This window comes from Flavobacterium sandaracinum, assembly GCF_004349135.1.
GTDB lineage: Bacteria > Bacteroidota > Bacteroidia > Flavobacteriales > Flavobacteriaceae > Flavobacterium > Flavobacterium sandaracinum.
The window spans coordinates 1-57,671 of sequence record NZ_SMFN01000003.1 but is presented as its reverse complement, the minus strand read 5'-3'; the positions used below and the strand labels follow the sequence as shown (position 1 = coordinate 57,671).

Below are 57,671 nucleotides of genomic sequence, written 5' to 3'. Positions count from 1 at the left end.
AACCACCATTTCTAATATCATTAACTGAGATTACAGGGGATGTTTCTGTTAATCCGTACCCTTCCATTACGGGAATTTCTGCTGCTGCAAAAATTCGTGCTAGCCTTGGTTGCAAAGCAGCACTTCCAGAAACCATTAAATCAAGATTTCCACCCAAACCTTCTTTCCATTTACTGAAAATAAGTTTACGGGCAATTTTGAGTTGGAATTCATACCAAAATCCATTTTTACCATAGGGCTCATAGATTAATCCTAAATCAATAGCCCAAAAGAATAGCTTCTTTTTGATGCCGGTTAACTCGGTTCCTTTGGCATAGATTTTATCGTATACTTTTTCTAAAAGTCTTGGAACAGCAGTAATTACTGTTGGTTTTACTTCTTTTATGTTGTCACTAATTTTGTCTATTGATTCTCCAAAATATACCGATACACCATAGTATTGGTATAAATACAAAATCATTCTTTCAAAAATATGGCAAATAGGGAGAAAGCTCAAGGCTCGACTTTTACCTGCTTCAAAAGGAATTCTTGAGGCACTATCCAATACATTTGAAACAATATTTTTGTGCGAAAGCATAACGCCTTTCGGCTTTCCTGTTGTTCCCGAAGTATAAATTATAGTTGCTAAATCTTCTGTTGTTACGTTGTTTTTACGGTTTTCAACTTCACTTTGATTGCCAGTGTCTACACCAAGAATCAATAAATCATTCCAGTTTTTACATCCTTCAATTTCGTTAAATGAATAAACTTCTTTTACGTTTGGAATTTTATTTCGAATTAGATTTACTTTTCGAAGCACTTCGACATCCGATACAAAACAATAGATTGCACCGGAGTGGTTCAGAATATATTCATAATCATCTTCAGAAATTGTAGGGTAAATTGGAACGGTTTGCGCACCAGTTTGCAACACACCAATATCCATAATATTCCATTCTGTTCTATTATTAGTAGAAATAATGGCAATTTTATCGTCTTTTTGAACGTTCATTTTCAAGAGCGCCCTCGATACCGCATTGGCTTTGGCAATATATTCTTGTGTAGAAGTTTTTATCCAAACTCCATTTTGCTTTGTTGTTAAAGCATCTGGAATTGAAGTGTATTTTTCTTGTTGATAATAAGGAAAATCAAAAAGGCGGGTGATATTTATCATTATAAAACTATTGGATTTGATTGCAAATTAAAAAAAAAATGGGGATAAAAATTAAAAATTGGAAATTATATCGTAAAATTTTCGGTGATTATTGAAAAACAACGAAATCGTTTTCTGAGATTAAGGTGTAAAGAGTTGATTTTAAATATAAAATCGTCCCACGAAAAATGATTAGAAGCGCAATGAAAATTTAAATAGGGACTTTTCATAAAATTTTTAAAAATTTTGGACTATGAGAAAATACAGCGGTAATCCTATCGTAATATTTATTGGAAAAGTTACTGCCAGCGCCATAGGTAAAAATAGTCCAGGATTTGCTTTGGGAACGGTTATTTTCATTGCGGCAGGGACAGCAATATAAGATGCACTTGCGGCTAGTACGGCAAAAATAAAACGATTGGTTATGTCCGTTGTCACTATCGAGCTTAGTATTGCAAACAGGCATCCATTGAATAAAGGAATCACAATTGCAAAAAGGAAAGGAAACCACCCAAATGAGAAGAATGATTTGAGTTTTCGACCACTTGTTATTCCCATATCTAATAAAAATATGGCCAGAAAGCCTTTAAATAGATCATTAGTAAAGGGCTCAATACCTTGCGCTTGTTTTTCGCTGGCCAAGAAACCAATTACTAAACTTCCAAGAATAAGCAACACACTTCCGTTTGTTAAAGAATGTTTAAGGACAGTACTTTTTTCAATAGTGGTTGTTTTATCTTTATTAAAAAAAGATATTAAAACGAGGCCTATGATAATGGCAGGGGATTCCATTAAGGCCATTATAGCAACCATGTGACCATGTAGCGCTAATTGTTGCGACTCCAAAAAAGAAACTGCTGTGACAAAAGTTACCGCACTAACGGAACCATAAGCTGCAGCAATAGCTCCAGAATCAAAGACACTTAATTTTCGTTTAAGAATAAAAAAAGTGTAGAGCGGGATTGTGGAGGAGATGAAAATTCCAAACAGCATGGACCAAACAATTTCGCTCGTAAATACTTCATGTGATAATTCTTGCCCTCCTTTAAATCCTATGGAGAAAAGTAGGTATAGAGAGATAAATTTAGAGGAATTGGGTGGTATTTCTAAATCGCTTTTTAAATATACTGCTATGATTCCTAGTACAAAAAAGAGTAATGCCGGATTCGTTAGATTTTCAATTAATAAATTAAGGTTCATTTTTTTTTGATTCGTTGATTTTGTTACTAATTTAATTTGTAGGGTTTAGATGTATTCAATGTTTAAAATGCTATCTGATTTTTGAAAACTTCAATCTCATTCCGGTTTTCGATTCATTAAATACTCCCTTGTTAAATACAATTGTTCCGTTGACTATTGTTTTTATAATTTTACTTTTAAATACTTGATTTTCAAAAGGCGACCACTTGCATTTGTAAAGAATATTATTTGGAGTTACTGTCCAAGGTTTATTGATGTCTACTAGCACTAAATCAGCAAAATAGCCCTCGCGAATGTATCCTCTTTCTTTAATTTTATAAATAAGAGCAACATTGTGGCACATTTTTTCTACAATTTTTTCTAAGCTAATCTTTCCTTGATGAAACAATTCAAGCATTACAGGCAAAGCATGTTGCACTAATGGTCCTCCAGACATAGCCTCAAAATAGGTGCCTGATTTTTCTTTTAGGGTATGAGGTGCATGATCGGTGGCAATGATGTCTAACCTATTTTCTAATAGCGATTGTAAGAGACCATTTTTATCTTGTTCCGTTTTTATAGCGGGATTCCATTTTATTTTAGAACCTAATTTTTGATAATCATGGTCTGAAAACCAAAGATGATGAATGCAGGCCTCCGCTGTGATTCGCTTTTCACTTATTGGGGTTGTATTGTCAAATAAATTGGCTTCTGCCAAAGTAGAAATATGAAATAAATGCAGCCTGTTGTTGTGTTCTCGAGCTATTTTCAATACTCGTTCTGTTGCGGTCACACACGCGTCCTCGTTTCTTATTTTAGGATGACAATCAAAGGGAATTTCAGCACCATATTGTTTGCGGTACCATTCTGTATTTCTTTTGATGATCGCGTCATCTTCACTATGCAGGGCAATAAGTGTCTCTGATCTCGAAAAGAGTTTTTCTAAAAAATCAGGATAATTTGCCAAAATACCTTCGTCATTATTAAAATAAAGTCCATCATCAGTAATACCGCAAACATTTTCGGTATCTGTTTTCAAAGCTTCTTCTAAATTGTCTTTGTTAATTCCCATAAAAAAGGAATAATTGACTAAAGAAGTCTGAGAAGCAATGGTGTATTTATCTTCCAGTAATTGTTGGGTCAAGGTATTTGGTATCGTGTTTGGCATTTCCATGTATGAGGTAATGCCGCCCGCAGCTGCTGCTTTAGATTCTGAATAAATTGTTGCTTTACTGGTAAGCCCTGGTTCTCTAAAATGGACTTGATCATCAATAATACCGGGCAAAAGGTACAATCCTTCTGCTTCTATGATGTATGCTTCCTTATCAGTAATGTCTTTAGAAATGGTTTCGATACGTTCTCCAACAATTAAAACATCAGTAATTTTTATTTGACCTTCATTGACTACAGTAGCATTTTTAATTAAAATCCTCATTAGTTATGTGTTTTGGACGCTCTTTCTAATCGATCGTTAATTGTTCTTCCTAGGTCATTATCAGGGAAACGTTCTGCAATGATAACATCAATTTGCATTGTATCAAGTTCATGCAGAGCTGCGTATAAATTTGAAGCCGCTTCTTGTAAATTGCCGGAAGGAGAAAGACTAATTTGGCAAACAACGGCTGGATTCTTTTCGGTTTTTTTAAATAATAATAAACCAATTTTTTTACCTGAAAACAGCTTGATTTTTTCTAAAACGTTAGTTGTTAAAAATAAAGTCGATTTTGGAGCATAATGTCTTGATAGCATGCCAGGCGCTTCAGGCGCGTTTTCATTTTTGTTTAAAAGAGATACGGGTCCTACACTATTTTCAATTTCTTCTTTTGAGATGGCTCCCAGACGATAAATAATTATTTCATCGTCATCAAAGCCAACAATTGTTGATTCTATTCCTGCTTTGCATACACCGCCATCTAAAACCATCTTGAGTTTGTCTCCAAAATAGTTCTGAACATGTTCCGCTGAAGTTGGACTAATGGAACTAAATGGGTTTGCACTGGGAGCTGCTAAAGGAAAATCGAGTTGGTGCAAAAGGGAAAGTGCAACAGGATGATTTGGAATCCTAACGGCCACTGTTGGCTTCCCAGCAGTAATGCGATCTGGGACCGATGCATGTTTTTTTAGCAAAAGAGTTAGTGGTCCTGGCCAAAATTTTTTTGCTAAAATTTTTGCAGATTCAGGTATTTCTATGGCTACTTTATTTAAATCCTCTATTTTTTTAATGTGTACGATTAAAGGATTGAATGAGGGTCTTTGCTTTGTGCGGTAAATGGTATCAATTGCTTTTTCACTGTAGATATTTCCTGCTAAACCGTAAACAGTTTCTGTAGGAAAACCAATTATGTCTTCCATTTTTAAGAGGTCAACAGCGAGTTCAATATCATTGCTAATCATAATTTATTTAGGGATTGCAAAAATCACAATACATTGGATCTTCGGTTAATTTTTTATTTGGATATTTTTCTTCTTTTGTAAAAAAACATTTCTGACAAGTATAACTATAGCTTAAAGTTGATCGAGTGGGACAGTTGCATAAACTGCAGGGTAAACCTACTTTAGCATTAGTAATTCCAAATCCTGGTGTGTGGCACTCTGGACAACAGGATTGTATTTTTTCGATGAGTTTTTTTGTAGCCTTTTCAATTACTTTCATCCGGGTAGGGTTATACATTGCTCGCATGTCCGTTTCAATATAGGCCATGCCAAATTGCTGTATAAATTTTTGAAAAATACTATTTAGGGATTCCCAATCTGTGATTCCTTTTTCAACTTCAGTACAATCGTCTTTTGTTTTTCTTACAATTAAACCATGGGAAGGGAAATTTACTTTGTCAGCAAATTCCTTTAATTGTATCACAGTTTCAATCTGAGCGCCATTAAAGTTCGTTTCGAGACTCAATTCTCGGGCGATAATTTCTAAATTATTTTTTTTATCAAGGAATAGCACTATTTCATCATTGGCGTGAGCAAAAAAAAGGGAGGGATGAGATCCAAAGGAACCTTCGGTAGCAATTACCATGTCGCAATCTGTCAGAGCTAAGGCCATTAGACATTTATTTCTAACAGTTGTAATGGGGTCGTCCTTACGTTCTATTTCGCCTGTAAATGTTCCCAGTAAATCCGAATCAAAGTCTGAAATAACAAAACAGTGGAGACCGAGTTCTTTTTCAAAAAGGGGAGCTATTACTTTTTCTTTCTCATGCATAGTGGCAATGAGTAACTTTCTTTGTGCGAACATGTGTTATTCAATTGTAATCAAGATATCGGTATCTATTTTTATTTTTAGATTCTCTTTTTTAGCGTAACTTATAATTTGGTCAATAGTTGCTTTCGCTCCTGTGAGTTCTACTACTCTTTTTAAACCAGCTTCATCAGCCGTACCTGATCGAATATCATTGCTAAAGTTTTTGAGGTTGTGGAAATTAATTTTTGTATTTATCAGATTAAATAAAACTTCTTTGGCTTCTTCATTCGTGAATAACCCTTTAGTCAATTGAATTTTTTGAATTTTTTCCATTTGTGAAAATTGGTTTAATAGTATTAAAGGATGGCAGACGAATAAGGTTTAATAGCGCAATAAAAATTACGGCATAAGATAACTCGGTCAATATTAAATCGTCAAGCTGAATTATGCATATTATGGCTGTAATCAAGACAGCAGTCCAGAGCATTAGTGTCAAAAAGATTTTTGTTGGTTTCATGTTTTATCGTGGAATTTATATATTTCGGATTAATAAGAACACTACAGTACAATACTAATTTTTGATTGTGAAAGCTCTACAGATAATAAGTCGTCAATTAGTATGGTGACCACTAAAGCTGAAATTAAAACAGCAGTCCAAAGCATTATTCTAATAGCAGATTTTGTTAGTCTCATTTTTATGTTGAATTAGCAGTACGCAAGACAATTATAGCGCAGTATAAAAGATATGATTTGCAGTACTAATTTTTTATGTTTTATTGTTCGTGAAGCTAAAGGTAGTTTTGCTTTACATTTGGAATTACTTCGCTTAACTTATAGTTTATCAAAAGTTAAGCGAATGTCATAAGCACCTACATACGTCATTAATATCCTATTATTTGGTTACTAATTCAAAATATTAGAAAAGTAAATGATATAGAGCAAATTCCAGCGCACGCTTGCGTACGGCAATTCCTTTTTTATAATTTTCTTGTTTTTTCATTTCAAAAATAATCGTAAATAAAAATTTGTTGTTTCTTAAAATACTGGTAATTAAATATCAACAAATTTGAGTATTTTTATCTATAAATTTTTATTTATATTTGCAATACTAATCATTAAATAAATTTATGAACTATACTTTGCATCAACTTCAGATATTTTTAAAGGTAGTCAGAACTAAGAGCGTCACAAAAGCATCCGAAGAGCTACACTTAACACAGCCTGCGGTATCTATTCAACTCAAAAATTTTCAAGATCAATTTGATATTCCCTTAACCGAAGTGGTTGGTAGGAGATTGTATGTAACCGATTTTGGGAATGAAATCGCTGAAGTCGCAGAAAAAATAATAAATCAAGTCGAGGCCATCAATTTCAAAACGATGGCGTACAAGGGACAATTGACAGGCCGATTAAGAATTTCTATTGTTTCGACAGGTAAATATATCATGCCATTCTTCTTAGCAGATTTTATAAAAAAACATTCCGGTATCGAATTGCAAATGGATGTAACTAATAAAAGTGGAGTAATTACTAGTTTGGAAAAAAACGAAGTAGATTTTGCCTTGGTGTCTGTTTTACCCGCGACCTTGAATATAGAAAAATTAGATTTGCTTCAAAATAAATTATATTTGATCGGTGACTCTAAAACAGAATTTAAAGAGGCAATAAATTTAAATGAGATATTCAAAAATATGCCATTAATTTATAGGGAAAAAGGTTCTGGCACGCGCCAAACAATGGAGCGCTTTATCGAACGAAATGCTGTTGTAATTCCAAAAAAAATGGAACTTACATCGAATGAAGCAGTCAAACAGGCCGTGATAGCGGGATTAGGATGTTCTATTGTGCCCTTGATTGGAATCAAAAATGAGTTATCGAATCAGGAACTGCAAATTATTCCTTTTAAAGGTTTGCCAATTAAAACAACTTGGAGTTTGATATGGCTCAAAGGCAAAAAACATGGTCCAGTAGCTGCCGCACTCTTAGAATATATGATAAAAGAAAAGGATAATATTGTTAAAGAAAAATTCAATTGGTACGAGCACTATTAGCGTATTTGCTATTTTTAAATTGTAAATAAATTATTTACAGGTTTCATATTAATAGTTTCAAAGTGTTTCTATAAGCATTAATTAGCTATACAGACTTTTGTAAAATAACACCTGTTTCAATTTTATGAAGTATCAAGTCAGTCATTGCAACTATAAAACTGTAAATAGTAGGCGTGCATAGTATGTTTACTTATATTTGTTTCAACTAAAACTTAAAGCAATGATAAAGCCCACATTAACCGCTCTTTTAAACATTCACAGACCGCTAATAATGGCCCCAATGTTTTTGGTTTCGAATACAAAAATGGTAATTGAAGGAATGAAAGCAGGTGTGGCAGGTTGTATACCGGCCTTAAATTACAGAACTTTAGAGGAATTACGGGCTTCAATTCTGGAGCTGAAAGCTGCCAAAGTGCCAGGAGGAAGTTTTGGATATAATTTGATTGTCAATAAATCAAATATAAAATACAAAGATCAATTAGCTGTTTTATGTGCTGAGAAAGTAGATTTTATAATTACTTCTTTAGGTTCACCCGAAGAAACCATAAATGCCGCCCATAAAGTAGGAATAAAAGTTTTTTGTGACGTTACCGATTTGGCTTTCGCCAAAAAAGTTGAAAGTTTGGGTGCTGATGCTCTAATCGCAGTCAATAATTTGGCTGGAGGACATAGAGGGAATCATTCGCCGGAAGATTTAATAAAAGAGTTGGATTTGAACACTACATTGCCCGTTATTTCCGCAGGTGGTGTAAGTACTAAAGCGGATTTAGATACAATGTTACGTTATGGTGCAGTTGGCGTATCTGTGGGTAGTCCCTTTATAGCCTCAATCGAATCAGGCGTTTCTGAGGAGTATAAACAAGCTTGCGTCGATTATGGTGCTAAAGATATTGTTCTAACGGAAAAAATATCGGGTACGCCTTGCACAGTAATCAATACACCTTACGTTCAAAAAGTTGGAACGAAGCAATCATGGATTGAAAGGACTTTGAGCAAGAATAAAAGTTTGAAAAAGTGGGTAAAAATGATTCGCTATCTTTTGGGATCTAATGCCGTTACCAAAGCAGCTACCGAAGTGACTTACAAAACAGTTTGGGTGGCTGGTCCTACCATTGAAAACACGATTGCAATCCGACCCGTTTCCGCGATTGTTGATACATTGACGGTCTGATTTTATACAGTTTTATGGTTCTCCATTTTAAATTGTAGGGCAACTTCCGACTTTTTCCGAAACACAATTTTTATCCTTGTCCTCTTTTGTGTTTCCTTTTATTAATATGCTAGTTTTTATTTTCAATACAGCTATAAATAATATTCTACAAAAAAAAGCGCTCTCCATAGAGAACGCTTTAGGTGTTTAGTAGTAAAAATTATTTAGTATCAATCCATTTCTTAGCATTTACAAAAGCTTCATGCCAAGGAGAAACTTCATCGTTTCTATCCTTTGGATAATATGCCCAATTCCATTGAAAAGTAGAACGCTCAATGTGTGGCATCATCACCAAGTGGCGACCCGTTTTATCACACAACATTGCTGTGTTATAATCCGACCCATTTGGATTTGCAGGATAGCTTTCGTATCCATATTTTCCAACAATATTATAATTTTCTTCACCCATTGGTAAGTTAAATTTTCCTTCTCCATGCGAAACCCAAACGCCAAGTGTACTTCCTGCTAATGAAGAAAGCATCACTGAATTGTTTTCTTGAACCGTAACCGATGTAAAAATACTTTCGTGTTTGTTACTTTCGTTGTGCAGCATTTTTCCGTGTACTTCATGTTCCGGATTAATGACTTCCAATTCCATGAACAATTGGCAACCGTTACAAATTCCAACAGACAATGTGTCTTCTCTTTTGAAGAAATTGTCTAAAGCGGTTTTTGCTTTTTCATTGTATAAAAATGCTCCGGCCCAACCTTTGGCAGAACCTAAAACATCTGAATTAGAAAAACCTCCAACAGCTCCAATAAACTGAATGTCTTCCAAAGTTTCACGACCTGAAATCAAATCGGTCATGTGAACATCTTTGACATCAAAACCGGCTAAATACATTGCATTTGCCATTTCACGCTCCGAATTACTTCCTTTTTCACGGATAATAGCAGCTTTTGGTCTCTCTACTGCGCTCGAGATGACAGGTAATTTTCCTGTAAAATGTGTTGGGAAAGTATAGTGTAACGCTTGGTTTTTGTAATTATCGAAACGTGCCTGAGCCGTTCCGTTCTTAGATTGTTTTCGGTCTAATAAAAATGAAGTCTTGAACCAAATATCTCTATATTCTTTTATGTCAAAGGTCAAATTCCCAAGGTCTAAAATCCCACTGTCAACCACTGTTCCTAATTTATAGAAAGAAACGTTAGTTGCGTTTAATTTAGATTCCACTTCCGCATCTGATTTTGCTTGAAAAACAATTCCGATATTTTCAGAGAACAGGATTTTTACCAAATCTTTTTCTTCGAAAACAGAGAAATCTATTTTAGCTCCCAAATTCACATCAGCAAAACACATTTCCAATAAAGTGGTAATCAATCCACCACTTCCAATATCGTGTCCTGCAAGGATATTGTTTTCTAAAATTAATTCTTGAATCGTATTGAACGCTCTTTTGAAAAATGCAGCGTCTTTTATCGTTGGCACTTCTTTTCCAATAGTATTCAACGTTTGCGCAAACGAAGAACCACCTAATTTGAAATCATCTTGCGATAAATTAATATAATAAATAGAACCGCCGTCTCTTTGTAAAACAGGTTCTACTACTTTTCTAATGTCGGTACAATTTCCACCTGCTGAAATAATTACCGTTCCCGGTGCGATTACTTCTTCATTTGGATATTTTTGTTTCATTGAAAGTGAATCTTTCCCGGTTGGAATATTGATTCCCAATTCGATTGCAAAATCCGAACAACCTTGCACAGCGGCGTACAAACGAGCATCTTCTCCTTCGTTTTTACACGCCCACATCCAGTTAGCAGACAATGAAAGTCCGTCTAAACCATCTTTTATTGGAGCCCAAACAATGTTAGACAATGCTTCAGCAATAGCCGTTCTGCTTCCCGCAACAGGATCAATTAATGCGGCAACAGGAGAGTGACCAATCGAAGTAGCAATTCCTTCTATTCCTTGATAATCCAAGGCCATTACACCACAATTATTCAATGGTAATTGTAAAGGTCCAGCAGTTTGTTGTTTGGCCACTTTACCACCCACACAACGGTCTACTTTATTGGTCAACCAGTCTTTGCAAGCAACTGCTTCCAGTTGAAGTACTTGTTCTAAATAGGTAGAGATATTTTTTACTGAATAGTCTAAATCAGCATAGTTTCTAACGATGGTTTTATCCGTCATTACTACTTTTGGAGAACTTCCAAAAAAGTCTTCCAAAGCAAAATCCATTGGTTTAGCACCAGTTGATTTGGACTCGAAAGTAAAACGGTGATCTCCCGTTACGTCTCCTACTTGGTACATTGGAGAACGTTCACGGTCAGCAATTTTTTGCAATAAATCGATGTTTTCTTTGGCGATAACCAATCCCATTCTTTCCTGAGATTCGTTACCAATTATTTCTTTTGCCGAAAGGGTAGGATCTCCCACAGGCAATTTATCTAAATCGATTAATCCACCAGTATCTTCCACTAATTCCGACAGACAGTTTAAATGTCCACCAGCTCCGTGATCGTGAATAGAAACAATTGGATTGATATCACTTTCTACCAAACCACGAATGGCATTGGCAGCACGTTTTTGCATTTCTGGATTCGAACGTTGTATCGCATTCAATTCTATTCCTGAACTAAAAGCACCTGTGTCAGCTGAAGAAACTGCAGCTCCACCCATTCCAATTCTATAATTTTCTCCACCCAGGATAACAATTTTATCACCTGTTTGTGGTTTTTTCTTAATCGCTTGATCTAATTTTCCGTACCCAATTCCACCTGCTTGCATGATCACTTTGTCGAAACCTAGTTTGCGAGCATCTTCTTCATGTTCGAAAGTCAGGATAGAACCTGTAATTAACGGTTGTCCAAATTTATTTCCAAAATCAGAAGCTCCGTTTGACGCTTTGATTAAAATATCCATTGGTGTTTGATACAACCATTTTCTTTCGGTCATACCGTTTTCCCACGGTCTTCCCTGAGCGGAGTCGGACGGGGCTTCCAAACGAGAGTATGAAGTCATATAAACTGCCGTTCCTGCCATTGGCAAAGAACCTTGTCCACCTGCTAAACGATCCCGAATTTCTCCACCAGAACCCGTTGCAGCTCCGTTGAAAGGCTCTACCGTTGTTGGGAAATTATGTGTTTCTGCTTTTAATGAAATAACCGAATCAAATTCTTTTACTTCATAATAATCAGGCTTGTCAGCACTTTTTGGAGCAAATTGTTGTACTCGTGGCCCTTTTACAAAAGCAACGTTATCTTTATATGCCGAAACAATATCGTTAGGGTTTTCCTGAGATGTTTTCTTGATTAATTTGAATAAAGAAGATTCTTTTTCTTCCCCGTCAATGATAAATTTTCCGTTGAAAATCTTGTGACGACAGTGCTCTGAATTGGCTTGTGAGAAACCAAAAATTTCAGAATCGGTTAGTTTACGACTTAATTTAATCGCTAAATTGTCTAAATACTCTACTTCTTCCGGACTCAAAGATAATCCTTCTTGTTTGTTGTAAGCAGCAATATCATCAATGTCCAAAATGGCTTCCGGAAGTACATTGATAGTAAAAATATCTTGATTTAGCTCGGCGTACTTTTGCGAAAGCATCGGGTCAAAATCAGAAAAATCAGCGGTTACTTTGTGAAATTCTTCGATTCTAATGATACCGGATATTCCCATGTTTTGGGTGATTTCCACAGCATTAGTGCTCCAAGGCGTTATCATTGTGGCGCGAGGACCAACAAAAAAATCCGTCAACACGGATTTTTCTATTTTATTGGAGTTGGCAAAAAGCCAGTTTAATTTTGAAATGTCTTGAGCCGATATCTCGTCTGCGCTCGATATGTTTTGCGTGTGTACGGCAAAAACAGTTTTGCTTTGGTTTTCAAAGAAATGGATCATTGTTCTGTAGTTTGTTGTATTGCGGTGCAAATTTAGACAATTAAGATTAAATTTTGGCTATAAAAAAAGCGGCAAATTTGCCGCTTTTTGAATTAGTTGATTATTAATTTTTTTATGACTGAATCCGAATCGATAGTAATTCGAACTAAGTAGGTTCCGCTTGCAATGTTCGGCACCGTAATTTCTGATTTGGTGCTGTTTTCTTCACTGTAAATTTTCTGGCCAATGATAGAATAAATTTCAATAGAATACATTTTATTCGAATGATTGACAGAGAAAGTTCCATGCGATGGATTTGGGTAAATAACAATTGCATCCCTATCTGAAATAGTTTCTGTTTTAGACTCTTTTGCAACGATGCGACTTCCTAAATTGTTACACGTATCAGATGTGTAAGAATCCCATTGGGTTGTCTTATTGAAAGTAGTTGTAGGAGAAGTAACAGTAGCTTTTCTTCGAAGGGTTTGATCCGCTGCAAAATTTGCCGTTCCGCCATTAAAAGTTCCAATGATGTCAATCAAGATACCATTTTTGAATAAACCTACAGCATCATTTCCATTAAAAGCCATCTCAGTTGCCGATGTAGAAATGTTTGCAGCGCTTGTTGGATAACAACTGGACGCCATTAAACTGTTTACGATAGTAAATTTACTTCCGTTATTTAACGTTCCTGTCAGCGGTAAACCTGCACTCCAAGCACCTGCTCCATTTGTTTGTTTTTTGATTCTGTATATGGATAAGTTGACCGCAGCACCCGTTGCATTTGAAATTTCCAACGCCTTATTATTCGAAGAACCTTCAATATATTCTGAGAATAACAAATCAGTTGCAGTGGAACCGCTTGCAGTTGTTGTAACGTTTAGGGTGTTACTTGAAGCAGAAATATTTCCTGCGGCATCTTTAGCCTTTACAGTAAAAGCGTAAGTTGTTGCAGCAGTTAATCCTGTAATAGTAGTGGAAAGTCCAGTTATCGTTGCTTTTAAAGCGCTGTTCATATAAACATTATAGCCGGTTACAGCAGTGTTGTCCATTGAGCCTGTCCAGCTTAGTGAGATAGAAGTGGTTGTTTTTGTAGATGATACTAAATTCGTTGGTGTAGTTGGAGCTTGTGTATCAGCTGTTGGGTTCCAAATCGCTTGTACATATTCAGGATGATCAATATATGGATTCCTATTGTTTTGAGCTGTGTAAATAGCATTGTTACGCGCAATTTCTCTTGAACTCACTGGGTCTTGATTGTGCCAAGTGATCAATAAGTTTAAAAAAGCAGTTGTGAAAACCTGATTACTAGTCCCATTAAACATTGCATAGGAATAGCCGGCAACAGTATTCTCGTAACGAGTGGCAAAATAAAAATACATACGTGCGATATCCCCTTTGAATTCGCTAATTGGCTCAAATATAGGTCCGGAATAACCAGCTGTTGTGCTTGCTCCAAGTTTACTTCCATTCAAAGAAGTCCAAGTTGCAGATGTTACCGGTCCGTGTGGATAATTAGAACGTTGCCCGTTTACTTTTCCATCTGTTGGAGTGATAAAATGTGCATCGGAAACCATTGGTGCAGCAGAATTAAAAGTCGATTGTGGAATAATGTGTTCTCTGTTGTAGCAATCGCCTTCTACGCTATAGGTGCCACATCTTTGAGTTGTTCCAGCAGAGTAATTGTAAGGATCTGTGGCGGTTGGTTTTTCAGAATACATGTCTAAAATAGTGCCGTCATTTTCGTAGTAATAATCCCTGTCTGATGTTTGGTAAATTGTGTATAAACCTGAGTAACCGTTATCAGTGTGGCCTTTTATAATGTTGTATAGCTGTGTTTTTAAGGTGTAGCCAGTTCCCGTGGCGGTAGTGTAATAGCCAGTTGGTACTTGCGCGATACCAGTTGTGACGATTAACAACAATAAGGCAGAGTAGATTTTTTTCATAATTTAAATTTGTTTTGGTTTTTGGGGTTAATCTCAGATTTTTAAAACAGGTTTGTATATTTTAAGTACTTAAGACGCACAAATTTATAACTTTAAAGATGTTTCGTGTTAAGAAATTGTGAATATAATTATGTTTTTCTTAACATAATTATTAACATTTTGAGAAAATTAGTTATCGTTTTGGAAAAAAAATAGATACAAAAGTGAGGTAGGTCTTTTGTATTGGATTGAAATGTTTTTTCGAAAAAATAAGAACAAAAAAAGCGGCAATAATTGCCGCTTTAAATGAGTATTTCAATTTTTAAACTAGTTTACAATAAGTTTTTTAGTAACTGATTTTGTGTCGGTTGTTATTTTAACTAGGTAAACTCCTTTCTGAAGATTGTTGATAGTAGCAGAAGAACTGTTTGTATATTCTTTTTCAAATACTTTTTGTCCTAATACTGAAAACACTTGAACAGAATATTTTTCATTTGAATTTTCTAAATTTAATTTTACATTTCCATTTGATGGATTTGGATAGATATTAAAACTGTTTGTTTCTAATTCATTAACGTTAAGTGAGGCAGAGCATGTCCAAGAAAGGTCGTCAAATTTTACACGATTTGATGTGCTACTGTTACCTGTGATGCTAATGATTACATCACCGGTGACATTTATTCCTGAAATAGTTGTAGTAGTCGCCGTTGCACTATAAGGTATGGTCCCAACTTCAATTCCATTAACATTAAGCTTAAATGATCCTGCGGTTCCAGAAAAAACAAGTTGGGTAGTAACTGTTAAATCCTTGATGCCATTAGCAACAGACGAAGAGGTAAGAGAGCCATTTCGTATTGTTATTGCTCTTGAATTCAATGTTTGGTCGGTACGGGAATCCACAGCGGTCCATGTTATTCCAGCATTAGTCCAAGTTTGTGTTGCATAAGAACTGGCATTAGGTGGCATAGTTTGAAAATCTTCAGATGCACAAGAAGTTGTGCCGGCAGCAGGAGCTTTAGTAGTTCCCTCAGCAATGTTACTGGCTAATGAAGAATTTCTTTCGGCATCTCTGGCAATGATAGAAAAGGAATAAGTAGTTGAAGCTGCTAAACCATTTACAATGGCTGTTAATCCAGTTTCTGTTGATTTTAAAGTGCCGTTTACATACACATCATAACCGGTAACGGCTACATTGTCTGTAGCAGCAGTCCAAGTTAAGGTTGCAGTGTTAGCGGTAGTCTCAGTTACAGTTAAGTTTGTCACAGCAGTTGGAGCTTCCGTATCAACTACTTCTGTTTTCCAAATAGCTGTTACATAATCAGGATTGTCAATAAATGGATTCCTATTATTTTGACGTGCATAAATGGCGTTGTTGCGCGTAATTTCTCTAGCACTTACTGGATCTTGATTGTGCCAAGCCAACAATTGATTTAGAAATGCTGTGGTAAATACTTTATTAGTTGAATTATTGAACATTGGGTAATTGTATCCGGCAACTGTATTTTCATAACGAGTTGCAAAATAGAAATACATTCTGGCAATATCCCCTTTGAATTCATCAATTGGTTCAAAAACAAGACCTGAATATCCAGCAGTTGTACTAGTTCCAAGTTTACTTCCGTTTAAAGTAGTTTGAGTAGCGATCGCTACTACTGAATGCGGATAATTATTCCTTATTCCATTTACTTCTCCGTCAGTAGGAGTAATAAAATGCGCATCAGAGACCATCGGTGATGCTTGGCTAAATATGGATTGTGGTATGATGTGTTCTCTATTGTAACAATCTCCCTCTTTGGCGTAACCACTACTTCCGCATCGCTGCGTAGTTGCAATGCTATAAGTGTATGGATCCGTTCCGGTTGGATTTTCCGAATACATGTCTAAAACCGAACCATCTTTTTCAAAGAAATTATCAATATCTGATGTTTCATAGGTAACATATAAATCGCCATAGCTAAGAACTGTATGGTCTTTTATAATATTGTACAATTGAGTTTTCAATGTATAACCAGTTCCTGTGGCATTTGTGTAATAGCCGGTTGGTGCTTGTGCAAAACCTGCTGCAAAAAGAAATAAAAAGAGTAGCGAGTAGATTTGTTTCATAGTCTGATAATGGATTAATTTGGTTTTAAAAAAGGGTTTGAATTTATATGTGAAAAAATTTTTCAAAACTACTATTTAAATTGACATCGGATGTTACTAAATGTTTAATTTATTCAAGTTTTTTTAATTTTAAATAGTTAGGATGCTCTAATTTAGATTAGTTTATTTTGGAAAAACTTTGTTTTGATACGCTCCCAAATCAGGTGGTAAAGTCCTAGTATTTCCCGTAATGTCTAACGGAATCAGATATGCCGAATTCCCTTTTGCGAAAGCGGCTGAAGTTTGATCAATATTGAACTTATTCTGAGATACATTGAAGAATTTTGGATCCTTGTTCAAAATTATGGCATTGTAATGTGTCGTATCCGTGTTGAATTGATAATCGGGATTGGTTGTAAATTGATTGGATACGTTATCAAATTTAATCAGGCAATTGTTAAATTGGTATTCAAAAGCGGCTCCCGTTTTTTTGGTTAAGCTCATTTCGTTTGAGTACGAACCATAAATTATACAGTTATTAAACGTGGCAGCGGTTAAATCTTTTACCTCTGGAACTGCTCCCAAAATATAATTGCTAACCAAAACCGCCACTTGTTTCGAGCTGTTCCAATTATTATTGAAAGTGGAGTGGGTAAACGAATAATTTCCGCCGTAAGTGCAGGCTAAACTAGCTAATCCGGCATTATTGATGGCTATGTTTTCTCCATTTATTTTTGCGGTCTGCGCCAAAATTCCGTAGTTGCTACAATTGTAGATTTGGGTATTTTTGATAAAAACTGTTGTGCCATCATTGTTTTGAATCAACAACCCAATCGTTGCATTTTTAATTGTGAGGTGATTAATTGTATTATTGGTACTGCCATCAGTGAACCAAATGGCTCCCCATTGTCCCGGTACATTTGAAAAATCTGGTTCTAAACGATCGCCTTCAAAAATGACTTCGTTTTCTAGTTTATCTGTTGTTGAAAGTGTTCCATTAATATTGATGGAGGCATTATTGGCTACAATAAGTCCAGAGTTAGCATGGAAATGCACTCGAGTTCCAGCCTCAAAAGTGGCCGTTTTATTCGAAGGAACTGCTGCATAGCCATAAATCACATACGGTTTGTCATTGGTAAACTGCAATTCATTTCCATTTACAGGATCATTTTCATCCAGATAAAAACCATCTATATCTTGGTTTCCAACAGGAAGTGTTTCCGTAGTTCCATCTGCAAAACGCTTTGGATACAAGAAAACAGCATCTTGAATCAGTGTTACTAGTTCAATATTTTGTAGGTTTTCGCCACTGTCAAACTGAATTTGATCGGTGTATAAAAAATCGGTTGGAGTAGCATCTGCAATATTAGCGGTAGTTTCTATGAAAATATACAAACTGTCTTTGGCTAAAAGGTCTACATTGTTAAAAATTTTCCCTTCTGTTCCCTGCATTCCGTCAACGGTCAATCGGTATTTAGAATTCAAACCTTTTCCTAATTTAATTGTCGGAATGGTAATGTCATTCTTGCTTTTATTGTACACTTTGAGCCTATATGTGCTGGAGCCAATGTTAGTGAAAACAGTGTCGAGATAGATCGTGTCTTTGGAAAACTCCAAATCTCCAGTACTTGCTACAGTCTCAAAATCGGAACGACAGGAACAAATAGAAAGCACTATTCCGATAAAAAGCAAGACTATTTTGTAACGCATCTGGTTGTATTTTTTGTAAAAATAGGAAAAATCTATTTTGAAATCAGAATAACAATTGTAATAACTGTTTTGTGACTTATCTTTTATTTATTTTTACATTTTTAAAGACAAAAACATGACATTCGACAAAGAAAAAATACTTCAATATTGCAATCAAGTTTCTAAAAACACCTTAATGCAAACACTAGGTATTGAATATACTGACGCAGGAGAAGATTTTCTGGTTGCAACAATGCCTGTGAATCCTTCTGTACATCAGCCCATGGGATTATTACATGGTGGCGCATCCGTAGCTTTAGCAGAAAGTGTAGGCAGTGCCGCTTCAATGCTTTATGTAAATTCCGAACTAAGCGAGGTGCGCGGAATTGAAATTTCAGCCAATCATTTGAAAGCAAAACGAGACGGAATTGTAACGGCAACCGCTAAGATTGTCCACAAGGGGAGAAGCATTCACCTTTGGGAAATACGAATTACAGATGAAAAGAATGCTTTAATTTCGCTTTGCAAATTAACCAATATGATTTTGCCAAAAAGAAAAAGCGGAGATAAATAGTTCCTTTTTATTTGTGACTTAAGTCAAAAAAAAATTTTAGGAAAAGTACTAAAATGGTTTTGACAAAAATCTAGCAGATGATAAAGCCCTTATTTTCAATGAAATTTATATTTTTAAACAGTAGCTATGATTGATTTTTTTATAAAAGTAAAGCAACAAAAAGCTCAAAATTTACCTTTTGTATTGTACCGAAAACCAAATAATATTAAATTAGTTGGTTTTTTTCAAAATAACGATCACTTATATTTTTCCGAGAATTTTGAAGAGACTGGATTTGTTTTCGCTCCTTTTGAAGGAAACCAGATGATATTGATTCCCAGAAATCAGTCGGTAAAATGGGAAACACTAGTGCCTTCTTCTGATGAAAATAATGCTTTGGATTGTATAGATTCAGAAGATATTCAAGCTAAAGAACATTTTGAAGGGCTTGTACAAAAGGGAATTGATGCTATTGCAAAAGGTACTTTGAAAAAAGTAGTAGTGTCTCGGGAAGAAATTGTCAATGTGTCAAATTTTGATTTAGTTTCAATTTTCGAAAAATTAATTCAAAATTATCCTACTGCTTTTTGCTATTGCTGGTTTCATCCCAAAATAGGTTTATGGATGGGCGCTTCACCGGAGCGATTACTGAAGGCCAATTCAGATACTTTTTATACAATGTCATTAGCGGGTACGCAAAAAATTCAGCCTGCAAAAGAAGTAGTTTGGGAAAAAAAGGAAATAGAAGAACAGCAGTTTGTTACTGATTTTATTTTGAATAATTTAAAGGATTTGACTTCAGAAGTAGCTGTATCTAGTCCGTATACTGCACAAGCTGGAACTTTAGCACACATTAAAACAGACATTGAAGGTGTAATTAATGAGCATTCAACCTTGAAAGAAGTTGTTTCCGTTTTACACCCAACGCCTGCCGTATGTGGATTACCTAAGGAAGTCGCTAAAAATTTTATTTTAGAAAATGAAGGCTATGACCGAGAATATTATACCGGTTTTTTAGGTGAATTAAACAAAGAAGGATTTAATTCTGGAGAAATAAAATCAGATTTATATGTGAATTTGCGATGCATGCAAATCAAAGAGGATTCTAAACATGCAATCACCCAAGCGCATTTGTATTTAGGCTGCGGTATTACAAAAGATAGTATTCCAGAAAATGAATGGAAGGAAAGCGTGAATAAATCTGCTACAATGAAACAAGTGTTGTAAAAGATTTGGTTTAGATAATTAGTAAGTTTCTATATTAAAAAAAACAAATAAAATGAAATTAGATATACTGGCTTTTGGTGCGCATCCTGATGATGTGGAATTAGGTTGTGCAGGAACCATTTTAAAAGAAATCTCGTTAGGAAAAACAGTTGGAATTATTGATTTGACCCGCGGGGAATTAGGAACTCGAGGTTCAGCTGAAATTAGGGATCAGGAAGCTCATGCTGCTGCAAAAATTTTGGGAGTTTCAGCACGTGAAAATTTAGAGATGCGAGATGGTTTTTTTGTCAATGACGAAAAGCATCAATTGGAAATCATAAAAATGATTCGGAAATACCAGCCAGAAATTGTTTTGTGTAATGCAATTGATGATCGACATATTGATCATGCTAAAGGAAGCAATTTGGTTTCAGATGCTTGTTTTTTATCTGGATTAATGAAGATAGAAACTGAATTGGAAGGAGAGCAACAAAAGGCTTGGCGACCTAAAATCGTCTATCATTATATTCAGTGGAAAAACATAGAACCGGATTTTGTAGTTGATATTACAGGTTTCACGGATAAAAAAATCGAATCTATTTTGGCGTATGGTTCTCAATTTTATGATGCAAATTCTAATGAGCCGGAGTCTCCAATAACGAGTAAAAACTTCTTCGAAAGCTTGAATTATCGTTCTAGAGATTTAGGACGGCTCACAGGAGTAGAACATGCCGAAGGTTTTACTGTAGAAAGATATTTGGCAGTCAATAGCTTAGGCGATTTGATGTAAATTTCATGTAATTTTTTAAAAAAAATATTTGCAGAAGTAAACTTATGTTGTATATTTGCCACCGCTAAGCAAATGGTGGTTGTAGCTCAGTTGGTTAGAGCATCGGTTTGTGGTACCGAGGGTCGCGGGTTCGAGCCCCGTCTCCCACCCAGAAAGCAAAAGCCTCTCAGAAATGAGAGGCTTTTTTTGTGGATTAAAGTTTCGTGTGATTGTAGCTCGTTCACTATCGGTTTGAACCTAGTAAAAAAGAATAACATCATGTTTTGTCATCAAATAAATTATTGTGAATTTTATGATTCATTAGATTAATAGAATAGCTATTTCAGTCTATATTGACCCGTTAGGTTTTATATTCTTGGTATTAAAGCAATGGTATTTTCTTTTGTCTATCTTTGAACGCCTTTGATAGTCAAATCAATTAATAATAAGCTTTCAAAATTTTAAATATTATTTACATAATTTAATGAAAAACGAGAAAATAAATACTAAAATTCTTAAAAGTAAATACATTCCAACTGCTGAGTTTTATAGCCAAATAATAGATAGTTTACAAGATTATTCGATTTTCACTCTTGATAATGAATTTATAATAAATAGTTGGAGTTCTGGAGCTGCAAAAATTTTTGGTTATGAAGCGGATGAAATTATAGGGGAAAGTTTTGATATAATTTTCACGGAACAAGACATAAAAAATGGTATTCCTCAAACGGAAATTCAAGCTGCGCTATCAGAGGGGAGAGCAACAGACAATAGATGGCATATTTGTAAGGACAAGGAAGTGTTTTATGCTTACGGTTTGGTTTTTCCGCTTATCGGTATTGATGGAGAAAGGTTGGGATACGTTAAAATTTTGCGTGATCTTACGGAGCGAAAGAAATCAGAGGATGCCATAAAGAAATATGTAAAAGAACTGGAAGATCTTAATGGACACAAAGAAAATGTACTTGCAATTGTATCTCATGATTTAAGAAGTCCATTATCTGGAATTATAGGGTCGGCAGAATATTTGAAAACAAATTTTGATCGATTAGAATCCAAGAAAGCAAAAGAAATACTTGATTTACTTCATAAAACTGCAGTAGATGAGCTAAATATGCTAGATAATTTAGTAGAGTGGGCTAGAGTAAAATATGCATCTGAAGTGTTTTCTCCTGTAAAAACTAAGCCTTTTACTTATGTACAAAAGGTTTTTGATTCCTTACGTGAAACAGCCTCTTTGAAATCCATAAATCTTCATAATGAAATCGAGCCCAATATTAGTGTTTTTGCAGATGCAAAAATGTTGCTTTCTGTTTTTCAAAACATACTTTCTAATGCTATTAAGCATTCCTTACCAGGAGGGGAAATTACCGTTTTAGCCAAAATTGAAGCGGAAAAAGTGATTTTTCAAATAAAGGATTCTGGGATTGGAATGTCCAAGGAGGTGCAAGACAAACTTTTTACTCCACAAATGAGTACCCTTTCTAAAGCAAGAAAAGATAACAAAGGTGCTGGAATAGGGTTGTTATTGGTGAAAGGATTTTTAGAAAAAAATGATGGCGAAATATGGGTTGAAAGTATAGAAGGAGTTGGGTCTTCTTTTTATTTTACATTACCTATTGAGGAACCTTTGTATAAAATCGATAGTGTAGATAAAATAGAATTTGACGATAGAGTTTGATAAATAAAGGATAAAAAAAGAGCTTTGAATCACTTCAAAGCTCTTTTTTTATGGGGTTCGCACAAGGGATAGTAGTGGAAATCCTTTTTTATCTCGTTTTTTTACGAGATAAAAAAGATTGTAACGGATAGCCCGACCACGCTGCAACGCTAGTGAAAGCTGGGATGTGCCCCACTATTTACTCTATTTTTTATCTACGATTGGTCTTTCGCTGCGGTTTGCGAGCTCCCATGCAGTAACAAAGGCAAACTGTGCTCTTTTGGCTAACGCATCGTATTCAATTTTGTCTGGACTGTCTGTTGGTTTGTGATAATCTGCATGCACTCCATTGAAAAGAAAAACAGAGGGTACTCCGTTTTTAGCAAAGTTATAATGGTCAGATCGCTCATAGAAATGGTTGGGATCTTTAGGATCATTGTATTTGTAATCTAGAACCAAGTTAGTGTATTTAGCATTTGCAATGGTGCAAATATTATCTAAATCAGTTGATAATCGGTTTGCACCAATAACATATACATAATTATTACTTCCTGCATGTGCTTCGTCACGACGTCCTATCATGTCAATATTGATATCAGTGATGGTATTTGCTAGCGGGAACAAAGGATTTTCTGAGTAATAACGGGAGCCGTGTAATCCATGTTCTTCGCCGGTAACATGAAGAAAAAGGATAGAGCGTTTTGGGCCATGTCCTGCTTTTTTAGCGATTTGGAATGCTTGCGCGATTTCTAACAATGCAACTGTTCCAGAACCATCATCATCAGCACCGTTATAAATTTCACCGTTTTTTGTACCTACATGATCGTAATGAGCAGAAATTACCAAGACTTCATTTGGTTTCTCAGATCCTTCAATATAAGCCCAAACGTTTTCTGAATCAGGTAAATTTTCATTTCGCTTAGCATTCAGGAAAGCGGCAGGAATTTTTTGGTAAAAGTCAGCGGCACCAGTGGGGAAGCTGATGTCGTTTTTCTTGTATTGATCGATGAGGTAAACACCTGCTTTTTTCTGTCCTGCAGATCCAGTTTCGCGGCCTTCCATCTCGTCAGAAGCAACGATGTAAAGATGTGTTTTTAATTCGTCAGCAGTGATTGTATTCATGTATTTTGTTGGGTCCACCTGAGCGAAACTGCTTTTTTGTGAGGCACAACTTAAAGTTAAAATAACAGACAAACTTAATAAAGAGATTTTTTTCATTTTTTTAATGTAAATTGATAAAGGTGTAAAGAGCAAAAATTGATAATATAATTATGATCAGAATAAAGTTTATAAAAAACAACAAGCTACTTTTTATAAAAGATATCAAGCGGGTTTCACCATAAAAACGATGATGTGCGGGATAAAAATAATAAATCATCCATCCAATTCCGATAAAATTAACTACAATCTGTATAAAAGTTATAAAACTGGATGCTGTAAATGGTGACAACGCTTTGTTAATGAGGAACAAAAGCAGAAAAATCAATAATAAAAAGGAGAAGTAATGTAAGGTGAAAATTCCATGATCAAAATAATACCAACGTTTTTTATTATGGAATAGCCAAAGGAAAAAAGCAAAAAGAGGCATGAATACAAACAGCACTTTGGGTAAATTGTGGGTAAAGGAGCTTATGAATTTTTCAATGATTTCGCTTTGTGTGTTGTTCTCTTTAACGATTTGGAATTTTTTATTCATCCAATAACTAAAATCGGACAGCTTTTTTGATTCTGGAGCATTTTTTTGGATAGAGTCAAGTTGTTCCACGGAGTCGTATCCAAAATCTTGAAATGTTTGGATAGAGTCCAATTGTTCCACGGGGTTGTATCCAAAATCTTGAAATCCTTCTTCTTCCTCATTTGAATCAGTTTGGTTCTTTTTAACCGAATCATTTTTGGTTATAATATTCTGAAACGATTTGTTTTTGGTGGTAATGGTGGATTTCTTTTCGGGTTTTTTTTCTGAAGAATTGATTTCACCGGGGAAAATGGCAATCAATAGAAAAGTGATAAAACTTATAAAAATATAAAGCCGAACTGGTGCTAAATAGGAGAGTCGCTTTCCGGAAAGGTATTCTTTAGTTAACGCAGCAGGTTTGAATAAAAGATTTTTTATAGTGCGCCAAAAAGCATTTTCATAATGTGTTAAATCCTCAAAAAAATGGATAAAGAGGTGGTGAAACGTCTTTCTGGTATCGGTATTTTCTTGTCCACAATTGGGACAGAATTTATTTTCTACCACGTATCTGCAATTAAGGCAGGTTTTGTCGTTTCGGATTTTACTTTTTGACATAAAAAAAAACAGTATAAATTATAGAATTTTTGCTACATTTTAATTTATAAAACTAACAAAAAAACTGAACTTATACTGCTTTTGAAAAATTATGTTTGAAAAATTATTTCAAAACTTCTTTTAAGAAAGTATTCATGCGTTCCCAGGAACGTCTTGCTGCTTTTTCGTTGTATGCAGCTCCTTTAGAATTATCATTCCCAGCTTCAGGCTCTGTAAAAGCATGTACCGCATCCGCGTAATAAATCATTTCCCAATCTGCTTTTGTGTCTCTCATTTCTTGTTGAAAAGCGGTTATTTCAGTTAATGGAACATAAGGATCATCAGCGCCATGAAGCACTAAAACTCTCGTTTTAATTGGATTATTGACTCTAGAAGCGTCGCGACCTAAACCCCCATGAAAAGAAACAACTCCTTGTAGTTCCATTCCAGTTCTTGCAGCCTCTAAAACACCTGTTCCACCAAAACAGTAGCCAATCATAACGATATTATTAGGATAAGCACCCGCTTTTACTAATTGCTCTAGAGCGAGTTGAATGCGTCTTTGATAATCAGCCACATTGCTTTTGTAAAAGCCAGCTTGCTTGCCTGCTTCTTGTGTGTTTGTTGGATAATTTCCTTCTCCATAAATATCTGCTATAAAGGCATAATAACCCATCTTTGATAGTTTTTGTGCAGATTCTTTGGAGTGGTTATCGATTCCTTTCCAAGCGGGAAGGATCAAAATTCCAGGTTTCGTTTTGCTTCCTTTCTTTGGTGCAATTGATAATCCATTTAATTTTTGTGTTCCATCTGTGTATTGTACTGTTTTTAATTGTGCCAATGAGCCGTTGGAGAATACAATAAATCCTAAAAAGGCAAAGAAGATATTTTTCATTTTGATCGTTTTTTTGTTTGTTGCAAATATCTCAATTAATTTATTCTGAAATTAGTACCGTGATTTTTTTAATTGATAACAGTATTTTAAATTTTTATAATTGAGATTAAGCTATTATTCTCCGGGATGATATGTTTTTGTAGCATGTTTTTGAACTTCTTCTTTATAAAAAAAGATGTCTTTGAATTGTCCTTTTTGGTACATTTCAGCCTGATCGAAAAAATGTTCCGATTTAGGATCACCGCTATTTCCACCTGCCAGCAATGATTTGGCTTTTATTTTTGGTCCAAATTCTACTGCGCACACAAAACTGTTTCCGTTCGTTCCATAGCGTTTTTTGGTGTCTTTTTGATAGTTGCTTTTGTATGCTGGTAAGCTTCCCCAAAGTGCCGGTCCGTAACCTATAGGCAAACTTTCAAGCGCATCATTATAAATCAAATTAATGTCACCGGAAGCTCTTTGGAAACGATTGATTTCTCCCCAGGGAATTTGCCAAGATCCAAATTTAATTTTCAAATCGTTCAGCACCATTTGCAATTGCGGAATTAGTTGGTCCGGAAAAGCATTTTTTGCAAAATTAAGCGTGTTTTCCACTTGGTCCATTTCGCCTTCATCCACATATACTTTTTGAATAATTGGGTCTAATTTGTAACCCCATTCCACTGCTAAGGTTGTAGCCACAGAATTTTCTTTGGCATAATAATCCCAATTTTTCAACAGGGTTATCGGAGCTGAAAGTTCTGCATAGAGCGGATCTTCAATACTGATATTTTTCTCAAAACTAGAAATTAATGCTGGAATCAGATATTCGAAAGCGGTTAGTTTAGTATCGTATCCGTCAGAAATTACTTTGTCTAATGTATACTTAGTTCCTTTGCTTAATAATCGCACCGCATTTAATCCTCTGAAACTTTCCCCGTCTGGCGCCATGTAAGGCAAATAGTTTTCTTTTTTTGGACTATTGTCACCAGCGACTGTATACGGTGTAGAATTGCAGTTTTGTAGCCAACCGTTTATTGGATTATAGGAATGTACCGTCTCTGAAACCTCATGCAATCCTTTCCATTGTGTTGCCGATGTTGTACCGTCCATCACTTTTGACCAATTCAGGTTCTTGTCTCGAATAGGAATGAAATTTCCGTGCCAATAGGCTATATTTCCCTCTTTATCGGCATAAACAGTATTATTTGAAGTATTGGCTTTCAAATCCATTGCTGTTTTGTAGTCTGCAAAGCTTTTTGATTTTGTTCGTATCCAACTTTGCTCTAGACTTTTCATCGAACGATTATTTGATTTTAAACTGATCCATTTTCCGTCTCTTTTAGCCATAATTGGACCGTGATTGGTATGATAGGTTTTGAATGATTTAGGAATTAGTTTTCCGTTTTCTAGATATTTGATGGTGATCCATTTTTCTATTACGGGCAACAATTTTTTATCGTATTCGTAAAACAGTTTGTTATTTTTGGTTGTAATTTTTTCTGCGTACATATCCGCTACATCTACATTTGATGAAGTGTGCATCCAGCCACAATTTTCATTAAATCCTTGGTAAATAAAAAATTGTCCCCACGTTACAGCTCCATAAGCGTTTAATCCTTCTTCACTGCTCATTTGTATTTCTGGTCTGAAATAAAAAGTAGTATGTGGATTTATGTATAAAATAGCATTTCCCGAAACTGTTTTTGAAGGTGCAATTGCAAATCCGTTTGAGCCGGTTTGTATGTCTTTTTCACGTTCGATATAAGCGACTTTATCTGTATTTCCAGAATAAAATGCTTTTAATTCTCCAGTGGAAAGGCCAGCGGTGCTAATAGCCCCAATGCTCCCATCAGTCCAAAGCAAGGGAAACCAAGGTTCAAAATGAGTTAATAAAGCGGGCTTTACTTCGGGATGATTGTACAGGTAGAAGTTAATACCATCAGCATAACTGTTTAATAGTTTTTTCAACCAAGGAGCGGCATTTGTATAATCGGCTTTGGCTTCTTCGGTATCAATTAAAAGTTTAATTTCTAAGTCATTGTACAAAACTGATTGTCCTTTAATTTCGGAAAGGCGTCCTAATTTTTCTATGTAATTCATTTCGACACGTTTGAAATCGTCCTCACATTGTGCATATAACATACCAAAAACGGCATCCGCATCGGTTTTTCCATACACGTGTGCAATTCCCCAATTGTCCCTGATGATGGTCACTTGCTGTGAGAGTTTTTTTAATCTTTGTATTTCTGTAGTAGCTGTATGTTGTGAAAACAGCGGAATGTTAAAACAAAAAACTAAAATAAGCAGCGGTAAATGATTCTTGAAATATTTCATTTTATTGGATTTTAAATTTTTGACCATGATTATAAATAGCCATTTCTAGGCTTTTGATACTGACCAAATTGGATTTTTTGGATTTGGTTATGCCTTTTGGTTTTTGGACCACAATTACTTCGCTTTCACCAGCAATTTCGATTTCTTTATTACGAACAATTAGCGCAGTGCTTTCATCAATACCAATTCCTATGTAATCTGGGAATTCAACTAAAGCAGAAAGTAAGCGATTGTAACGGCTCCTTTTTAGAAAATGCTGGTCGATAATTACGTTTTTTATCAGGCCTAAGCCTAAGGAAGTTTCTAGATTTCCGTGCCTGATGTTATCAAAAGTAGCGGCGTATTTAGGTTCTAATTTTTGGTTGCCTGTGATCATGTGCTCGCACATAACTGCAGCTCCAGCGCTGGTTCCCGCTATTGTACTTCCATTTTCAAAAGCTCGGTGAATGGCGGTATATGTTGGCGTATTTTTGACTACATTCATAAAACGAGTTTGATCTCCTCCACTAATGAAAATTAGTTTTGCGTTTTGTAAAGAATCGTTCAGCACTTTATTATTCGTAGATGTGATATCAAAATTCAGCATGATAATAGGATTTGAGGTCAGTTTTTGAAATTGTGCTTTAAAATAAATGTAGGCACTATCCGGTTCTTCGCTTGACATGGGCAAAACAACCACATAATCTTTTTTCTTCAACTCAGAAATGCTGATTAATTGCGTCATAAGCGCATCTGATCGATGTCCGCCTCCAATGATGAATAGTTTCCCTTTTGTATTTTGTGCCTGAATGGTGAAGCAACACAAAAAAGTAAATAAGCTAATTCGAACTTTAAGCGATAGAACAGAATGTAAATATTTTTTCATCAGTATTTTATTGGTTTAATCGAAAGTTAAATAGATGCTTTGCTATAACGATACATTTCTTTTAAAAGCGCAACCCAATTCAATTATGGAATCGGTTTTGGCAATGCCAGGAATAGTGTCTATTTTTTCATAAAGCACACTGCGCATGTGCTCGTGATCTTTGGCAATGATTTTCACATAAAGCGTAAATGAGCCGGTAATATAATAACATTCTGTTATTTCTGGAATCTTTTTCAATTCCTCAATAATTCGATTTGAATCCTGATCCTTATTTAATGTGATTCCAGTAAACGAACCCCAATCATAGCCTACTTTTTTTTCATTGATTACTGGTTTTATACCAGTAATAATTCCTTGTTCAGTTAATCTATTGATGCGTTGGTGCACCATGGTGTTTGATATTTTTAAATGAGTCGCAATGGCTGAATAGGCCATTCTACCATCTTTCTCTAGTTCTTTGATGATTTTGATATCGAATTCGTCTAATATATCCATGTTATTGTTACTATTAATGATGAAGGTTTTGTAGAAGTATAAATGTACTTATTTTTATTTATTTCGAAAATAGTTGTAAATCGAATTGCTTATTTGAAATAATGACTTATTTTAATGTAAATTAAAGAAATATTTTCAAATAATATGTTTTTAAAAGTCAAAACATTTATTTTTATTGCTAAATTAAAAAAAAGTAGTAGTTTTGTGCATTACTATTTTAAAATAAAAACATCATGACACATACAGAACAAAACCTTTCTTCAAAATCGGAAGCGTTGATAGCAAAAGAGAATCAATATGGAGCTCATAATTACCATCCTTTACCTGTAGTTTTAGAGCGAGGGGAAGGGGTTCATGTTTGGGATGTGGACGGGAAAAAATATTATGATTTTTTATCAGCATACTCTGCTGTGAATCAAGGACATTGTCATCCAAAAATTGTAGGTGCTATGGTAAAGCAGGCGCAAACATTAACATTGACTTCCCGTGCTTTTCATAATGATCAATTAGGACCGTTTGAAGAATATGTAACTAAATATTTTAATTTTGATAAAGTATTGCCAATGAACACTGGTGCAGAAGCAGTGGAAACGGCCTTAAAATTATGTAGAAAATGGGCGTATGAGGTAAAAGGAATTCCTGAAAATCAAGCGCAAATTATTGTGTGTGAAAACAATTTTCATGGAAGAACAACAACCATTATTTCTTTTTCAAATGATGAAACTGCTCGTAAAAGCTTTGGACCATTCACGGCTGGATTTATTAAAATTCCATACGATGATGTCGAAGCATTGGAAAACGTTTTAAAATCAACCAAAAATATTGCAGGGTTTTTAGTAGAACCAATTCAAGGAGAAGCGGGTGTTTATGTTCCTACCGAAGGATACTTAGCTAAAGCAAAAGCGCTTTGTGAACAACATAATGTATTATTTATTGCAGATGAAGTACAAACCGGAATTGCTCGTACTGGAAGGTTATTAGCAACTTGTGGGAATTGTGATTGTAAAAATGGTTGTGAAGCAAAACCAGAAGTAAAACCAGATATTCTTATTTTAGGAAAAGCGATTTCAGGTGGTGTTTATCCGGTTTCAGCAGTTTTAGCTAATGATCACATCATGAATGTGATTAAACCAGGGCAACACGGTTCCACTTTTGGAGGGAATCCTATTGCTGCCGCTGTCGCTATTGCTGCACTTGAAGTGGTAAAAGAAGAAAATTTGGCGCAAAATGCCGCTCACTTAGGAGAAGTCTTAAGAACTGGGCTTAACGAGATTGCTTCAAGAAATCCTATAATCACCTTGGTTCGTGGTAAAGGATTATTAAATGCTATTGTGATTAATAGTGGAGAGGAATCTGATTTAGCCTGGGATATTTGCATGAAATTTAGAGATTATGGTCTATTAGCTAAGCCAACTCACGGAAATAAAATTCGATTTGCCCCACCGTTAGTGATTACTGAATCGCAGATACAGGAATGTTTGGCTATTATCGAAAAAGCCTTAAACGATTTCAGATAATTTATAGATCATGGGAAAAACGATAAAATTAATAAAAAATAGATCGGATATAGGTGCAGGTACACGAGGATCCGATTTAGGGATTGATGCCATCGAAATTGCAGCGATCAATCAGGATAGTGATTATTTTAATCAATTTGAGTTTGAAGACGTAAGGACACACAACGAATCCATATACGACAAAAATAGAAGCTCCTCTGCTAAACGAATTGAGCATGTTGTAGAGCAATGCACCAGAGTTTGTAATGCAGTAAAGAAAAACTTAGAAGGGAATTATTTTCCAATAGTTTTATCAGGAGATCATTCCTCAGCATTAGGAACTTTAAGCGGAATTAAAGCAGCCTATCCAGAGCAAAATATAGGTGTGTTTTGGATTGATGCTCATGCTGATTTGCATTCGCCTTATACTTCACCATCAGGAAATATTCATGGAATGCCTTTGTCTGCGGCTCTTGCTGATGATAATTTGAGTTGCCAGAATAATGATGTGGCTCCAGAGACGCAGCAGCATTGGGAGGATATGAAAAACATAGGGTACAAGGGACCTAAAGTTTTGGCTGAAAATCTAATCTATTTTGGTGTTCGTGATACCGAGGAAGAAGAGAATAAGCAAATTGAAAAACTGCATATTAAAAATTATAAGGTCGACGAAGTACGCTTTAGAGGATTACAAAAATGTGTTTCAGAGGCGTTGACCAAAGTCGCTCATTGTGAAGTTTTATATATTTCTTTTGATGTGGATTCTATGGATTGCGATATGATTTCCTATGGAACAGGAACACCAGTTCCTAAAGGATTTGATCAGTACGAAATCATTGCAATGATTAATCAAATTATTGAAACTAAAAAGGTAGTTTGTATCGAATTTGTAGAAATAAATCCGCTATTGGATACTAAAGGGAATAAAATGGCTGAAACTGCTTTTGAAGTATTAGAGGCTATTACATCGGAACTTAGTGTGCCAATCGAATAATTTTAAGAGCTGTTAACTATAAAAGCCCGAAATCTAAATAGATTTTCGGGCTTTTAATTTTTTATGATTTCTGGAAAATAGGCCAGACGAATTGTGTTTTACTCTGCTTGGTCCTATACCTTATTAACTTCCGTAACCAGGATTTTGAGTGATTTTACTATTGGTATCCATTTCTCTTAGAGGAATTGGAAATACTAAAGTATTGTCATTGTAAGGAATTAATTTGGAACCATCGGCAAATACATCAATAGAACGTTTTGTTCTTTTTAAATCATGTATTGCGAAACCTTCCATTGCTAATTCCAACTCGCGTTCTCTTAATATAGAAGCTAAGTTCACGGTCAAAAAGTTTGCAGCGTTTGCGCGTGTTCTAAGTAAATTGATATCTGCCAATGGCGTGTTTCCCAGGAACGTACCTTCTCTGAAATTTGCTTCAGCTCTTATTAAGTACATTTCAGCAAGACGCATTAATTGTACATCACCAAACTGATTTGTATATTTAGAAGTCAATCGTCTTCCGTTGTCCGGATTGATGTAATTGAAATTGCGTCTTTCGTCATTAATGTCTGTAAATTTAGCCAAGTAGGTAGCTCTAATTTCGATATCACCACCACGGCCTCCATTATTTTCAGAAGCATATAAATTAGTTACTTCATTTTCTCCCGTTTGTTTTGTGATTTGAATTGCAAAAATATCCTCACTTTGATTCACATCATGGTTGAAAGCATCGGCATATTTAGTGGATAGCGTGCGCCCACTATTTTCAATTACCTCATGAGCAGCATCTCTAGCAGCAGGGTAATTTCCTTGCTGTAAATATACTCTAGCCAAAAGAGCTTTGGCAGCATATTTATCAGCATAAAAACTATTATCTTCAGGAAGGTCATTAAAAGCAAGGTTTAAGCCTGAAATGATCAGCGCGTAAACTTCACTTACTGTGCTTCTTTCTTTTGCTAAATCAATAGTAAAATCATAGATGGCATTTGGTCTGATGACAACACCTAATTGACTATTGGCTTGGCCTGCTTCAAAAGGTTTTGCGTAAAAACGAACTAGTTCAAAATAAGCTAACGATTTCAAAAAAGTTGCTTCAGCTACCATGGTTGCTCGTTTAGCAGGATCCTGTACTTTATCTATGTTTTCGATTACGATATTGGCAGCATTAATAATTTGGTAATTTCTAGTATAAATTTGCTGAACAAAACCATTATTTACTAACATTGTTTTAGAATACATTTGTCTGCATTCCGCGAAAGTTCCTCTCCATCTAAAGTCGGTTGTTGCCGTGATTCCAGTCTGCGCTAATAAATCAGCTGAAGTCAATATTCGACCGCCATAAACATCGCCATCTGCTGCTATAGCGTAGGCGCCTGTTAAGATATTCATAATGCCGGATTCAGTACTTAATGTTACTGTTGCATCCTCATTTTGTCTTGGATCAATTTCTAATTCACTATCACAACTTGCAAAAAAAGTAGCGAAAAGAATAATTAAGATTAATTTATTTGATTTCATTTTTTTCATTTTTAAAAATTAATGTTGACTCCCAAAGCAATTGTTCTCGCAGGTGGTGTTGAGTAAAACTCTTCTCCAATACCAGCATCATCTCTTCTTGCTTCTGGATCATAACCAGAATAGTTTGTAAAAGTAAGTAAGTTAACACCTGTTGCATAAAGTCGTACGCTTGTCATTCCAAGTTCTTTTATAGCATTACCAGATAAAGAGTAACCTAATGTTAAGTTTCTTAAACGAACAAAATCAGATTTATCTAAAAATCGTGTAGACGCTCCAGTTCCATTACTACCATACAATCGAGCTTGTGGGATATTGGTAATATCTCCAGGATTTTGCCAGCGATCCAATTGATCAATTGTTTGATTGTCAAAATAATCTGCAGCAACGGATTGATAAATACCAGCAGAATTATAGATACTAGCACCCCATTCCCCTTGGAATGTAAAAGAAAAATCAATCCCTTTATAGTTGATCGTATTGGTTAAACCAGCCATTAAAGTAGGGAATGGATTTCCTGCTATAACTCTTTTCGCTACAGAGTAATCATTGGTGGTTGATTTGTCTAAAGACCCATCCGTATTAAGCGTGTTTTTAACAAATAAAGCATCACCATTAGCAGGATCTACTCCGGCATATTCTACTAGATAAAAAGATGAAATATTTTCTCCTACGCGGTTAATAGTGAAGGTTCCTACGATATCCTTATTGTTATTAGGCATAGATAATACTTCGGATTCATTAGTTGTAATGTTGAAACTTGTATTCCATTTAAGGTTATCAGAGTCAATATTCTTTGTATTCAATGTAAATTCCACTCCACTACTTTGTACTTCACCAATGTTTTGGTTGATTGAAGTTGCTCCAGAACTGATTGATAACGGAACACTAAACAATAATCCATCAGTATTTTTCTTGTAATAATCCGCTTCGACACTGATTTTATTCAATAAACCAAATTCAACACCGAAATCAATTTGAGTTGATTTTTCCCAAGTAAGATTATCATTTCCAGCTTGAGCGAATGAAAGTCCTGATTTCAGGTTGTAAGGATTTGATCCAAACAATTGGCGTGAAGCAAAATTACCCAACTCAGCATTTCCTAATTTTCCCCAGCTTCCTTTAAGTTTTAAGAAAGTCAGCGTAGCATTATCTTTTAAGAAGCTCTCTTCTGAAAGAATCCAACCAGCTGAAAATGCAGGGAAAGTACCAAATCTCTCGTTTTTACCAAAACGGGAAGAACCATCACGACGGATACTGGCTTTAAAAATATACTTATCAGCAAATGAATACGTAAGTCTACCAAATTGAGAAACGAAGGTATAATCCGTTTCGTTTCCAGATCCTGCATTTACTTCTGCACCACCATCAACGGTTTGAAAGGAGTCATTTGGAAAGTAAATACTAGTAACACTTTGAAATCTTCGATTGAATTTATTAAATTCCATACCAGCTACTGCATTAATATCATGCTTTTCGCCAAAGGTTTTATCAAATGTTAAATAGTTACTGTAGATATAAGTTTCATTATTTACAGAAGTTGCAAAAACTTCTCCATCAGTTGCCATAAAAGGAGCATTTCTTCCTGACCAAGCATCTTCAGTTTGTGACAATAAGTCATAAGAAAAATCAGAATTGACTTTTAAAGAAGGAAGGATTTTATATTCTCCATATACTTTTCCAGTAACTCTTCGCATTAGTGTTTTCCAAAAGGAATTATCAATAGCTAACAAATAATTAGCATATAATGTATTAGGATTAGCAGTTCCGTCTGCTAAGCGAGCTGGCGATAACGGCGATTGTGCCACAGCTTGCAAAGGAGTTGTAAAAGAGTTGTCATCCTGCACACGGTCGATTTGGGATCTTGAAAAACTTAAATTCATACCAGCCGTAAAACGGTCGGAAATTTTGTGAGAAACATTGCTTCTCGCTGTTATTCTTTCTAGTGCATTACTATTGATAATACCAGTGGTATTGTTGTATGCTCCAGAAAAGAAATATCTTGTCTTGGCATCTCCTCCAGATACTGAAAAATCAGCATCGGTATTAAATCCATCTTGAAAAGCAGTATCCTGCCAGTCTGTATCTACTTCTCGGTTTCTCCAGTCTGTTCCTTGAGCTAAGAATTCAAAAGTATCTTCAGCCTCAGCAGCATCACCAAGTCCATTGATAGATGCCTCAGTAAACAATTCAATGTACTGATCTGCATTCAGCCATTTTCTTTTATTAGTAGCTTGGCTAACTCCTTGAGAAAGGTTTATGGAGAATGTTCCTTTGCCTTCTTTACCTCTTTTTGTAGTAATCAAAACCACACCATTTGCTCCTCTAGCACCATAAATGGCTGCTGATGATGCATCTTTAAGGACATCAATAGATTCGATTTCGTTCGGGCTTAATGTAAGCAATGGATTGGTTGGTGCTCCATTACTAGATTCATTAGTAGTCACTAAAGGGATGCCATCTAAAACATACAGTGGCTGTGTACCTGCACTAATACTAGCGGCACCACGTACTCGAATGTTTATTCCACCATCTACTTTACCATTCGTTTGCGTTATTTGTACCCCTGCTAATTTACCAACTAAGGCATTTTGAACATTGGATACTGGAATTTGTTGGATGTCTTTTTCTGTTACACGAGCAATATTATCCGTCAATTTCTTTTTGCTTTGGGTTCCATACCCAACTACAACGACTGTTTCTAGTTGATTTGAAGCATCACTGAGCTTTATCAGCATTGATGCAGTAGCTGTAACTTCTATAGTTTTCATCCCTACAAAGCTCACTACTAAAATTTGTCCTCTTTGCGCATTTATGGTAAACTCACCATCAAAATTTGTTTGCGCGCTAATGGTTGTTCCTTTTACAATAATGTTAGCTCCAGGAACTGGAAGACCACCCATATCGGTAACTTTACCAGTTAGGGTACTTTCTTGAGCAAATATCAATTGTACAAAAAGCACAAATAAGACGCTCAAAAAATGTTTGAATTTAATTCTCATTTTGGATTATTTAAGATTAGTTTGTTCAAATATCTAAATAAAATGTTAAATAAGGTGTATTATAGGTGTTAAAAATGTTTGTTTATCGTTTAATTAGCAATAATTTAATTTTTTTAACATAAAAAAACAGATATCGAAATAATAGACCTTTATCAAATTAAATTTGTGAATGCTTTACGAATGGCTTTTCCTTGTTACTATTTTTTGTCATCTTTAAATTGAGATTGGATTACTTGAATGTTTTTTCTAATTTTAAGATTGAATGGGTTTCACTTATTTCAAATCTATAAATGAAGCAGCTAAATTGTGTGGCCAATTAGAAGATTGAAAGTGAAAGTTTTCAATTAGTTTAAAAATGGTTATCTTGCTACTTTGGCGGTTAACAGCAAAGGCAAAATGATGAAGTTGGAGATGCTATTCAATTAAGAAATAAACTAGGGAAATGAATAAAGTAGTAAATTTTATTGACTTACATAGCGGCGAAGAGAACAAGAAGAAAGTGTTGGATAATGTAAAATCAAACATCTCTTTTAGAGGCTCGAATCTATGGATTTTAGCTTGTGCCATTGTAGTTGCTTCAGTAGGTTTGAATGTAAATTCAACTGCCGTTATTATTGGAGCAATGCTTATTTCGCCTTTGATGGGACCTATTGTAGGTGCTGGTTTTGGCTTGGGAATTTATGATTTTAATTTGCTCAAAAGATCGCTTAAAAATTTATTTATCGCTACGGTGGTAAGTTTAGTCGTATCTACTATTTATTTTTTCTTAAGTCCCTTCAAAGACACCCAATCCGAACTTTTAGCTAGGACATCACCAAATATTTACGATATTTTCATCGCTTTCTTTGGAGGACTAGTGGGAGTGATAGCGATCACAAGAGTAGAGAAGGGAAATCCTATTCCTGGAGTGGCTATTGCAACTGCATTAATGCCACCGTTGTGTACGGCAGGTTATGGATTAGCTTTAGGGAATTTTAAATTCTTTTTCGGTGCCATGTATTTATATACTATTAATTGCGTTTTTATCTGCATTGCAACCTTTATAATTGTCAAATATTTAAAATATCCAATTGTTAAACAAACTGATTTAAGAACGGAGAAGAGAGTGAAATATTTAATTTCATTCCTGACTTTAGCTTTGATTGTGCCGAGTGTCTTTTTTGCTTACCAGCTGTTTCAAGAAAAAAAATACAAGCAAAAAGTAGAATTATTTTTAAAATTAGAATTCCTAGATAAAGGATATACTGTATTGTATAAAAAAACGCAATTTACGTCAAATCCAAAAAAAATAGATATTGCTTTTTTAAGAAGAAGACTCGATAAGGATGAAATAAAAGAACTTAACGTAAAACTAAAAACCTACGAGTTAAATAATACCGTTTTAAATATTATTCAAGATACAACTGATTTGAAACAGGATATTTTAAATGAAATTACTTTTAATAACAAAACCATGAGCGAGAAAGATTTGATTATTGCTAAGTTGCAAAGCCAAATCGTATCTTTAAAATTTGATAACAATGCCATTTTAAGTGAAACTAGAATTTTGTTTCCTGAAATCGCCAATATTGCTATTGCAAATCATGTTTTTAATGAGAATAAAGAAGATAGAAAAGTGATTACTGTGGTGCTTTATGAAAGTAAAAATGATTTAGACACAATCGAAAAGAAGAAATTGACTGCGTGGTTAAAAAATAAATTCAAGACGGATGCAGTAGAAATTTTTAAAAGGCAATAATTTAATTTATGGTGCCGTTAATAGCGCGTTTATCAGGAAAATTATATTATTGTTTGTGCAAATAGGCTAAAATTTCGCTACAAGTTTGTTTGGCATTTCTATTTATTCCAATAAGTGTTGCCGAGGCATAACCAGTCCAGCTTCCATAGCCTGCTAACCATACCCCATCAACTTCTGTTGCTTTGCTTTGTTCTGTTTTTACAATGCCTCTATCGTCTGTTGAAACACTATTTTTAAGAAAAGACGTGGCATAACCAAAACCTGTACACCAGATTATAGCATCAAAATCTTCTTTGGTTCCGTCATTCCAAATCACGCCCTCTTTATAAATACTTTTAATACCACCACTAGAGAGGAGAACACCTCTAGATCGAGCTTCTTTAACTGGCGGTACCATTACAATAGTCCCTAAATCATAATTGGCTGCATTAAATGGTTTCCCTTCTTTTTCCGCATTGTATTTGGCAGTTGCTACGTTAAAAAGATAAAAACCATCTACTTCGTCTGGTAAATATTGAGGTGGTTTGCTAGTAGACCATTTAACATTGGTAACTTTAGAAACTTCGGCTACGATTTGCGCGCCTGAATTGCCTTCGCCCACAACAAGGACTTTTAAATTTTTAAAGGATTCTGAATTTTTGTACTGTGCCGAATGGATCTGAATTCCTTTGAAGGTATCTATTCCTGCTATTTTTGGTATAAAAGGATTGCTCCAAGTGCCTGTTGCAGCAATAATAACTTTGGAAAAATAGATTCCTTTACTAGTTTGTATTTTGAAAATTTTATCTTCTAAAAGTACGCTTTCTACAGTTACAGATCTCTCTATTGGCAAGTCATAACGCTTTTCGTATTGGCATAAGTAATCAATTACTTCTTGTTTTAGAGGAAATAGATTTTTAGATTTTGGCATGAGCCATCCCGGTAAGGAACTGTGTTCAGCAGGAGAAAAAAGGGTTAGACTATCCCAAGCATGAAGCCAAGCGCCACCACATTTTTCCTCTTTGTCTAAGATAAGGAAGTTCACTTTATGGCGTCGGAGATAGTACCCGCAAGCTAGTCCACTTTGTCCGCCGCCAACGACTATGACATCTAAAATTTTGTTCATTTTGTTTGAATCTGTTTAAATTGTATGTTGTTCTAGTTTTTTCGTGTCAGAGATGCTTCACTATTAATATCGTCCAATAGGAGAATCTGGGACACACTTTAAGTATTATAAATTGTTCATACAATTAGGTATTTTCTGTTTTTGTGACTAGTGCTGGTTTTGAATAATATTTATTTTTCAACCAAAATGAGACATTCACTAAAATTATCAATGCAGGAACTTCTACCAAAGGTCCAATAACACCCGCAAATGCCTGGCCACTATTGATTCCGAAAACTCCTATGGAAACTGCAATTGCTAATTCGAAATTGTTTCCAGATGCAGTAAAGGAGAGCGCTACAGCATCTCTATAATTTGCTCCAATCTTTTTTGAAACAAAGAACATCAGGAAAAACATAATGGTAAAGAAAATGACAAGTGGAATCGCAATTCGAAACACATCCATGGGCAAATCAACTATCATTTCCCCTTTTAAACTAAACATAACTACAATGGTAAAAAGTAGAGCAATCAAAGTAATAGGCGATACAAAAGGAATAAATTTTTGATTGAACCATTTGTCACCAATGAACTTCTTGATGGTGTAGCGACTAATTATCGCTAATGCAAATGGAATTCCTAAATAAATTCCAACCGTTATCGCAATCTCAGCTATAGAAATGTTCAATTCTAAACCTTGTATTCCAAATAATGGCAACATGATTTCCAAATAGAAATAGGCATATAAACTAAAAAAGAATACTTGCAGTAAACTATTTATTCCAATTAAACCGGCTGTTAATTCTCTATTTCCTTCGGCTAATTCGTTCCATACAATTACCATAGCTATGCACGGAGCAATTCCTATTATAATTAAACCTGTCATATATTCAGGATAATCTTTCAAGAAGAAGGTTGCTAATAAAAACATTAAAAAAGGACCTACAATCCACGTAATTAAAAAAGAGGCTGTCAATAATTTTGGTTTGTCAAGAATTAATGGAATTTTTGAGAAATCAATTTTGGTCAATGGTGGATACATCATTACAATTAGTCCAATTGCTAAAGGTATATTAGTGGTTCCGCTGGAGAAGGAATTGATAAAGTCATCGCTTGAAGGAATAAAATAACCAATGGAAACGCCAATTATCATGGCTATGAAAATCCAAAGGGTAAGGTACTTATCTAGAAAGTTTAATCTTTTTTTATGTAATGCCATTTTATAATTTTATTTGGGAGAATACATAGCACATTTCTGTTGCAATTTGTAAACTGCGCTCTTTGTATTTTTGCTGTTGTTGTGGCGTGTTATCAAAAACTTTCGGGTCTTCAAATGTAATGGGAATCCTTTCCTCTGCACCAGCAATAAAAGGGCATCCGCCATCCGCTTGAGAGCAAGTTAATAATGCTGCAAATTCACTTTTTGGATTAAAATCATCGTCATAGGTTTTAGAAAAACCAATAATTGGAGGTTCGTTTTTTCCAAATTTTATGGTGTAAATTGGGTTATTTCCTTCAGAAATAGTATTAATTCGAAATCCAGATTGCTTTAATGTTCTGGCAATCATAGGGAATAATGCAGTAGATTCTGTACCACCGGAATAACAAAAAACATTTTTAATATTGAAATACCCTGCGGCCGTTTGCGCCCAAATTTGGGACAAATGACTTCTTCTGGAATTGTGCGTACAAATAAAGTTTAGCCTTATTTCTTGCTCTTTGGAAACTTTATTTTGGATAAAATCAAGAAGTGGTTGTAAAATAATCTTACGTTCTGAAGATATATTTTCGTAATCAAAAGCACGGATTACTTCTTCAATTTCTGAAAAGAGGTTGGTTTTAATTGGGCTCATTTTATAGTTTTAAGAATTAGCAACAGCCTCCACCTGGCGTGCAGCTATTCGTTTGAGTTGGGATTGCAGACAATTTTACTTTTTGTTTATCAGCAGGAATGCCACATTGGTCTTCAGCCAAACAAGCGGTTTGCTTGTTGATTAAAGTAAAGTCCGTTCCGTTGAAACCCAAGTCGTATTTACCAATTGTTTCTCCTTGAAACTCCACTTCAACTTCATGATCTTCAATTCCTAAAATTTTTTCAGATAGTTCAATGATATCCAATAATTTTTTTGGTTTAAGTCGGTGATCAAAATCATTGGCATCCCACAACTGGAAATTCACAACGTTCTCTTTTCGAACTTTTCCACCGCAATCAATGAAGTTTCTGGTAATTAAGCCTACTTCCGTTACGTGAAAATGTTCTGGAACATACGTTCCGTTTGGTAATATAAAAGCAACGTTTTCTAACGCGTTCAATTCTTTTTTAATTTCTGATAGTTTCATTTTTTTTATAATTTAAAAATTAGCAACATTGGTCTTTCCTGTTTTCTAAATAGGTATTGATAAGGGAAAAAAAACTTTTTATTTTTTCAAACCCTTCTTCGTTCAAGCAATAACAAATTGAAGCCCCTTCGAAATTTCCTTTGATTAACCCGGCATTTTTTAGTTCCTTCAAATGTTGCGAAACAGTAGGTTGTGCTAAAGGCAATTCGTTTACAAGGTCTCCACAGATGCAACTGTCAACTTTTATAAGATGTTCAATTATGGCAATACGAGCAGGATGACCTAATGCTTTTGCAAGTACAGCCAGTTCGTTTTGCTCCTCTGTAAAATGTTGTGTTTTAGTTACTCCCATCGTTATATATTTATATTGCAATATTACGATTAATTAGCTAACAACGATTACTTTTGGTGTTAAATTAGCATTAAGTTTTGAGGGTTTAGTGGTTTTATTATTTTGTAATTATAAAATAAAAAGTAACACAAAGGAGAAGGAGTATGGAGAATCCCTCTCGATTGCATTACTTTTAACTTATTCATTAGGGATAGAATAAATCTTATAATTGCTACCCATCAGAGCATGATAACAAAAAAAATAATTTAAATTCTTACTCGTTTTTACGGCTCAATAATTACTTTCATTGCTTTCTCTTTTCCTGCATTGCCAAATACTTCATACGCTTCTAGGACCTCTTTCAATTTAAAATGATGAGTTATCAGTTTAGAAGGTTCTAATTTACCGGAGGAAACTGTTTTTAAAAGCATTGGAGTAGTATTGGTGTTTACTAATCCCATTGTTATCGTGATGTTTTGGATCCAGAGATCCTGAATTTGCAGTTCTACTGGCTTTCCATGCACTCCTATATTGGCAATGTGTCCGCCGGGGCGAACAATTTTTTGGCATATATCAAAGGTAGCTGGCGCTCCAACGGCTTCAATAGCTACATCTACACCATCTTTTGTTTCTGATTGAATTCTTTTTGTGACATCTTCTTTGGTAGAATTAATGGTATGCGTAGCTCCAAATTTTTTGGCCATTTCCAAACGATTTTCATCGATGTCGATCATATAGATTTTTGCCGGAGAGTAGAACTGAGCCGTAAGTAAGGCTGACATTCCTATAGGACCGGCTCCTACAATCGCAATGGTGTCTCCTGGTTTTACTCCGCCATTAATCACACCAATTTCATGTCCTGTAGGTAAAATGTCACTCAGCATTACCAGCGCTTCTTCATCAGATCCGTCTGGTATCAGATAGAGGCTGTTATCCGCATGTGGAATCCGAACGTATTCTGCCTGTGTGCCATTAATAAGATGCCCTAAAATCCAACCGCCGTCCTCACAATGAGCGTACATTTGTTTTTTACAGTATTCGCAACTGCCATCTGAAGTGATACAGGAGATTATGACATGGTCTCCTTTTTTAAAATTCCGGACAGAAGTACCAATTTCTTCTATTACACCAACGCCCTCATGACCTAATGTAGTTCCCGGTTTCACCGATGGAGTTTTTCCGTGTAATATACCTAAGTCTGTACCACAAATAGTCGTTTTAAGTATTTTCACCACTGCATCAGTGCTTTTTTCAATTTTAGGAAATGGCACCTCTTTCAACTCAATCTTACCTGGTCCATCATATACAAGTGCTTTAATTGTTTTAGTCTGTTTCATTTTCATTTTTTATTAAAGGTTATAGTCCCAAATCATTTTTAAATTAATCGTAAGGCTTTAAATTTTTAATTCGTTCACTATTAAAATTTATTTAGTTGTCAATCGACAGTAAATATAATTAGCTATAAATCAATAATTAATATATCTAAAGGTCGCTAATTAATACTGCTTATTATATGATATAAGTCATTAAATGAAGATTAAAGCAAATGTTTCAAAATAATGTAGCGTCTTTCTTTTTCGAAATGATAAAGGAATAGGCAACTACTTCGGTCGCCCATTGTTTTTTGGAATTAATGTTAATTTAATAAATCTAGCGCGGGTTTTGTCTCTTGTTTTTGGCAGGAATTGCTACTTTTAGAGTTAAATAAAACACACTTTTGAACAAAAATGAGTAACTTAGTAATCAATAATTAAATAAAAAGTCTAATGGAAAATCAAAATGATAAATCAGAGTCAAATGCAGCTAAGTCAGAAAAATTAGATAAAAACAAAGTGCCAGATTCCCTTTTGTATCCACCAAGTGAAGATATTTACAATAAATTTCACAAGGAAAGCGATATTAATCCAGAGGATATTTCTAAAAAGAAAATACCTGTTGAAATTAATAATGTTACGGATTTTAATGAAAAAGATTTTGAAGATGATAAGACTGGAGCCGACTTGGACATACCCGGTTCAGAATTAGATGATGAGCAAGAGAAAATAGGGAGTGAGGATGAAGAAAATAACCATTACAGTATTGGGGGCGACAATCATAATGATTTAGAAGAGAATACAGGGAATAAGATTTAATCTTGCATTTTTAAACAAACTAGAATCCTAGTGCAATGACTTTACATGAATACAATCAAAAGCGCAATTTTGCATCCACCGCTGAGCCAGAAGGTAAAATAAAAAAATCAGTGGCGGAAATGATTTTTGTTGTTCAAAAACATGCTGCATCTCACTTGCATTACGATTTTAGGTTAGAAAGTGAAGGAGTCTTAAAAAGTTGGGCAATACCTAAAGGGCCATCTATGAATCCTGCCCATAAAAGACTAGCTATCCAGGTGGAAGATCATCCTTATGCTTATCGTAATTTTGAAGGAACCATTCCTGAAGGTAATTACGGTGCGGGAAACGTTATAGTTTGGGATAATGGAACTTATATTCTAGTTGATGATGAAAATTATGGGAATCTAAATGCCTGTTTGCAAAAAGGCCATCTCCGATTTATCATAAAGGGCAAAAAACTGAAAGGGGAATTCGTATTAGTGAAATTGAAAGTTAAAAAAGAGAATTCGTGGCTTCTGATAAAAGCAAAAGATGAATATGCAACCCAGGAAGACATTTTGTTGCAGGATCAATCCGTGATTTCTGATACTACAATAGACAGTTTGAAAAGTTAATTGGCAATAAAAACATGTGATGTGTTTCCTTTCATAAATAAGAAGTTATTTAGCAACGATTTCACTTTTATTTTAATTTAGAACTACCATTTTTTTTCCTTAAAAGTAATAAATGGTAAGTAGTCAATAAATTAGTAAAACAGCAAAGAAGAAATAGGGCATGGTAAAATAAAAATTTCTAAGATTAATAACAATGTTCATTTTGACAAAGCAGGCGAGATTACAGCATAATAATTTCTTGTTAATAGAAATTAAATCGGCGAGGTTCTTGAAAATGTATTGAAAAAAAAGAAGTACCAAAAAGCATCAATTTTGGCTTGGAAGAAAAAAGGAAAATCTTGTACAGGGCTGAGGTAAATATGCCAGTAATTTTTGCAATTGGATTTTTTATTAAAAATGTGGTAAAATAGTAGTTTCTATTGATGCTTTCTTAGTTGTTTTTAGTATTTTGCGATTTAATTATTTTTAGATTATAAATTAGATTAATATGAAATATAGAGTAGCAACTTCGTCATTAAATCTTAGGGATTTTCCGTCGGCGAATGATAATTCTAAAATTTTAACACAAATCCCTTTTAGACATACTGTTAAATTAATTGAGAAAACGACCTCAGATTGGTGGAAAGTAAAGCTTTTGAATACTGATAAAGAAGGTTTTGTATTTTCGCAAGATATTGAACATGTTGATGAGACTATGGATCAAATTGCAGATATCGAAGTGCCTAATTTTGAACCAGGTTCTAAAGGAAGTCTGGACAACAAATTAGAAACCTACAAGCCGCTTGGTGATCCAGCTATTCCTTTCAGAGACTTAACTAGTGTTGCATCCAAGCTATCTTCCATTCGAAAAATAATAGACACACTCAATGTTTCAAAAAGTTTTAGATATGAAAAAGATGATTCTGATACCTACTGTAATATCTACACCTTTGATTATTGCTTTTTTGCCAAAGTCTATATTCCCAGACTAAGATGGACAGATACAGCAATAGAAGCGCTTGAAAACGGAAACGAAGTGCCCTTAGTTTTTGGAGAAACAGTAAGACCTTTTTATTCTAATTATATTTATGACTGGTTTTTACAATCGGCTAATACTTTTGGTTGGGAAAGAGTCAGTGATGTTGATGCACTGCAAAAGAAAGTCAATGCTAATGGAGGTGTAGGTGTCATTTGTGCTAAACGATTCATATTAAATAAGTCAGGGCACGTTGTAGTGGTTGTTCCAGAAACTGAAACTGAAAAGGCATTTCGGTTAGAGGGCAAAGTCATTTATCCGCTGCAATCTCAAGCGGGAATGGATAATTATAATTATTTTTCAGAAGTTAGAAAGGATTGGTGGGATAGTAAAGATCCTGAAAAAGGATATTCATCTGCTATCTTTTACTATCATGATTAAATAGTAAAGGCATTTTAAATAAAAAAGACTTCTGTACTCTAGTGGTACAGAAGTCTTTTTTGTAATATTTAATTCCTATTAACCTTTACACTGCTACTGCAATTTTAGTAATTAGTAAGGAACTACAAAAACCATTTTCATAATATCGATCATGTAAACTAGCATATATTTGACTATAGATTGCAATAGGGTCATTAGATTCTATAGTTATAGACAATATGTTTTCTAAAAGAGAAATAAGGTTTGCTGGGACTGCCGTTTCTTTTCCATGAACAATAGATTCATAGACAAAGTTATTCCATTCTAAATCGCAAATCGGATTTTCGATTTCGTTTAATATGGCATGATCCATAATGAAAATCAGAAAATTTAAAACTTCCTTGAGGTGTTTTTCATTAAAATAATCAAATATTCGAAACTCAATACCGTGATTTTTGTGTTTGTGAAAATTTACATCAAGTCCAATTTTATCGATTTTCTCATAATCTGATATTTCAGAATAGCGATTCACCCACCACAACGGATTATCGTGCATTGGATGCGCATCAAAATCCATTTGGACTATTTTTCCAGTTTTCATAACATTAGTGTCATACGTTCCAATCCCTATGTACCTTGACATAGCACAACGTTGTGATGCCTTGGTTAAGTTAACGCTACTGTCGTTATGGGATAGAAAGTCAGAGGATCCAAATTTGATCATAAACAACGGACTCAACCATTGAAATAACCGAATCGTACGCTGATGTTTTTTGATAAAATCTACTTTGTCTTTAATTTCACCTTCCTTATTTAACTCTGTTGGAATCGTTAAATTAAAATGATAAGTCATGTTATTGAAAACAGAATAATTTTCATTATTAGAAACAAATATGGCAAAAGGATGATTTTCCGAGCAGATTTTTATGTTGCCAAATTGCGAAAATATATTTTCTTTTAGTAATAGTTGTTGCAAGTTTACTGTAAATTCTTGCTTTATATTTGCTAGTTCCGCAATGACAGTATCGATATCTTTTTTGTAAAAATCCTGCGTTACAAATTCAATGGTGTCACCATCAAAAATGAATTTTTTTTGATGTTCGTCAATGAAATAGTTATTGTGTTTTTGTAATATTTCAAAAATACTTTCCCCAATGTATTCTGGGTTTGGCTCATTGTCTATGGGATCTAAAACTTTATGTTGATTGTTTACATCTGTTTTTGTAAACGAATGGGAGTTCATTAAAACAGGGATTGCATACTCTCTGTCTGTTAATATTTTGAGTAGCGAATTTTCGAATACGTTTTCTTTGTAATTTTTAAAATGGTTGACGCTATATTTTTCACGTATGCCATTTGTTAATAAGAAATTTTTGTCAACGATACGTTGATTATCAAATTCTAAATAACATTCATTTTCGATGCCTACTCCCCAGTAAAAATCATTGGATTGATACTGGTTCCTATATTCTTTATGCTTATCTAATACCTCAATTTCAAAACTAACTTCATTCATGTTTTGATCTGTCATAAACTTCTTCGTGTTTTTTAAAAATTTGTTAATATAAGGGTAACTAATTTGTGCGGTAGTGATGCTTGAGGTAATGCATAAATCCGAAGATTTTTGTTTCTAACAAGAGCAAACCAGTATTGAATAGCTGCCAATTTTGCTTTATGAAAACTAAGCTTTTTATTACCAGGTTGAAACCTAAATTGGATTGCTCAATTTGATTGCAAAAGTAGATAAAATTAATGGCTTTATCAATAGGTCTATTTAATTTATTTTTCTTGTAAATTTAGTATTTAGGATCTGTTCTAAATTTTTAATTTATAGCGGTTTAGCATGTTCATTTTTAGGTAAAATGGGCGCGAAAGTTATTTGCTGAAATCGTTTTATCTCAATTAATTTTCTGCAGTTGTACCATCATTATTTTGAAAGAAAAAAAGTAAAGAAATAGGCAACCATTCAGCAGTTGCATTAGGAGTACAATTTTTTCGGTTTTTCAAGACCAGTTCTCCCGCCATGCGCTATATCTTTTGCGCTGAAAAGTCGGCACAAAAGGATGCCGCTGCTGTCGGGTCTAAATAACATTTCTTATTTGTCAGCAGATTCCTGGCCTAAAAATTTAATAAGCCAAAATGTGTTTTAAAAACAAAATTTAAAGGGATGAGAAACTTAAAATCAATTTATTATTTTAAAAAAAAATCGGCAGAGTGAAAGGTATAGGTGGTTTCATAATAGGGAATCAAGATTGCATTATGATTCTAAAAATGCTTTCAAATCCTCATAAGTGCTAATTTTTGTGCGGACTTTTTCTTTATTCATCACACTTTCAATTTGTGCAGGAATGGGTAGTTTTACATTTAAAATAGGTTCAACCACATCCAAAAATTTAATTGGATGAGCAGTTTCTAAGAAAATTCCAATCGCATTGGGGTAGTTTTTCATTTCTTTCTTTAGCCCTAAGTAGCCCACGGCTCCGTGCGGTTCAGCTATATAGCCGTCGATTTTGAAAATAGTTTTCATGGCTATTTTGGTTTCTTCATCAGTAAACGTATAAGACGAAAAATCTTTTTTAAATTGCTCTAAATCATTTTGATACATTTCTTGAATGCGAATAAAGTTACTTGGATTTCCTACGTCCATCGCATTAGAAATCGTAGCTGTAGAAGGGTTCGGATCGTAAACACCGTTTTCTAAAAACCTTGGAACTGTATCATTTATATTAGTCGAGGCCACAAAATGTTGAATAGGTAAGCCCAATTTTTTAGCAATAATCCCAGCGCAAATATTCCCGAAATTTCCACTTGGACAAGAAAAAACCAATTCCTTGTTTTGTTTTTTTAAAGCTTTGTAAGCAAAGAAAAAATAAAACATTTGTGGCAACCAACGCGCGATATTAATCGAATTTGCCGAAGTTAGGTTTTTGTGTTTCAGACTTTCGTCCAAGAACGCTTTTTTGACCATATCCTGACAATCATCAAAAACGCCATCGACTTCTAGCGCTTTTATATTTTGACCTAAAGTTGTTAATTGTTTTTCCTGAATGTCGCTTACTTTTCCTGAAGGATACAAAATTACCACCTCGACGCCTGCAACGCCTAAAAAACCACTGGCAACAGCTCCTCCTGTATCTCCGGAAGTTGCCACGAGAACAGTATTTTTGCTGTCTTTTTTATCTTTGTTAAAGTAGGCCAAACAACGAGACATGAATCTCGCACCCACGTCTTTAAAAGCCATAGTCGGACCATGAAATAGTTCAAGAGAATAGATTCCTTTTTCAACTGCTACTAAAGGGAAATCAAAACACAAGGTTTCGTCAATAATTTCTTTGAGAATGGCTGTAGGGATTTCATCGCCCACAAATTGTTGAATCGCATGAAAAGCAATTTCTTCGTTGCTTAAATTCTCGATGTTATCAAAAAAATCTTGTGGTATAGGAGTAATTGTTTCAGGAAAATACAACCCTTTATCAGTTGCTAATCCTTGTATTACGGCTTCTTTGAAAGAAACTTTGGGTGCGTTATGGTTTAAACTGTAATATTTCATTTGTATAGTAATTGTGGAATCCCTACCATAACCCTAACCAAAGGAAAGGGAGACGAAACTGGATTCAGAATGTGTTGTTGTAATTTTTAAATCAATAATTTTATTCCTTTTATTCCGCTTTCGGAGTTTAGGTGGCTATTATTTTCATCCCTTCATCATTTACTTTTGAAACGTGAATTTCATAAGGTAAATTCATTTCGTCATAAACAGCGCTCATGGCTTTTGCAATTTTGTCTGCGGTTTCTTTTCCTTTGCTTAAAGCAAAAATAGAAGGACCTGAACCCGAAATTCCAGAACCTAAAGCTCCGTTTTCTAATGCCGTTTGCTTGATTAAATCAAATCCGGGAATCAAAACACTGCGCAACGGTTCTACGATTTCATCATGCAACGAACGCCCGATTAAGTCATAATCTTTAGTGTACAATCCAGCAATTAGTCCACCTACATTTCCCCATTGCGTGATGGCACTTTTCAAGGAAACGGTTTGCTTTAACACCGAACGTGCATCAGATGTTTTTAACTCAATTTGAGGATGAACCACCGTAGCATACAATTCAGATGGGCTTTCTATTTTGATAATATCCAATGGATTTGAACTTCTCACTAACGTAAAACCACCCAAAAGGGCAGGAGCAACGTTATCAGCATGGGCATTTCCACTGGCTAATTTTTCGCCTTGCATCGCAAATAAAACCAATTCTTTTCGTGTGAATGGTCGTCCAAGTAATTCGTTGATTCCAAAAACAGCTCCCGCTGAACTTGCAGCACTGCTTCCAATTCCGCTACCAGCTTTGATGTTTTTATAGATTTCTATTTCGAATCCAAATTCGGTTTCTACCGCTTCCAACATTGCCAAAGCAGATACTCCAGCTACATTTTTTTCGGTTTCCAAAGGCAAGTCGGCACCCACAATTTTAGTAATGCGAACCCCTTTCTCATCTGATTTCCGAATAATCATTTCATCGCCAGCAGTTTCTAAACACAGTCCAAGTACATCAAATCCACAGGAAAGATTAGCGATTGTAGCAGGGCAAAATATTTTTATTTCATTCATGATTTTTTGTTTCAGGTTTAAAGTTTAAAGTTGTAGCCAGTTCTTGAACTTGAAACTTTAAACAAAAAAAACTTTAAACTATTTTTATACGTTTCCAATTCTAATCACATCAGCAAATATTCCTGAAGCGGTAACCGCAGCTCCGGCTCCCGCACCCTTTATCAATAACGGCTGGTCTACATAACGGTCTGTAAAAAATAATACGATATTGTCTTTTCCTTCCAAATTGTAAAAAGGATGATCTTTTGGAATAAAACGCAACCCAACATTTGCCTTCCCGTTTTCGAATTGCGCTACGTATTTCAAACGAGATTCTTTGCTCAATGCTTCTTTATAAATAGTTTCAAAATGAGCGCTATGTGTCTGCAAAGATTCGAAAAACGCTTCATTTGAAGTAGTATCCAAACATTCTGTAGGCATAAACGATTCGTTTGTGATTTCGTCAATTTCCATTTTATATCCACTTTCTCGAATCAAGATTAATATCTTTCTAGCTACATCAATTCCACTCAAATCTATTTTAGGATCTGGCTCTGTAAATCCTTGTACGCCAGCTTCTTTAACGACATTATGAAAAGTGTTGTTTTCGTCGAAATTATTAAAGATAAAGTTTAGACTTCCTGATAAAACGGCTTGAATTTTATTGACTTTATCGCCCGAAGCAACTAGATTTTTTACGGTATCAATAATTGGCAATCCCGCTCCCACATTCGTTTCAAAAAGGAAAGGAGCATTGAATTGTTGCGATAATTTCTTTAGTTTTTTGTAATTATCATACTCGGAGGCGCAAGCAATTTTGTTGCAGGTTACTACTGCAATATTTCTTTTTAAAAACTGTTCGTAGGTTTTGGATACGCTTTCATTTGCAGTAATATCCACAAAAATACTGTTGCGTAAATTGAGTTGTTTTACATTAGAAATAAACTGTTCTTTATCCGCGGGTTCTCCGGTTTCTAATAAAAATTGCCATTCCTTGAGAGAGATTCCATCTTCATCAAAATACATTTTTCGGGAATTGGATAATGCAATAACACGCAGGTTTATTTTTAGATTTTCTTTTAGGAATTTCTTTTGTTGGTGAATTTGCTCGATGAATTTCTCTCCAACATTTCCAACGCCCATCACAAATAGGTTCAACTGTTTGGTATTTTCTTCGAAAAAGTTTTCGTGCAGTGTATTCAATGCCTTTTTCACATCTCTCTCGTTGATTACAGCCGAAATATTTCTTTCGGAAGCACCTTGTGCTATCGCTCGAATATTGACATTATTTTTACCTAAAGTGCTAAACATTCTTCCGCTCAAACCTTGATGATTTTTCATATTTTCGCCTACCAAAGCAATAATGCAAAGGTTTTTCTCAACAATACAAGGTTCTATTTTATTTTGTGAAATTTCCACCTCAAACGCTTTGTTGATAGCCTCTTCCGCCACATCAGCATCCGAATTTAGAATTCCGATACAAATAGAATGCTCTGATGACGCTTGAGTGATGAAAATTACATTTATATTTTTATTGGATAATACTTCAAAAAGCCTTTTGGAAGAGCCGGAAACACCAATCATTCCAGAGCCTTCAAGCGTGATCAATGTGATTGCATCAATATGTGTAATTCCTTTTACGGGATTGGATTGTGCAAAAAACTGATTGGAAATATACGTTCCATCAGCTGCTGGTTCAAAAGTATTTTTAATCAGAATTGGAATATTCTTTCTCAATACGGGCTGGATTGTTGGCGGATACAAAACTTTGGCACCAAAATGAGACAACTCCATGGCTTCCTGATAGGAGATGTAGGCGATAGGCTGTGCTTGTTTTACAATTTTTGGATTGGCAGTAAACATTCCATTAACGTCAGTCCAAATCTCTAAGTCATTTGCATCAAGAGCGCCTGCAAGAATAGCGGCTGTATAATCCGATCCTCCGCGACCTAAAGTAGTATTGATTCCGTCAAGCGAAGCAGCTATAAACCCCGGCATCACTACCACCTGATTTTCATTGGAAGCAAAAAAATCGACAATTAATTCATTGGAAACATCAAAATTAACAACTGCTTTCCCAAAATGGTTATTGGTTTTTATTAGTTCGCGGCTGTCTTTATAACTGCTGTTTTTTAGGTTCTGTTTTAAAGCTTCTGCAATTATATAAGAAGACAGCAATTCGCCAAAACTCAAAATCGTATCTGAAGTTCGTGGTGATAATTCACCCAAAAGGTAACATCCGTCCAGTAAGGTTTCCAGGTGATTGATGATTCTTTTGATGTGACTCAAAAGACTGCTTTGTTCACTTACAGGAATAAGTTCTTTTAAAGCGTCTAAATGTTTTTTCTCTATGTCGGCAAGAATATCTTTGAAACTTTCATCTCCGGCGGCTGCTTTCTGCGAAGCAAGTTGTAGAAAATCCGTGATTTTGCTGAAAGCAGAAACCACAACAATTAATTTTTCTTCTTTGGCTTTGTCACTAACGATGTTTAAAACCAGTTTTATATTTTGTGCATTGGCAACCGAAGTTCCGCCAAATTTTAATACTTTCATATCAAGTTATTTTTAATGTATTGATAAATCGCTTTTAATAGTTGTGGGCGATTTAATGGTGTGTGTTGTTTTTTTTGAAAATGTAATGTTTATTATATATCCAAGTACTTTCTTTCTTCCGAAAAAAATAATAATAAATAGGATTATATGTTAAAAATTTACCCCAAAGGGGTAGTTGTAGTTGTTGTAGTAAACGTAATAGAAGTGCCAACCCAGATTTGAGTTAGTATCGAAGAGTGATATGTAGCTTTATTGTTTACCATTTTGATGTACCAAAAGTACAGTTTTTTATAAAAAACAGCGTATTTAAATGTGTTTTTGCGAATATTTTAAAATAGCACAAGCTATTTGAGGATAATGAAATATTGTTTGATTTATGATGTCCTTGATGAAGCTATTCGTATAAATTAGCAAATTTTTCAAATTCTATTAGTTGGAAACTAGCTTTTTTATTGAATGGAAAAGGATGTACTTCACTGCTAATTGAATTCAAAATGAGCAAAATCAGTTGATTAGTTGCTGCACTGCTTTTGTTTTTTAGTAAAGAACGTGAAAGTTTGCAATTGAAATTACTGTTTTGAATACATATAAGAGTATTTGCATGAAATCTAATTTTTGGTTTTGTTTAACTATTAAATTTAAATTATTGTCAACAAATGTTGTGTATTTATAAAGATTTATTCAATTTTACCTTTTAAACAGGATCAAAATGGAAAATACACATTTTATTAGCAATGAGTTACTTAGCCTTGAAACACTAAACGATATTGTTTCGTATCACAAAGCTTTGGCTTTATCTGATGAAGCAAAAATAAATATTCAAAAATGCAGGGACTATTTAGACAAAAAAATGGCTTCGCATTCTGATCCTATTTACGGTATTAACACCGGTTTTGGGTCGCTCTGTAATGTAAAAATATCCAACGAAAATTTGTCGAAATTGCAAGAGAATTTAGTAAAATCACACTCTTGCGGAACGGGTGAGGAAGTACCAACTGAAATTGTAAAATTGATGTTGTTGCTTAAAATTCAATCGCTGAGTTATGGACATTCTGGAATTCAATTGCAAACGGTCGAACGTTTGATTGCCTTTTATAATAATGACATTCTTCCTGTAATATACACACAAGGTTCACTGGGTGCTTCTGGAGATTTAGCACCTTTAGCACATTTATCATTACCTTTAATAGGCGAGGGAGAAGTATATTTCGAAGGAAAAAAAGTGCATTCCAATGAAGTTTTGAAACAATTTGATTGGCAACCGATTGTTTTGCAGTCAAAAGAAGGACTGGCTTTGTTGAACGGAACACAATTTATGAGTGCCTACGGAGTGCATATTTTGATGAAAGTTAGTAAATTTTCATATTTGGCTGATTTGATTGGTACAATATCACTAGAAGGTTTTGACGGGCGCATGGAGCCATTTAATGAATTAATCCATTTTATTCGCCCGCATAAAGGACAAATTGTAACCGCAAACCGTATAAAAGGATTTTTAGAAGGAAGTGAAATTATTGAACAAGCAAAAATGCACGTTCAAGACCCGTATTCTTTTAGATGCATGCCACAAGTGCACGGAGCTTCAAAAGATGCTTTTGAATACGTAAAAAAAGTGTTTAAGACTGAAATTAATTCGGTGACGGATAATCCTAATATTTTTATTGAAAGTGACCAAATCATTTCTGGAGGTAATTTTCACGGACAACCTTTGGCTTTAGCCTTAGATTTTATGGCAATTGCTTTAGCGGAGTTAGGAAGTATTTCAGAACGAAGAACCTATCAATTGATTTCAGGAACTAGAAATCTTCCTGCTTTTTTAGTTGATAATCCCGGTCTGAATTCTGGGTTGATGATCCCACAATACACTGCTGCCAGTATTGCCAGCCAAAATAAGCAACTGGCAACTCCCGCAAGTGTAGACAGTATTGTTTCTAGTAACGGGCAGGAAGATCATGTCAGTATGGGTGCCAATGCTGCTACGAAAGCATTGCGTGTTTTGGATAATCTGGAACGAATCTTAGCAATCGAACTAATGAATGCTTCGCAAGCAATTGAATACAGGAGACCCTTAAAGTCTAGTGATTTTGTAGAAATGTTTTTAAATGCCTATCGTGAAGAAATACCTTTAATAAAAGAAGACCGAATTTTGCACTATGATATTGAAAAGACGGTTTCTTTTTTAAATACTTTTCAAATGGAAAACGATTTGTTAATGTTAGCTTAACATTAGCGGTGAATAATGAAGTAATTTTGCCGGACTAAATTTTAATGAAATGAATATAAATAATTTTTTCCAATTTTTGGTTCCTAAAGACAAAAAGTTCTTTCCGCTTTTTGAACAAGCATCAAGTAATTTAATAGAAATAGCTACGAATTTGCACGAAGCTGTAAACCTTCCTTTGAAAGAACGTGAAGTTCTTTTTCAGAAAATCGATGTTTTAGAGCAAAAAGGAGAGGATATAACTCGTCAAACAAACCTAGAGTTGAGTAGAAATTTTATTACTCCATTTGATAGGGAAGATATACATTCATTAATAACTTCAATAGACAACGTAGCGGGAAATCTTCATGGTGCAGCGAGTAGAATGCGATTGTATCAAGTGGATAAAATCACAAAATCTATCAGAAAATTGACAGAAATTAATCTTGAGGCTTGTCAAAATATTGATGTGGCAGTAAGAGAATTGAGAGATTTAAAAAAAATGAAGAATATTACTGATGCTTGTGTGAAAATCAATAAGTTAGAAAATAAATCAGATAATGTTTATGATAAAGCGGTTCTTGATTTATTCGAAAATGAAACGGATGCTAAAAATATTATCAAGTACAAAGAAGTTTTGTCAGTTTTAGAAACAGCAACTGATAAGTGTAAGAGCGTAGCAGGTGTTCTAGAATCTATTTCTGTAAAACATTCTTAATTCAATCCGTTTTATTCTGAAATTATAATTTATGGAATTTACTCTACTTATAGTTATTATAGTATTGGCTCTGATCTTTGATTACATCAATGGTTTTCATGACGCTGCCAATGCTATTGCTACGGTTGTTGCCACAAAAGTATTAAGTCCGTTTCAAGCAGTTGTCTGGGCAGCTTTTTTTAACTTTTTAGCTTATTGGGTTTTTGGTTTTGGAGTGGCGGATACGGTTGCAAAAACCGCCAATACTTTAGAAATTGATTTAGTTGTAATCCTTGCTGGAGTTATAGCTGCAATTATTTGGAATTTGTTCACTTGGTGGCAAGGGATTCCATCGAGCTCCTCACATACTCTTATTGGAGGATTCGCAGGAGCTGCCATTGCACACGCTATTGCAGTCCATGGTTTTTTTGGATATGCAGTAATTGAAGGAACAGAAATTCATACGGCATATTGGTATGATACTGTAAACTGGTATACTGCAGGAAAAAATGGAGGATTCCCCTCTGGAGTTTTAATCATCATTGCTTTCATTGTTTTGGCTCCTTTAATTGGTGCTTTAATGTCTTATTTAATCTCTATTTGGCTTCTTAATGCTTCAAAAAGAAGTATTTATCCTAAATTATTTACAGTTGGATTAATGCTGTTGACTATTTGGTTTGTGGAAAGTCAAATGATATATTTTGATGAAATCAAGAAACCGCGTTTCGACTCTCCTTTTTGGAGTGTTGTTTTTGAATCACACAATATTAAGTGGTTTTTAGTTGCATTTATTGTATTGTCTATAAGTTCTTTTTGCTTGATTTTTAGTAGTTTAAATTTACATCAGTCTACATATTGGTTAAAGAAAATGCAATTATTATCATCAGCTGCTTTTAGTTTAGGGCATGGTGGAAATGACTCCCAAAAAGTAATGGGTATTATAGCTGCAGCTGTTACAGTTTATATTCAAACTAGTGGTATCGCTCAGGAAAGTTTACCGGATTGGTTGGATGTGGTTCTTCCTGATGAAAATGGAGCTTTCAAAATGCCAGATTGGATTCCGCTAGCATGTTATTCTGCAATTGCTGCAGGTACTTTGAGTGGTGGTTGGAAAATTGTAAAAACAATGGGTTCTAAAATTACAAAAGTAACGTCATTTGAAGGTGTTGCCGCGGAAACTGCAGGAGCATTGACATTATATTTTACGGAACATTTTAAAGTTCCTGTAAGTACAACACATACTATTACTGGATCTATCATTGGTGTTGGACTTACAAAAAGAGTTTCAGCTGTACGATGGGGAATGACTGTAAGCTTATTATGGGCTTGGGTTTTAACTATTCCAATTTCAGCAATATTGGCAGCAATAATTTATTATATTTTCAGTATTTTTATTTAATGCTAAAATTACAATCATAAAAAAAACCATTCTCTACACTGCCCCCAAAAAGTTAGACACTATTTGGGGGCATTTTTATGGAAAGAAAAGTCAAGTATGAATACACATTTAAGCTTGAATGTGTAGAATTAGTTATCAAACAGCACAATTCCTGTGTATCTGTAGCTAATAAAAAGATGGTTCATAGATCCAGTATTAAGAAATGGGTTAGATTATACAATTATTATGGTGAAGATGGATTAATACCAAGGAAGAACCGTAGTTATAGTGATGCATTTAAATTCAATGTTTTACAATCAATTCAGAAAGATTCTTTGTCATTATTGGATAGTT

46 protein-coding genes and 1 tRNA gene (1 of these 47 running past the window's edge) are annotated in these 57,671 nt (G+C 34.7%); 17 read left to right on the top strand and 30 right to left on the bottom strand.

Going from position 1 to position 57,671, the window contains the following annotated elements:
* The 7 genes from E0F91_RS03565 to E0F91_RS18070 form a co-directional block, all read right to left on the bottom strand.
* On the bottom strand, positions 1–1,153 hold the 5' portion of the coding sequence (locus tag E0F91_RS03565; RefSeq protein ID WP_132064982.1) for an AMP-dependent synthetase/ligase. The gene continues 623 nt to the left of window position 1, outside the view; the window shows 1,153 of its 1,776 coding nt (coding positions 1–1,153); the start codon lies at positions 1,151–1,153; the stop codon falls past the left edge of the window.
* A 216-nt stretch (positions 1,154–1,369) separates the two neighbouring features.
* Positions 1,370–2,332, bottom strand: coding sequence for a sodium-dependent bicarbonate transport family permease (locus tag E0F91_RS03560; protein WP_132064981.1), 963 nt, complete (start codon positions 2,330–2,332; stop codon positions 1,370–1,372).
* Positions 2,333–2,402: 70 nt separating this feature from the next.
* On the bottom strand, positions 2,403–3,746 hold the full coding sequence (locus E0F91_RS03555; protein ID WP_132064980.1) for a dihydroorotase: 1,344 nt from the start codon (positions 3,744–3,746) through the stop codon (positions 2,403–2,405).
* Positions 3,746–4,705, bottom strand: a complete 960-nt coding sequence (locus E0F91_RS03550) for an L-threonylcarbamoyladenylate synthase (RefSeq protein ID WP_132064979.1) — start codon at positions 4,703–4,705, stop codon at positions 3,746–3,748. The genes E0F91_RS03555 and E0F91_RS03550 overlap by 1 nt, the downstream gene beginning before the upstream one ends.
* Before the next feature lie 7 nt (positions 4,706–4,712).
* Entirely contained in the window at positions 4,713–5,549 is an 837-nt protein-coding gene (locus tag E0F91_RS03545; protein WP_132064978.1) for a DUF6671 family protein, read from the bottom strand.
* Between the two features lie 3 nt (positions 5,550–5,552).
* Entirely contained in the window at positions 5,553–5,828 is a 276-nt protein-coding gene (locus tag E0F91_RS03540) for a hypothetical protein (RefSeq protein ID WP_132064977.1), read from the bottom strand.
* Between the two features lie 225 nt (positions 5,829–6,053).
* Positions 6,054–6,188 carry a hypothetical protein gene (locus E0F91_RS18070; RefSeq protein WP_279432781.1) on the bottom strand — a complete coding sequence of 45 codons (135 nt, stop codon included), beginning with the start codon at positions 6,186–6,188 and terminating at the stop codon, positions 6,054–6,056.
* 434 nt (positions 6,189–6,622) lie between these two features.
* Here E0F91_RS18070 and E0F91_RS03535 point away from each other — a divergent pair, with 434 nt between their 5' ends.
* Together E0F91_RS03535 and E0F91_RS03530 are read left to right on the top strand one after the other, a co-directional pair.
* Positions 6,623–7,546, top strand: coding sequence for a LysR family transcriptional regulator (locus E0F91_RS03535; protein ID WP_132064976.1), 924 nt, complete (start codon positions 6,623–6,625; stop codon positions 7,544–7,546).
* A 220-nt stretch (positions 7,547–7,766) separates the two neighbouring features.
* Positions 7,767–8,717 (top strand): NAD(P)H-dependent flavin oxidoreductase, encoded by a 951-nt coding sequence (locus tag E0F91_RS03530; protein ID WP_132064975.1) that lies wholly within the window; start codon positions 7,767–7,769, stop codon positions 8,715–8,717.
* Between the two features lie 199 nt (positions 8,718–8,916).
* Here E0F91_RS03530 and purL read toward each other — a convergent pair whose 3' ends face one another.
* The 4 genes from purL to E0F91_RS03510 all read right to left on the bottom strand — a co-directional run bounded on the left by purL (position 8,917) and on the right by E0F91_RS03510 (position 18,299).
* Positions 8,917–12,603 (bottom strand): phosphoribosylformylglycinamidine synthase, encoded by a 3,687-nt coding sequence (purL, locus tag E0F91_RS03525; RefSeq protein ID WP_132064974.1) that lies wholly within the window; start codon positions 12,601–12,603, stop codon positions 8,917–8,919.
* A 92-nt stretch (positions 12,604–12,695) separates the two neighbouring features.
* On the bottom strand, positions 12,696–14,528 hold the full coding sequence (locus E0F91_RS03520) for an endonuclease (protein ID WP_132064973.1): 1,833 nt from the start codon (positions 14,526–14,528) through the stop codon (positions 12,696–12,698).
* Between the two features lie 306 nt (positions 14,529–14,834).
* Positions 14,835–16,610 carry an endonuclease gene (locus tag E0F91_RS03515; RefSeq protein ID WP_132064972.1) on the bottom strand — a complete coding sequence of 592 codons (1,776 nt, stop codon included), beginning with the start codon at positions 16,608–16,610 and terminating at the stop codon, positions 14,835–14,837.
* 162 nt (positions 16,611–16,772) lie between these two features.
* The gene (locus tag E0F91_RS03510; RefSeq protein WP_132064971.1) at positions 16,773–18,299 is read right to left on the bottom strand and encodes a hypothetical protein; all 1,527 of its coding nucleotides are present in this window, start codon (positions 18,297–18,299) and stop codon (positions 16,773–16,775) included.
* A 115-nt stretch (positions 18,300–18,414) separates the two neighbouring features.
* Here E0F91_RS03510 and E0F91_RS03505 point away from each other — a divergent pair, with 115 nt between their 5' ends.
* The 5 genes from E0F91_RS03505 (at position 18,415) to E0F91_RS03485 (ending at position 22,487) form a co-directional block, all read left to right on the top strand.
* Positions 18,415–18,852 carry a PaaI family thioesterase gene (locus tag E0F91_RS03505; protein ID WP_132064970.1) on the top strand — a complete coding sequence of 146 codons (438 nt, stop codon included), beginning with the start codon at positions 18,415–18,417 and terminating at the stop codon, positions 18,850–18,852.
* 126 nt (positions 18,853–18,978) lie between these two features.
* Positions 18,979–20,058, top strand: coding sequence for an isochorismate synthase (locus E0F91_RS03500; RefSeq protein ID WP_132064969.1), 1,080 nt, complete (start codon positions 18,979–18,981; stop codon positions 20,056–20,058).
* Positions 20,059–20,110: 52 nt separating this feature from the next.
* Positions 20,111–20,827, top strand: coding sequence for a bacillithiol biosynthesis deacetylase BshB1 (gene bshB1, locus E0F91_RS03495; RefSeq protein ID WP_132064968.1), 717 nt, complete (start codon positions 20,111–20,113; stop codon positions 20,825–20,827).
* Between the two features lie 74 nt (positions 20,828–20,901).
* Positions 20,902–20,977, top strand: a tRNA-His gene (locus E0F91_RS03490).
* Between the two features lie 313 nt (positions 20,978–21,290).
* Positions 21,291–22,487 (top strand): PAS domain-containing sensor histidine kinase, encoded by a 1,197-nt coding sequence (locus tag E0F91_RS03485; protein WP_132064967.1) that lies wholly within the window; start codon positions 21,291–21,293, stop codon positions 22,485–22,487.
* A gap of 183 nt (positions 22,488–22,670) precedes the next feature.
* On the opposite strand, the gene E0F91_RS03480 is transcribed toward E0F91_RS03485, so the two are convergent.
* From E0F91_RS03480 to E0F91_RS03455, 6 genes are all read right to left on the bottom strand, one after another.
* On the bottom strand, positions 22,671–23,684 hold the full coding sequence (locus E0F91_RS03480) for a M28 family metallopeptidase (RefSeq protein WP_132064966.1): 1,014 nt from the start codon (positions 23,682–23,684) through the stop codon (positions 22,671–22,673).
* 4 nt (positions 23,685–23,688) lie between these two features.
* Entirely contained in the window at positions 23,689–24,756 is a 1,068-nt protein-coding gene (locus tag E0F91_RS03475; RefSeq protein WP_132064965.1) for a DUF3667 domain-containing protein, read from the bottom strand.
* A 103-nt stretch (positions 24,757–24,859) separates the two neighbouring features.
* A complete protein-coding gene (locus tag E0F91_RS03470) occupies positions 24,860–25,630 on the bottom strand; it encodes a dienelactone hydrolase family protein (protein ID WP_132064964.1) in 771 nt (256 codons plus the stop codon).
* 114 nt (positions 25,631–25,744) lie between these two features.
* Positions 25,745–27,946, bottom strand: a complete 2,202-nt coding sequence (locus E0F91_RS03465) for a penicillin acylase family protein (protein WP_132064963.1) — start codon at positions 27,944–27,946, stop codon at positions 25,745–25,747.
* 1 nt (position 27,947) lies between these two features.
* The gene (locus E0F91_RS03460) at positions 27,948–28,811 is read right to left on the bottom strand and encodes a cyanophycinase (RefSeq protein WP_132064962.1); all 864 of its coding nucleotides are present in this window, start codon (positions 28,809–28,811) and stop codon (positions 27,948–27,950) included.
* 42 nt (positions 28,812–28,853) lie between these two features.
* Positions 28,854–29,306 carry an Lrp/AsnC family transcriptional regulator gene (locus tag E0F91_RS03455; RefSeq protein ID WP_091257761.1) on the bottom strand — a complete coding sequence of 151 codons (453 nt, stop codon included), beginning with the start codon at positions 29,304–29,306 and terminating at the stop codon, positions 28,854–28,856.
* Between the two features lie 233 nt (positions 29,307–29,539).
* On the opposite strand from E0F91_RS03455, the gene rocD reads away from it, so the two are divergent.
* Positions 29,540–30,823, top strand: coding sequence for an ornithine--oxo-acid transaminase (gene rocD / locus E0F91_RS03450; RefSeq protein WP_132064961.1), 1,284 nt, complete (start codon positions 29,540–29,542; stop codon positions 30,821–30,823).
* A gap of 10 nt (positions 30,824–30,833) precedes the next feature.
* Positions 30,834–31,796: an arginase gene (locus tag E0F91_RS03445; RefSeq protein WP_132064960.1), complete on the top strand. Its 963-nt coding sequence runs from the start codon at positions 30,834–30,836 to the stop codon at positions 31,794–31,796.
* A gap of 123 nt (positions 31,797–31,919) precedes the next feature.
* Here the strand turns inward: E0F91_RS03445 and E0F91_RS03440 are convergent, their stop codons facing one another.
* Both E0F91_RS03440 and E0F91_RS03435 read right to left on the bottom strand, forming a co-directional pair.
* Positions 31,920–33,311, bottom strand: a complete 1,392-nt coding sequence (locus E0F91_RS03440; RefSeq protein WP_132064959.1) for a RagB/SusD family nutrient uptake outer membrane protein — start codon at positions 33,309–33,311, stop codon at positions 31,920–31,922.
* Positions 33,312–33,322: 11 nt separating this feature from the next.
* On the bottom strand, positions 33,323–36,310 hold the full coding sequence (locus E0F91_RS03435; RefSeq protein ID WP_132064958.1) for a SusC/RagA family TonB-linked outer membrane protein: 2,988 nt from the start codon (positions 36,308–36,310) through the stop codon (positions 33,323–33,325).
* Between the two features lie 442 nt (positions 36,311–36,752).
* Here E0F91_RS03435 and E0F91_RS03430 point away from each other — a divergent pair, with 442 nt between their 5' ends.
* Positions 36,753–38,048 (top strand): TIGR00341 family protein, encoded by a 1,296-nt coding sequence (locus tag E0F91_RS03430; RefSeq protein WP_132064957.1) that lies wholly within the window; start codon positions 36,753–36,755, stop codon positions 38,046–38,048.
* A 46-nt stretch (positions 38,049–38,094) separates the two neighbouring features.
* Here E0F91_RS03430 and E0F91_RS03425 read toward each other — a convergent pair whose 3' ends face one another.
* From E0F91_RS03425 to E0F91_RS03400, 6 genes are all read right to left on the bottom strand, one after another.
* On the bottom strand, positions 38,095–39,153 hold the full coding sequence (locus E0F91_RS03425) for an ArsO family NAD(P)H-dependent flavin-containing monooxygenase (protein ID WP_132064956.1): 1,059 nt from the start codon (positions 39,151–39,153) through the stop codon (positions 38,095–38,097).
* Positions 39,154–39,277: 124 nt separating this feature from the next.
* Positions 39,278–40,351 (bottom strand): ACR3 family arsenite efflux transporter, encoded by a 1,074-nt coding sequence (gene arsB / locus E0F91_RS03420; RefSeq protein ID WP_132064955.1) that lies wholly within the window; start codon positions 40,349–40,351, stop codon positions 39,278–39,280.
* A 1-nt stretch (position 40,352) separates the two neighbouring features.
* Positions 40,353–40,985 (bottom strand): arsenate-mycothiol transferase ArsC, encoded by a 633-nt coding sequence (locus tag E0F91_RS03415; RefSeq protein WP_132064954.1) that lies wholly within the window; start codon positions 40,983–40,985, stop codon positions 40,353–40,355.
* A 16-nt stretch (positions 40,986–41,001) separates the two neighbouring features.
* Positions 41,002–41,472: a DUF6428 family protein gene (locus E0F91_RS03410; RefSeq protein WP_132064953.1), complete on the bottom strand. Its 471-nt coding sequence runs from the start codon at positions 41,470–41,472 to the stop codon at positions 41,002–41,004.
* 19 nt (positions 41,473–41,491) lie between these two features.
* Entirely contained in the window at positions 41,492–41,824 is a 333-nt protein-coding gene (locus E0F91_RS03405; RefSeq protein WP_132064952.1) for an ArsR/SmtB family transcription factor, read from the bottom strand.
* Between the two features lie 263 nt (positions 41,825–42,087).
* Positions 42,088–43,140 (bottom strand): zinc-dependent alcohol dehydrogenase family protein, encoded by a 1,053-nt coding sequence (locus E0F91_RS03400; RefSeq protein WP_243698829.1) that lies wholly within the window; start codon positions 43,138–43,140, stop codon positions 42,088–42,090.
* A 429-nt stretch (positions 43,141–43,569) separates the two neighbouring features.
* On the opposite strand from E0F91_RS03400, the gene E0F91_RS03395 reads away from it, so the two are divergent.
* The 3 genes from E0F91_RS03395 (at position 43,570) to E0F91_RS03385 (ending at position 45,927) form a co-directional block, all read left to right on the top strand.
* Positions 43,570–43,935: a hypothetical protein gene (locus E0F91_RS03395; RefSeq protein ID WP_132064951.1), complete on the top strand. Its 366-nt coding sequence runs from the start codon at positions 43,570–43,572 to the stop codon at positions 43,933–43,935.
* Positions 43,936–43,970: 35 nt separating this feature from the next.
* Positions 43,971–44,531 (top strand): DNA polymerase ligase N-terminal domain-containing protein, encoded by a 561-nt coding sequence (locus E0F91_RS03390; RefSeq protein WP_132064950.1) that lies wholly within the window; start codon positions 43,971–43,973, stop codon positions 44,529–44,531.
* A 487-nt stretch (positions 44,532–45,018) separates the two neighbouring features.
* Positions 45,019–45,927, top strand: a complete 909-nt coding sequence (locus E0F91_RS03385) for an SH3 domain-containing protein (protein WP_132064949.1) — start codon at positions 45,019–45,021, stop codon at positions 45,925–45,927.
* 85 nt (positions 45,928–46,012) lie between these two features.
* On the opposite strand, the gene E0F91_RS03380 is transcribed toward E0F91_RS03385, so the two are convergent.
* From E0F91_RS03380 to thrA, 5 genes are all read right to left on the bottom strand, one after another.
* Positions 46,013–47,437 (bottom strand): hypothetical protein, encoded by a 1,425-nt coding sequence (locus E0F91_RS03380; protein ID WP_132064948.1) that lies wholly within the window; start codon positions 47,435–47,437, stop codon positions 46,013–46,015.
* 371 nt (positions 47,438–47,808) lie between these two features.
* Positions 47,809–47,931, bottom strand: a complete 123-nt coding sequence (locus E0F91_RS18065) for a hypothetical protein (protein ID WP_279432780.1) — start codon at positions 47,929–47,931, stop codon at positions 47,809–47,811.
* A 232-nt stretch (positions 47,932–48,163) separates the two neighbouring features.
* Positions 48,164–49,456 carry a threonine synthase gene (gene thrC / locus E0F91_RS03375; protein ID WP_132064947.1) on the bottom strand — a complete coding sequence of 431 codons (1,293 nt, stop codon included), beginning with the start codon at positions 49,454–49,456 and terminating at the stop codon, positions 48,164–48,166.
* Positions 49,457–49,583: 127 nt separating this feature from the next.
* Entirely contained in the window at positions 49,584–50,510 is a 927-nt protein-coding gene (locus E0F91_RS03370) for a homoserine kinase (RefSeq protein WP_132064946.1), read from the bottom strand.
* An 84-nt stretch (positions 50,511–50,594) separates the two neighbouring features.
* Positions 50,595–53,042: a bifunctional aspartate kinase/homoserine dehydrogenase I gene (thrA, locus tag E0F91_RS03365; protein ID WP_132064945.1), complete on the bottom strand. Its 2,448-nt coding sequence runs from the start codon at positions 53,040–53,042 to the stop codon at positions 50,595–50,597.
* A gap of 709 nt (positions 53,043–53,751) precedes the next feature.
* On the opposite strand from thrA, the gene hutH reads away from it, so the two are divergent.
* The 4 genes from hutH to E0F91_RS18155 form a co-directional block, all read left to right on the top strand.
* Positions 53,752–55,266 carry a histidine ammonia-lyase gene (gene hutH / locus E0F91_RS03360; RefSeq protein WP_132064944.1) on the top strand — a complete coding sequence of 505 codons (1,515 nt, stop codon included), beginning with the start codon at positions 53,752–53,754 and terminating at the stop codon, positions 55,264–55,266.
* A gap of 49 nt (positions 55,267–55,315) precedes the next feature.
* Positions 55,316–55,960 carry a DUF47 domain-containing protein gene (locus E0F91_RS03355; RefSeq protein ID WP_132064943.1) on the top strand — a complete coding sequence of 215 codons (645 nt, stop codon included), beginning with the start codon at positions 55,316–55,318 and terminating at the stop codon, positions 55,958–55,960.
* Positions 55,961–55,991: 31 nt separating this feature from the next.
* A complete protein-coding gene (locus tag E0F91_RS03350) occupies positions 55,992–57,338 on the top strand; it encodes an inorganic phosphate transporter (protein ID WP_132064942.1) in 1,347 nt (448 codons plus the stop codon).
* 77 nt (positions 57,339–57,415) lie between these two features.
* Positions 57,416–57,671 (top strand): helix-turn-helix domain-containing protein (locus tag E0F91_RS18155; protein WP_132064941.1); only part of this gene is annotated, 256 nt, incomplete at its 3' end.

Coding starts and splice junctions, on each gene's coding strand:
- E0F91_RS03475 (WP_132064965.1), bottom strand. CDS start 24,756: ATGTCAAAAAGTAAAATCCGAAACGACAAAACCTGCCTTAATTGCAGA.
- E0F91_RS03485 (WP_132064967.1), top strand. CDS start 21,291: ATGAAAAACGAGAAAATAAATACTAAAATTCTTAAAAGTAAATACATT.
- E0F91_RS03540 (WP_132064977.1), bottom strand. CDS start 5,828: ATGGAAAAAATTCAAAAAATTCAATTGACTAAAGGGTTATTCACGAAT.
- E0F91_RS03440 (WP_132064959.1), bottom strand. CDS start 33,311: ATGAAATCAAATAAATTAATCTTAATTATTCTTTTCGCTACTTTTTTT.
- purL (WP_132064974.1), bottom strand. CDS start 12,603: ATGATCCATTTCTTTGAAAACCAAAGCAAAACTGTTTTTGCCGTACAC.
- E0F91_RS03465 (WP_132064963.1), bottom strand. CDS start 27,946: ATGAAATATTTCAAGAATCATTTACCGCTGCTTATTTTAGTTTTTTGT.
- E0F91_RS03400 (WP_243698829.1), bottom strand. CDS start 43,140: ATGAAACAGACTAAAACAATTAAAGCACTTGTATATGATGGACCAGGT.
- thrA (WP_132064945.1), bottom strand. CDS start 53,042: ATGAAAGTATTAAAATTTGGCGGAACTTCGGTTGCCAATGCACAAAAT.
- E0F91_RS03505 (WP_132064970.1), top strand. CDS start 18,415: ATGACATTCGACAAAGAAAAAATACTTCAATATTGCAATCAAGTTTCT.
- E0F91_RS03530 (WP_132064975.1), top strand. CDS start 7,767: ATGATAAAGCCCACATTAACCGCTCTTTTAAACATTCACAGACCGCTA.
- E0F91_RS18070 (WP_279432781.1), bottom strand. CDS start 6,188: ATGAGACTAACAAAATCTGCTATTAGAATAATGCTTTGGACTGCTGTT.
- E0F91_RS03350 (WP_132064942.1), top strand. CDS start 55,992: ATGGAATTTACTCTACTTATAGTTATTATAGTATTGGCTCTGATCTTT.
- E0F91_RS03405 (WP_132064952.1), bottom strand. CDS start 41,824: ATGGGAGTAACTAAAACACAACATTTTACAGAGGAGCAAAACGAACTG.
- E0F91_RS03385 (WP_132064949.1), top strand. CDS start 45,019: ATGAAATATAGAGTAGCAACTTCGTCATTAAATCTTAGGGATTTTCCG.
- E0F91_RS03535 (WP_132064976.1), top strand. CDS start 6,623: ATGAACTATACTTTGCATCAACTTCAGATATTTTTAAAGGTAGTCAGA.
- E0F91_RS03380 (WP_132064948.1), bottom strand. CDS start 47,437: ATGACAGATCAAAACATGAATGAAGTTAGTTTTGAAATTGAGGTATTA.
- rocD (WP_132064961.1), top strand. CDS start 29,540: ATGACACATACAGAACAAAACCTTTCTTCAAAATCGGAAGCGTTGATA.
- E0F91_RS03410 (WP_132064953.1), bottom strand. CDS start 41,472: ATGAAACTATCAGAAATTAAAAAAGAATTGAACGCGTTAGAAAACGTT.
- hutH (WP_132064944.1), top strand. CDS start 53,752: ATGGAAAATACACATTTTATTAGCAATGAGTTACTTAGCCTTGAAACA.
- E0F91_RS03520 (WP_132064973.1), bottom strand. CDS start 14,528: ATGAAAAAAATCTACTCTGCCTTATTGTTGTTAATCGTCACAACTGGT.
- E0F91_RS03515 (WP_132064972.1), bottom strand. CDS start 16,610: ATGAAACAAATCTACTCGCTACTCTTTTTATTTCTTTTTGCAGCAGGT.
- E0F91_RS03355 (WP_132064943.1), top strand. CDS start 55,316: ATGAATATAAATAATTTTTTCCAATTTTTGGTTCCTAAAGACAAAAAG.
- E0F91_RS03555 (WP_132064980.1), bottom strand. CDS start 3,746: ATGAGGATTTTAATTAAAAATGCTACTGTAGTCAATGAAGGTCAAATA.
- E0F91_RS03500 (WP_132064969.1), top strand. CDS start 18,979: ATGATTGATTTTTTTATAAAAGTAAAGCAACAAAAAGCTCAAAATTTA.
- E0F91_RS03395 (WP_132064951.1), top strand. CDS start 43,570: ATGGAAAATCAAAATGATAAATCAGAGTCAAATGCAGCTAAGTCAGAA.
- E0F91_RS03545 (WP_132064978.1), bottom strand. CDS start 5,549: ATGTTCGCACAAAGAAAGTTACTCATTGCCACTATGCATGAGAAAGAA.
- E0F91_RS03550 (WP_132064979.1), bottom strand. CDS start 4,705: ATGATTAGCAATGATATTGAACTCGCTGTTGACCTCTTAAAAATGGAA.
- arsB (WP_132064955.1), bottom strand. CDS start 40,351: ATGGCATTACATAAAAAAAGATTAAACTTTCTAGATAAGTACCTTACC.
- bshB1 (WP_132064968.1), top strand. CDS start 20,111: ATGAAATTAGATATACTGGCTTTTGGTGCGCATCCTGATGATGTGGAA.
- E0F91_RS03415 (WP_132064954.1), bottom strand. CDS start 40,985: ATGAGCCCAATTAAAACCAACCTCTTTTCAGAAATTGAAGAAGTAATC.
- E0F91_RS03425 (WP_132064956.1), bottom strand. CDS start 39,153: ATGAACAAAATTTTAGATGTCATAGTCGTTGGCGGCGGACAAAGTGGA.
- E0F91_RS03460 (WP_132064962.1), bottom strand. CDS start 28,811: ATGAAAAAATATTTACATTCTGTTCTATCGCTTAAAGTTCGAATTAGC.
- E0F91_RS03445 (WP_132064960.1), top strand. CDS start 30,834: ATGGGAAAAACGATAAAATTAATAAAAAATAGATCGGATATAGGTGCA.
- E0F91_RS03455 (WP_091257761.1), bottom strand. CDS start 29,306: ATGGATATATTAGACGAATTCGATATCAAAATCATCAAAGAACTAGAG.
- thrC (WP_132064947.1), bottom strand. CDS start 49,456: ATGAAATATTACAGTTTAAACCATAACGCACCCAAAGTTTCTTTCAAA.
- E0F91_RS03470 (WP_132064964.1), bottom strand. CDS start 25,630: ATGAAAAATATCTTCTTTGCCTTTTTAGGATTTATTGTATTCTCCAAC.
- E0F91_RS03510 (WP_132064971.1), bottom strand. CDS start 18,299: ATGCGTTACAAAATAGTCTTGCTTTTTATCGGAATAGTGCTTTCTATT.
- E0F91_RS03480 (WP_132064966.1), bottom strand. CDS start 23,684: ATGAAAAAAATCTCTTTATTAAGTTTGTCTGTTATTTTAACTTTAAGT.
- E0F91_RS03370 (WP_132064946.1), bottom strand. CDS start 50,510: ATGAATGAAATAAAAATATTTTGCCCTGCTACAATCGCTAATCTTTCC.
- E0F91_RS18065 (WP_279432780.1), bottom strand. CDS start 47,931: ATGGCGGGAGAACTGGTCTTGAAAAACCGAAAAAATTGTACTCCTAAT.
- E0F91_RS03435 (WP_132064958.1), bottom strand. CDS start 36,310: ATGAGAATTAAATTCAAACATTTTTTGAGCGTCTTATTTGTGCTTTTT.
- E0F91_RS03560 (WP_132064981.1), bottom strand. CDS start 2,332: ATGAACCTTAATTTATTAATTGAAAATCTAACGAATCCGGCATTACTC.
- E0F91_RS03430 (WP_132064957.1), top strand. CDS start 36,753: ATGAATAAAGTAGTAAATTTTATTGACTTACATAGCGGCGAAGAGAAC.
- E0F91_RS03390 (WP_132064950.1), top strand. CDS start 43,971: ATGACTTTACATGAATACAATCAAAAGCGCAATTTTGCATCCACCGCT.